Source organism: Agromyces sp. NPDC058126, assembly GCF_042884595.1.
Classification (GTDB): domain Bacteria; phylum Actinomycetota; class Actinomycetes; order Actinomycetales; family Microbacteriaceae; genus Agromyces.
Genome location: NZ_JBHVTS010000001.1, coordinates 1,061,762 through 1,115,019 on the forward strand (window position 1 = coordinate 1,061,762; position 53,258 = coordinate 1,115,019).

Here is a 53,258-nt window from a genome sequence, read left to right on the forward strand (position 1 = left end):
TGCCCGCCTTCGCCCCCTACCTCCTGGTCTCCGCACTCCACCTCGTGCTGCAGTACGTCGGCCCGGCCTGGAGCGTGACGGCGACGAAGACGCTGCTGATGCCGCTCCTCGCCCTCGCGGTCCTCATCCTCGTGCCCCGGGTGCGCGCCGCAGCGCCGCTCCTCCTGCTCGGCGGCATCGCCTTCTCGTGGGGCGGCGACGTCCTCCTCACCTTCCCCGGCGACGGGTGGTTCGCCGCCGGGCTGACGTCGTTCCTCCTCGCGCACGTCGTCTACATCGTGCTGTTCCTGCGGCTGCCCCGAGCGCGCCGCCGTCCGCCGGCCTGGTCGACCGTCTACTGGGCCTGGGTGGTCGTCATGCTCGTCGTGCTGCTGCCGCACGCCGGCATGCTGGCCGTGCCGATCACGCTCTACGCGGTCGCGATCGGCCTGATGGCGACGACCGCGTCGACGCAGGGCGGATGGGTCGCCCTCGGCGGTGCGTTCTTCGTCGTCTCCGACTCGGTGCTCGCGCTCGGCCGGTTCCTGCCCGGGTACGAGTTCGCCGCGCATGACTTCGTGGTGATGTCGACCTACCTCGCCGCGCAGGGCCTCATCGCGTGGGGGGTCGTCGCGAGGCTCCGTACGGATCGCTCCGCTTCGGATCCGTCGTCTCCTGCACCCGATCGACGAGCTGACGCCACGGCCCGGTGAGCTGGCGCTCCGCGAGGGTCGCCTCGTTCGGTTCGCAGCGGATCCGGTAGACGAACCGGTCGGGCTCGGCCGGCACCGGCATCGGCTCGTCCCACGGGATCTCGTCGATGAGGATGTACCACTCGTCGGGGTCGGGTTGCTCGTCGACCCGCACCTCCCAGGTGAGGCGCGTGCCGGCGAGGCCGCCGCTGCGCTGCACGATGACATCCATCGTGCTGGATGCTACTCCGCTGCGTCACCCTCCGCCTGTGCGTCGAGCACGCCGACGCTCTGCCAGCCGTGCAGCACGGCGCGGGCCTCTCGCGATTCGGCGCCGAAACGCGATTCGGCGCTCCGCACGGTCTCGGCCGCGAACTCGGCGAAGGTGGCGTCACGGCCGAGCCGCCCCGAGATGAGCGTGTCGTACCAGATGCGCCCCACGTGCTCCCAGGCGAAGCCGTCGAGCTCGCGGGCGGCCAGTGCGAACGCCCGGTTCGGGATGCCGGAGTTCAGGTGCACGCCGCCGTTGTCGTCGTCGGTGTCGATGTAGTCGCGCATGTGCCCGGGCTGCGGGTCGCGGCCGAGCACGTCGTCGTCGTAGGCGGTGCCGGGTTCGAGCATCGAGCGGAGCGCCCGCCCCTCGACCTCGTCGGTGAAGATGCCCTCGCCGATGAGCCAGGTGGCGGCGCCCGCGTCCTGGCCGAGCGCGTACTGCTCGACGAGCGCGCCGAACGCGTCGGAGACGTGCTCGTTGAGCGCTCCGGACTGCCCCTGGTAGCGCAGCCCGGCGGTGTGCTCGGTGACGCCGTGGGCGAGCTCGTGCCCGATGACGCTCAGCGAGTCGGTGAAGCCGCGGAACACCTCGCCGTCGCCGTCGCCGAACACCATGCGCTCGCCGTCCCAGAAGGCGTTGTCGTAGTGGCGGCCGAAGTGCACGGTCGCCTCGAGCGGCATGCCCGCCCCGTCGATCGAGTCGCGGCCGAACACGCGGTCGAAGAGCCGGTGGGTGTCGCCGAGGCCGTCGTACGCGTCGTCGACCGAGGGGTCGCCGGTCGCGGGCTCGCCCTCGCGGCGTACGAGGCGCCCAGGCAGGGTCTCGCGGCCCCCGGCGTCGGAGATGCGGCGGTCGGGCATCGACGGGGCGTCGGGCAGCACCGCGGGCAGATCGTCGTCGTGCAGCGGCGGCATCACCGGCGGCGCTCCGCGGAGCGCTCGACGGGGCGCGTCGTGCAGCAGCGAGCGCCGGGCCGCCTCGGCGGCGAGCGGGAACCGATCGGCGCCCGCGTCGGCGATGCGATCGAGCAGGTAGGGAGGGACGATCTGTCGCATGCCTCATCGTGGCATCCGCCGCCGACTACGTCGAGGTCCTGCTGGCGCGCCCGAAGGACCGGGAGCGCGCCCCGACCGCCCGGATAGGCTGTTCGCGTGACCGCCGTTCCCTTCCTCGCGCTCCTGCTCGACGTCGACGGACCCATCGCGAGCCCGGTCACCCGGTCGATCGCGATCCCGTCGATCGCCCGCGATCTCGCGGCGCTCGCCAACGCCGGCAACCCGGTGATCTTCAACACGGGCCGCTCCGACGCGTTCATCGCCGCCGAGGTCGTGCCGCCGCTCCTCGCGGCGGGGCTCGAGCCCGGCGCGCCGGTCTGGGCGATCTGCGAGAAGGGGGCGGTCTGGGCCGAGATCGGCGTGGGCGGACTAGGCGAGGTGTTCGTCGACCTCGACCTCGCGATGCCCGCCGACTTCGCCGCCGACATGCGCGCCTACGTCGAGTCGCATTTCGACGAGTTCGCGTTCTTCGACGACACGAAGCGGGCCATGGTCTCCGTCGAGCAGCACGTGCACGTGGCATCCGACGCGTACCTCGAGGCGCAGCCTCGATTCGACGCCCACGCGCACGAATCGCTCGCCGCGCGCGGCTTCGGCACGGTGCGCGAGGGCGAGGCGCGTCCGGATGACACGGGGCGCGTGCACTGGCGCATCGACCCGACGATCATCTCCACCGACGTCGAATCGGTCAGGCTCGGCAAGGACCTCGGCGCGGCGCGGGCCGTCGAGCTGCTCGAGGCGCGAGGCATCCGCCCGCAGCACTGGCGCACGATGGGCGACTCGCGCGGCGACTACCGCATGGCCGACTGGCTGCACGAGCGCGGTGAACGGGTTCGCCACGTCGACGTGCGGCCCGCCGAGGGCATCCCGGCCACAGGCTACCCGGTGCTCACCGCGGGTGAGCTGATCCACGACGAGGCCGGCGCGCTGTTCCTCGCTCGCTGGGTGCGTGCCGCCCGCCTCGGCGAGCTCGGCGACGACGAGTAGGCCGCGAATGCCGGTGCCGCGGAAGGACGACGGTCACGCGCCGGGCGCGGGCACCGAGGCATCCCTCGAGCCGTCGACGCCGAGGACGCACCCGATCGCGCTCCTGCCGGCGCTCCTCGTCTGCGGGGCCGCGGTGGCCCTCTTCGGATTCATGGTGCCGATCGCGGGCTACGCGATGCTCGCGGCGGGGCTCGTCGCGGCCTGGCTCTGCGACAGATCGGGGCGCACCGAGCGCCTCCTCGCCGACCTCGCGCTCATCGCCGTGGGGCAGGTCATCATCTCGACGGTCTCGCTGAAGGCCGACCTCAGCGACGCCGGCATGCTGCGCTTCGCGGTCGTGCTCGGGCTGGCGGTGCTCGTGCCGTTCCTCATCTCGCGGTTCCTGTACCGCGAGCGCACGATCCGCTTCCCGTGGCGCACGGGCCGGCGGTGGAACCGCACGCAGTGGCTCTACCTGATCTTCGTGACGCTCGCGGGCTGGCTCATCCTGCCCTTCTACTTCATCAGCTCGGGCGCCTACCTGAACTGGCCGACGGTGACCGAGCCCGACACGATCGCGCGCCTGTTCGTCGGCGTCGCCGCCGTCGGCACGTGGGACGAGCTGTTCTTCATCTGCACGGTGTTCGTGCTGCTGCGCCGGCACTTCCCGAGCTGGCAGGCGAACCTCCTGCAGTCGATCGTGTTCGTGTCGTTCCTCTGGGAGCTCGGCTACCAGTCGTGGGGTCCGCTGCTGACCATCCCGTTCGCGCTCATCCAGGGCTACACGTTCAAGCTCACGAAGTCGCTCGGCTACGTCTTCACCGTGCACATGCTCTTCGACGCGGTCGTGTTCGCCGTCATCGTGTACGCGCACACGGGGTGGCCGGCGATCTTCCCCTTCGCACCGCAGCCGTAGTCGCCTACTTCAGCTGGCCTCGGACCTCGCCGCCCGGGAAGGTCGGCGTGTGCACGTTGAGGTAGTACGCCTTGGGCGTGGCCTCGATCGCATCGAGCAGTGCTGGGGCGGCGGGCACGCAGTCGTCGACGACGAAGCTCGTCGCAACGGGGACGACGATCGGGATCACGACCGGACCGGCGACGTTGCGGGGTCCGATGTGCACATGTGCGGCGACGGCACCGGCCGTGAGCCCCTCGACCTCGAGGGTGTAGCAGAACTCGTCGCCGACGATGTCGTAGGCCAGGAACCCGTGGGCGCCTCCGGTGGCGCCGGTGGTCTGCGACTCCTGCTCGTTGTTCAGCGGGATCGCCGGGGTGCCGGGCGGCTTCGCCTGGGCGGCACCGGCGCCGCCGAGGGCGAGTGCGGCTACTGCGGCGAGGGCGAGTGCGGCGAGACGGGTCCGTCGAGTCGTGAGCATGATAGAACCTCACATTCTTCGGGATGGTTCGCACGCTACGCCGAGTGCGTCGGGTCCTCAAGGGGGTTCCTCGGGCCCTCGACTCAGCGCCCCTCGACCTCCGCGCCGTGCTCGCCGAGCCATGCGAGCAGCACGGCGGCGTGGTTGGTGTGCTCGTCGCGGGCGCCGTACAGGAGCGTCACGCGCTCGTGCTCGCCGCCGAGGGCGAGGAGGGCCTCGGCGGCCGGGCTCTCGTCGAGCTCAGCCCGGTAGCGCCCGGCGAAGTGATCGAAGTCGCCGAGCCAGTCGGCGGCATGGTGCCATTCGGTGCGCAGCTCGGGGGAGGGGGCGACCTCCTTGTCCCACAGGTCGAGCTCGGCGCGCTCCTTGCTGACGCCCCGCGGCCACAGCCGGTCGACGAGCACCCGGAACCCGTCGCCCGGTTCGGCGGGCTCGTACACGCGCTTGATGACGAAGACCATGGCTCCAGTCTGGTGGCCGACGTCCGGTGAGACAACGGATGCCCCGTGCGCGGGGAACTCGCACGGGGCATCCGTTCTCGACGCGGCGACGGTCACGTCGCCGTCGTGGCGGCGCCGATCAGATCGCCGACCAGCCGCCGTCGGAGGCGAGCACGACGCCGGAGACGTTCGCCGAGTCGTCGGAGAGCAGCCAGGTGATCGCCGCGGCGAGCTGCTCGGGCTCGGCGGGCACGAGCGCGAGGGCGCCGAGCACCGGGCCGAGCACCTTGCCTGCGTGCTCCGACTTGAAGGGGGCCTCGATGTTCGTCTTCACGCCGCCGGGGGCGACCGCGTTCACGCGGATGCCCGAGCCCGAGTACATGACCGAGGTGTTCTTCGTGAAGCCGACGACCGCGTGCTTCGAGGTCGTGTAGGCCGCACCGGCCGAGGCGCCGCGCAGGCCCGCCTCGCTCGTGACGTTGACGATCGAGCCCGAGCCCTGCTCGAGCATCTTCGGCAGCACGGCGCGCGTGAGTCGCATGACCGCGGTGACGTTGACGTTCATGACCCGCTCCCAGGTGGCGTCGTCGACCTCGGCGGCCGGCAGGAACGCGTCCATGATGCCGGCGACGTTCGCGAGCACGTCGACCTTCTCGCCCGCGGCGGCGACGAGCGCCTGCACGTTCTCCTCGACGGTGATGTCGCCCGCGACCGCCACGATGTCGAGCTCGGGGTGCTCGGCGACGAGGGCGTCGAGCCGCTCCTTCGAGACGTCGGCGGCGATGACGCGCGCGCCCTCGGAGGCGAGCCGCACGGTGGTCGCGAGGCCGATGCCCGAGCCGGCGCCGGTCACGATCGCGGTCTTGCCGTCGAAGCGTCCGGGGGTGATGACGGTGTTCATTGCTGCTCCTCAGGGGGATGAGTGCGGCGTCGTGGCATACGCGGCGTCGCGGTGGTTCGCCGGTCGGATTTCGACCGTTGCACCAGTTATAACACTCGGTGCCATAAAATGTTCCCATGAGAATGGCAGCATGACCACGGATGCCTCGGCCGCGCCCGGCGCCGCCCGCGCGCCGCGCGGGCGACCGGTCGAGGTCGACCCCGACCAGCTCGCGGCGATCGCGCTCGCGCTCTTCGACGAGCGCGGATTCGACGAGGTGACGATGGCCGAGGTCGCCGATGCCGCCGGGGTGAGCCGGCGCACGCTGTTCCGCTACTACCCGTCGAAGCCCGACCTCGTCTGGGGCGGGTTCGAGGAGGCCACCGCGCGGTTCGAGGCGTCACTCGTCGCGGCCCGGAGCGGCGCGGGATCGGAAGCCGCGGCTCCGACGCCGATCGCCGAGCTGCACCGCGCGTACGTCGCCATGGCCGAGTTCCCGCCCGAACTCCTGGGCGTGACCCGGCAGCGGCTCCGCATCATCGACGCGCACCCCGCAGTGCTCGCGCACGGGCTCGCGAAGTTCGGCGCCGTGCACGAACTGCTCGAGCCCTACCTCGGCGAATCGGGGTCGCTCAGGGCCCACCTCCTCGCCGACCTCTACGTGACGACGGGCTTCAGCGCGATGCGCTGGTGGGCGCGGAACGGCACGGGCACGCCGGCCGAGGCAGTCGACGCGGCGCTCTCGCTGCTCGAGGGGGAGTTCGGCTGAGCCATGGCGCGGGCGGGTGCGTGTTCGGCCGCAGCTGCGTGGTCGGCCCCGAGGCATCCGCTCTGGTAGAGTATTCAGGTTGCCGTGAATCGGCCGCGCATCAAGAGAGCCCAGGCATTCGGCCCCGGGCAGCGCGCAACAAGGAGAAAGGGGATCCCATCTATGGCACTCGAAGCAGACGTCAAGAAGGCGATCATCGAAGAGTACGCGACGCACCCCGGTGACACTGGATCCCCCGAGGTTCAGATCGCGCTCCTCACGAAGCGAATCAAGGACCTCACCGAGCACCTGAAGGCGCACAAGCACGACCACCACTCGCGTCGTGGACTGCTGCTCCTCGTCGGTCAGCGTCGTCGTCTCCTCGGCTACCTCGCCGATGTCGACATCGCGCGCTACCGCTCGCTCATCGAGCGTCTCGGGCTGCGCCGCTAAGCGGAGTAGTCTCGCGCGGCTCTCGAAGACACCGCGAACTTCTTGCGAAGGCCCCCACCGATTCGGTGGGGGCCTTCGTCATGTCCGGGATGCCCCGTGGTGGGCGTCGGCCGGCCCGCCGCCCGCGGCACGGACCTCAGCTCGCGCGGGCGCGGTGCGCGCGGGCGGCCATGCGGTTGCCGCAGCGGGTGCTGCAGTAGCGGCGCGAGGCGTTCTTCGAGAGGTCGACGTAGACGCCCTCGCAGTCGTCGGCGTCGCACTCGCGCAGGCGCCGGGTCTCGTCGGCGCGCACCACGTCGACGAGGGCCATCGCGGCCTCGACGAGCATGCGCTCGGCGAGCGGGGCGTCGGGGGAGGTGGCGTGGATGTGCCAGTCGGCGCCGTCGTGCCGCACCAGGTGGGGGAGTGCGTTCGCCTCGTCGAGGATGTCGTTGACGGCGCCCGCGAGCTCGTCGCGCGGCAGTGCCCACACGGTGCGGAGGCGCGTGCGCGCCGCGCGGACCTCGGCGAGTTCGGCGTCATCGCCGTCACGGCGGCCCGAGTACCTCCAGGCGTCGATCACGGCATCGAGCTGCGCGATCGTCGCGAGCTCGTCGTCGCCCGATTCGGATGCCTCGGGCACCGTGTCGGCCAGTGCGGCCATGAACTCGAGCGCCGCCACCGTGTCATCGGTGAAAATCATTTGACTCCTGACGTGGTCGGGATGTACTGTCACGAGCATAATGGTTTTCACTCATGACGAGGAAGAGGTGGCGCGACCATGACGGCACGACGGGGCGGACTCGCCGGCATCGCGATCGGCCTCGCGGCCGGCCTCGCCTTCGGCATCGGCGGCGTCTTCGTGAAACCGCTCCTCGAGAGCGGCTGGTCGCCCGGCGCCGCGGTGCTCGCGCGCATCTCGATCGCGGCCGTGCTGCTGGCCGTCCCGGGCCTCCTCGCGCTGAAGGGCGACCTCCGCCCGCTGTGGCGCGCCAAGTGGACCATCCTGCTGTACGGCACCGTCGCCGTCGCCGGCGTGCAGTTCTTCTTCTACGCCTCGCTCCAGCGCATCCCGGTGTCGATGACGCTGCTCATCGAGTACCTCGCGCCCATCGCGCTCGTGCTCCTCGCCTGGGTGCGCACGCGCCGGCTGCCGCAACCGGTCGTGCTCGGCGGATCGGTACTCGCCCTCGCCGGCCTCGTGCTCGTGATCGGTCCGGGCGGCGGCGGGCTCGACGTGCTCGGCCTCGCGTTCGCCGCCCTCGCCATGATCGGCGTGTGCGTCTACTACGCGGTCGGCGAATCGGCAGCCGGGCAGCTGCCCCCGGTGACGCTCATCGCCGCCGGCTTCGTCGTCGGCGCCCTCGCGCTCGGCCTCGCCGGCCTCACCGGCCTGCTGCCGATGCACGTCGTGTTCGGCGAGGTCGCCTTCCTGGGGGCGGATGTCCCGTGGTTCGTGCCGCTCATCGCCGTCGGCGTCGTCTCCACGGCCTTCGCGTACACGGCCGGCATCGCCTCGATCCGCATGCTCGGCGCGCGACTGTCGTCGTTCCTCGGGCTCTCCGAGGTCGTCTTCGCGGCGATCGCCGGGTGGATCCTGCTCGGCGAGGTGCTCGGCCCGCTGCAGATCCTCGGCGGCCTGCTCATCCTCGGCGGCATCGTCTGCGTGAAGCTCGAGCGGGTCGACCCAGCGGGCGCGCCCGCCGTCGAACTCGGCGCCGAACCGGTGCCCGTCACCGCGTCGACGGGCGTCGTCGCCCCCGGCCCCGAGCGCGCGGCCTAGGCTACCGGCATGCGATTCGGCATCGTCATCCTTCCCCAGTTCGACTGGCCCGAGGCCGCGCGGTACTGGCGCGGCGCCGAGGAGTACGGCTTCGACCACGCGTGGACGTACGACCACCTCGCCTGGCGCAGCCTCGCCGGCGATCGGTGGCACGCGACCGTTCCGACGCTCACGGCGGCCGCGATGGTCACCGAGCGCATCGGCCTCGGCACCTTCGTCTCGCACCCGAACTACCGGCATCCCGTGCCGTTCGCGAAGGACGTCGCGACGCTCGACCAGATCTCGGGCGGCCGGGTGCTGCTCGGCGTCGGCTCGGGCGGCACCGGCTTCGACTCGACCGTGCTGCGGCAGCCGCAGCTCACCGCCAGGCAGCGGGCCGACCGCTTCGAGGAGTTCGTGCGCGAGCTCGACACCCTGCTGCGCTTCGAGGAGCCGGGCTCGGGCGGCATCTCGTTCGACGGCGAGTGGTTCGGCGCCGACGGCGCCCGCATGGTGGGCGAGCCGGCACAGCGGCCGCGCACGCCGTTCCACCTCGCGGCGAACGGCCCCCGAGGGCTCGCCCTCGTCGCCGAGCTCGCCGAGGGCTGGATCACGACGGGCGGCGACGACGACGGCACCGACGCGTGGTGGCGCCAGGTCGCCGCGCTCTCGGCACGGCTCGACGACGCCTGCGCCGCGGCGGGACGGGCGCCCGGCGAGCTCGCACGCACCCTCTCGCTCGACTCCGAGGCGCGCACGAGCCTCGCGAGCGTCGACGCCTTCGAGGACGCAGTGGGCCGCGCTCGCGAACTCGGCTTCACCGACGTCGTCGCGCACTGGCCGCGCCCCGAGGGCATCTACGCGGGCGACGAGCGGGTGCTCGACGAGGTCGCCGCGCGGCTCGACGCCCTCCGCTGACGGCGGCGGCGGGGCATCCGCCGCGATAGCCTGAACAGATGTCTGCGCCCCGCCGGAAGCCGCTCCTCCACTGGGAGCCGCTGCCGTACCTCGTCGTGCTCGTGCTGCTCATCGCGACGGGCGGCGTGCGGCCCGAGTCGCCGGCGTGGCTGTTCTGGCCGTTCAACGTGCTGCTCGTCGCCGCGATCGCGTGGCTCGTCGTCGGACTCGTCCGCGGGCGGCGTCGCACCGACCCCGACCAGTGGGGCGACCTCCGGTCGCTCGACGGGCTCGAGCTCGTCGAGGCACCGCACCTCGATCGGGCGGTACGGCAGGTCGCGCCGGTCGCCGACACCCACCGGCACCAGCCGGCGATCGACCTCGCGCTGCTGCACGGCGGCGCCGACCAGCATGCCGTGCTCGTGCCGCGCGCGAGCCGGTGGCTGTCGATGCGCTACCGCATCGGGGTGCAGCTCGTCGGCGGCGGCACGCCCCGGCACGCCGGGTTCCTCGGCGATGCGGTGGATGCCACGTGGCGCGAGCTCCTCGACGGTCTCGCCTCGGAGGGGCGCTACGTCAGGGTGCCCGCGCGCATCACGGGCGATGCACGCCCGCACGGCGTCGAGCTCGATCTCGGCGGCCTCGAGTCGCTCGGGGCGGGCGGGGCCACGGCGGTCTGACGCCGCGGGGCCGGTTCAGACGCCGGCGGCCTGCTGGGCCTCGTCGGCCTCCTGCGCCTCCTGCGCGGCGAGCTGCGCACGCACCTCGTCCATGTCGAGCGCGCGGACCTGCGAGACGAGCTCGTCGAGCATCGGCCGGGGGAGTGCGCCCGCCTGCGCGAACACGCCGATGCCGTCCTTGAAGGCCATGATCGTCGGGATGGACGTGATGTTCATCGCGGCCGCGAGCTGCTGCTGGTCCTCGGTGTCGACCTTCGCGAAGGTGAGGTCGGGGTTCGCCTCGGAGGCGGCCTCGTAGTTCGGTGCGAACTGGCGGCACGGGCCGCACCACTCGGCCCAGAAATCGACGAAGACGGTGCCTCCCTCGAGGATCGTCTTCTCGAAGGTCTCCAGGGTCAGCGCGACGGTAGCCATTCGTCCAGAATAAGCGACGCCGCTGGGAGCCCGCCCGGTGTTCGCTGGCAGCGACCTCGACGCCGGCCGCCCGTCCGCCGTGACCGAAAGCCGCGCCGGGCGGCATGAGCCGCACCCAGAGCGTCCGGCGCACGCAGAAATGCTGCGCATACCGTCGAGTGTCGCGCAAGGTCTTCACTTGTGCGAGCGATCCTCATAGGCTCCCAGCCGAGGCGCCCAAACAGGGCACCGGTTGGAGGAAGACAATGAGGTCACCTGTAACATCCCGCGGACTGGCGATCGCGACGGTCGCCGCGTTCGCGGTCGCGCTGATCCCGGTCGGAGCGGCCACCGCCGCACCGGCCGCGAAATGCGACAACCGCAACAACAACACGATCGCGAAGCTCGTCGAGTGCGTCGACGCCGACGGGGCGATGGAGCACCTCGAGGCGCTCCAGGAGATCGCCGACGAGAACGGCGGCAACCGCGCCGCAGGGCTCCCCGGCTACGAGGCCAGCGTCGACTACGTCGTCGACACCCTCGAGGCCGCAGGGTGGAACGTCTCGATCGACGAGTTCGACTACGACTTCATCGGGGCGTCGACGCTGACGCAGCTCACCCCGGTGAACGCGGAGTACCCGACCGGCGCGTTCAGCGGAAGCGGCAACGGCGACGTGACCGCGAACGTGGTCGCGGTCGACATCAACCTGACGCCGCCGCGCGCCTCGACGAGCGGCTGCGAGGCGGCGGACTTCGCCGGGTTCCCCGCCGGATCCATCGCACTCGTGCAGCGAGGAAGCTGCAACTTCGGCGACAAGGCGTTCTTCGCCGAGCAGGCCGGCGCCGTGGGCGTCATCATCTTCAACCAGGGCAACACGCCCGACCGTGAGGGCCTGATCGTCGCGGACGCGTCGTCGCGAACCGACGGCACGCCCGTCTCGCACGGCATCCCGGTCGTCGGAGCGAGCTTCGCGCAGGGCGAGGCACTCTCGCAGCCGGGCTCGACGGCGCACGTCTTCGTGCCTGCACCCGACCCCCGCCCGCAGAAGAACGTGATCGCGGAGCTCCCCGGCGCGAACGACGACAACGTCGTGATGGCCGGTGCGCACCTCGACTCCGTGCAGGAGGGACCCGGCATCAACGACAACGGCAGCGGCTCGGCGTCGCTGCTCGAGCTCGCCCAGCAGATGTCGAAGGTGAAGCCCCAGAACACCGTGCGCCTCGCATGGTGGGGCGCCGAGGAGGACGGCCTGCTCGGATCCGCCGCCTACGTCGACGGGCTCAGCCAGGCCGAGAAGGACCGCATCGCGCTGTACCTGAACTTCGACATGGTCGCCTCGCCGAACTACATGTTCATGGTGTACGACGGCGATGAGTCGGGCTTCCCGGCGCCGGTGACGGTGCCCGAGGGCTCGGTCGCGATCGAGAAGCTGTTCGAGAGCTACTTCACGAGCGTCGGCGAGCCGTACGACGACGCGGAGTTCAGCGGTCGCAGCGACTACGAGGCGTTCATCCTCAACGACATCCCCGCAGGCGGCCTGTTCACGGGCGCCGAGGTCGTGAAGAGCGCCGAGCAGCAGGCGATCTGGGGCGGGACGGCCGGCGAGTCGTTCGACCAGTGCTACCACCAGGCGTGCGACACGATCGACAACGTGAACGAGCACGCGCTCGACGTGAACATCGACGCGATCGCGCTCACGGTGCTCGCCTACTCCTACTCGACCGAGTCGGTCAACGGCGTGGTCGGCAAGAAGGTGCCGGGCGGGCTCGTCCTCCCGGCTCCGGCCGGCCCCGAGGGCACCGTCGGCAGCGACGGCGGCCACTCGCACGGCGACGTCGGGTAACCCGGAGGAGAACCACGGGGCGGGGGTGCCGGATCGGCGCCCCCGCCCTCGTCGCGTCGCTCGGCGGGTGATCGGAAGGTCGTCGTCGCCGTGGTTCCGCCAGCCGCTATCGTGAGGGTCGTGACGGCGATCGACGGGGCGAGAGCACTCGACGAGGCGCTGCCCGACCGCGACTGGCGGGCGCTCCCGGCGGGCACCGAGCGCACGTCGTTCGCGGCGCCGAGCGGCCCGCTCGCGCGCATCGCGCTCGGGCCGGCCGACGGGCCGCGCGTCGTGCTCGTGCCGGGAGCGACGGGGTCGAAGGAGGACTTCGTCCTCATGATGCCGCTGCTCGCCGACGCCGGGTACCGGGTGGAGTCGTTCGACCTCGCCGGCCAGTACGAGTCGCACGAGGCGGGTCCGTGGAACCTCCTGCCTCCACGCGATCGCTACGACCAGCGGCTGTTCCTCGACGACCTGATCGCGGTGCTCGACGACGGTGCGGGCGCGGCGCACGTGCTCGGCTACAGCTTCGCCGGAACGCTCGCGGGGCTCGCGCTGCTCGAGCGGCCCGACCGGTTCGCGAGCCTGACCCTGCTGAGCTCACCGCCCGAGCCCGGGCAGGCCTTCCGCAGCGTCAAGCGGATCGGCTTGCTGAGCGGCTTCACGACGGCGCGGCAGGGCGCCGGGCTCATGCTGTGGGGAATCCGCAACAACCTCAACCGGGTGCCGCCGGGCCGTCTCGCCTTCGTGCGCGAGCGTTTCGCACTCACCCGGCGCGAGAGCGTCGACGACATCATCGCCCTGATGATGGCGACGCCCGACGTGCGGGCCGAGCTCGCGGCGACGCCGGTGCCGAAGCTCGTCGCGGTCGGCGAGCACGACCTGTGGCCGCGTGCGCTGCACGAGCGCTCGGCGCGCGAGCTCGGCGCCCGCCTCGTGAGCTACCCCACGGGGCACAGCCCCTGCGAGACGGCGCCCCATCAGTTGGTGCGCGACATGCTCGCGCTCTTCGAGCTGAGTCGTTCGATCGCCGAGTGAGCACGCGGAGCCCGTGCTGCGGCGCCGGCGACGAGGCATCCGCATTCATCGTCGCGTCAGGCGAGCAGCGCGTCGTCGCCGTCGGCATCGCGCTCGGGCACGACCCCCTCGAGCTCCGAGGCCTCCCAGGCCCAGGCCGGTGCCCTCCGCCGCTCGGCGAGGCGGGTGATCGGCGGCCATTCGCGCGATTCGATCGACATGGTGTGGAACGCCATGCGCACGCGTCGCCAGAGCCCGGCCGCGGTGTCGAACGGCCGCGCCGACACGCCGACGACGAGCCGACGGTCGCGGACGACGGTCATGCCGGGCTGCATGCACCAGGCGAGGTCGAGGTCGTCGTGCACGTCGGCGCGGTCGCGGTGCACGAGATGCCTGAGGCGTCGCCAGGCGTCGGCCCGCATGGCGTAGTTCGACCCGAAGATCGGCGGATGGCCGAGCAGGCCTCCGATCACGGTGAAGTAGCCGCCGATGTACAGGTTCCGCGCGATCCAGCGGACGGCGGCGTTGCGTCCGTAGAAGTGGCCGCCGTTCGTGACGACCGCCGGGCGGTCCCGGGCGGTCATGCGCCGCTCGATCTCCTCGAGCCAGTCGGACGCGGGCACGGAGTCGGCGTCGAGCCGGGCGAGGATCTCGCCCCTCGCGGCATCGAAGCCGGTCGCGGTCGCGGGCCAGATGCCGCGTCGAGGCTCGACGAGCACCCGGGCCCCCGCTGCGCGGGCCACCGCGACCGTGTCGTCGGTCGAGCCGTTGTCGATGACGATGATCTCGTCGGCGGGGCGTGACTGGCCGACCACCGCGTCGAGGCACGCGACGAGGAAGTCCGCGTCGTCGAGACACGGTATGACGACCGAGATCGTGCTCATCGGGGCGAGTGTATCGCCGGAGCCGCATGCCCGGGCGGTGCGGGGACGGTGCGGGGAATATCGTGGGGAGGGCCTCGGTTGGACGGGATATATGCAAACGCATAGACTCGACCAATCATCGGATGAGCTCAGGAGCAGCATCATGCAGTTCGGTATTTTCACCGTCAGCGACATCACGCAGGACCCGACCACCGGGCGCACGCCGACCGAGGCCGAGCGCATCAAGGCGACGGTGACGATCGCCAAGCACGCCGAAGAGGTGGGCCTCGACGTCTTCGCGCTCGGCGAGCACCACAACCCGCCGTTCTGGTCGTCGTCGCCGACCACGACCCTCGCCTACATCGCCGGCCAGACGACGACCCTGCAGCTCTCGACCGCCACGACGCTCATCACCACGAACGACCCGGTGAAGATCGCCGAGGACTACGCGATGCTGCAGCACGTCTCGGACGGCCGCGCCGACCTCATGCTCGGCCGCGGCAACACCGGCCCCGTCTACCCGTGGTTCGGCAAGGACATCCGCCAGGGCCTGCCGCTCGCCGTCGAGAACTACGAGCTGCTGCACCGGCTCTGGCGCGAGGACGTCGTCGACTGGTCGGGCAAGTTCCGCACTCCGCTGCAGGGCTTCACCTCGACGCCGCGCCCGCTCGACGGCGTGCCGCCGTTCGTGTGGCACGGCTCGATCCGCACGCCCGAGGTCGCCGAGCAGGCGGCGTTCTACGGCGACGGTTTCTTCGCGAACCACATCTTCTGGCCCGCCTCGCACACGCAGCGCATGATCGCGCTCTACCGCCAGCGCTTCGAGCACCATGGCCACGGCACGGCCGCGCAGGCGATCGTCGGACTCGGCGGCCAGGTGTTCATGCGCCGCAACTCGCAGGACGCGGTGCGCGACTTCCGCCCGTACTTCGACAACGCGCCCGTCTACGGTCACGGCCCGAGCCTCGAGGAGTTCACGCAGCAGACGCCGCTCACCGTGGGCAGCCCGCAGGAGGTCATCGACAAGACCCTCGGCTTCCGAGACTACGTCGGCGACTACCAGCGTCAGCTCTTCCTCCTCGACCACGCAGGACTGCCGCTGCAGACCGTGCTCGAGCAGCTCGACCTGCTCGGCGAGGTCGTCGCCGTGCTCCGCGAGGAGTTCGAGAAGGGGCGCCCGGCCGAGGTGCCGGATGCCCCGACCCACGCCTCGCTCGTCGCCGCGAAGTACGGCGACGAGGCCCCCCGCCAGGCCACGCCGAACGCCAACCGCGGCGACAACCTCACCGTGGGCTCGCCCTACCAGGACACCGCGACCGCCGATGCCGCGGCGAAGCCGGCCGGCTCCGCCTTCGGTCCGGCCGCGACCCGTCAGGAGGCGACCCGATGACCGCCAAGAAGATCGTGGTCGTCTCGGCGGGGCTCTCGACGCCGAGCTCGACGCGCCAGCTCGCCGACCGACTCGCGGCCGACGCGGTCTCGGTGCTCGCCGAGCGCGGCACGCCCGCCGAGGTGCAGACGTTCGAGCTGCGCGAGCTCGCGCACGACATCACGAACCACCTGCTGCTCGGCTTCGCCCCGCCGAAGCTCGAGGCCGCGCTCGACGCCGTCAGCACGGCCGACGGGCTCATCGCCGTCACGCCGATCTTCACGACGAGCTATGCGGGCCTGTTCAAGTCGTTCGTCGACGTGATCGACCCGCAGGCGCTCACCGACCTGCCGGTGCTGCTCGGGGCGACGGGCGGCACGCCGCGCCACTCGCTCGCGATCGACTACGCGATGCGGCCGCTGTTCACCTACCTGCACGCCATCCCGGTGACGACCGGCGTCTTCGCCGCGACCGGCGACTGGGGTGGTGCAGAAGGCGACGGGGTCCGCTCGCTGCCCGACCGCATCTACCGCGGGGCGAAGGAGTTCGCCGAGCTCGTCGAGCGCACCGACCGTTCGCAGCTCGTGATCGACCCCTTCCGGCTCGACCGGCCCATGGGCCACCTCATCGGGGGCCTCGCGGGGGAGTGACGGCCGACCGGGATGCCGCGTCGCGAGCACGTCGCGACGCGGCATCCCATCGAGGTCAGGTCGCGGGCGTACCTGAGGATTGGCAGCGGCGCCGACGAGGTCGCGAGCGTCCGGACGGCGCGACGGCGCGGACGACAGCCGGGGGAGCGGATGCCTCCTCCAGCGGTCGGCGGCCCGTGCCGGGCCGTGCCGCGAATCAGTCGTCGAGCACGAAGGTCACCTCGAGCGTGACCGACCACCCCGTGATCCGCCCGTCGGTGGCCTCGACCTTCTGCTCCTTGACCCAGGCGCCGCTCACGTTCCGGAGCGTCTCCGACGCGCGGGCGACGCCTGCGGCGACGGCGTCGTCGAAGCTCGTCTCAGAACGGACGGTGATGGTGGTGACACGTGCGACGGAAGTCATGGTGTTCCTCCTCGAATCCGATGGTGCCTTCCCTCCATCATCCGCCCGGGCTCCGACGAGCGCGAGTGGTTGACCGCAGGTCCCGTCCCGGCGAACGCACGTCGACGGGCGGGTGAATCCTTCGCGCGCGGGCCCGTTCCGGCTCACTCCGAGTCGGCACGGGCCGCACGCTGGAAGCGTGAAGGTCGTCCTCCTCGCAGAATCGTTCCTCCCGCACATGAACGGCGTGACGCACTCACTGCTGCAGGTGCTGCGCCATCTCGAACGGCGAGGGCACGAGGCCCTCGTCGTCGCACCGCGCTCGGGCCCGATCGACCGCACGCTCTTCGGAGACGTGCGCACGATCCTCCTGCCCTCGGTGCCGCTGCCGAGCTACCCCGAGGTGCGGGTGACGCTCACGGGCGCCGCGAGGCTCGCCGCGATCGTGCGCGAGCACCGGGCCGACGTGGTGCATCTCGCCTCGCCGTTCGTGCTCGGCTGGCGCGGCGTGCTCGCGGCCGAGGCGGCGGGTGCGCCGTCGGTCGCGGTGTACCAGACCGACGTGCCCGCATACGCCGAGCGCTACGGCGTGCCCGCGGCCGAGCCCGCGCTGACCCGCCACCTCGCGAGGCTGCACCGCCGGGCGACGCTCACGCTCGCCCCCTCGAGCTCGGCGGTCGAACGGCTCGACTCGCTCGGCGTCGATCGGCTCAGGCTCTGGCGTCGCGGCGTCGACACCGAGCGCTTCGCCGCCTCCCGCCGCGACGAGTCGTGGCGGCGTCGGGTCGCGCCGGGCGGCGAGACGATCGTCGGATACGTGGGTCGGCTCGCCGCCGAGAAGCAGGTCGACGACCTCACCGCGCTCGCCGGGCTACCGGACGTCCGGCTCGTGATCGTCGGCGACGGGCCCGCGCGGGCGGCGCTCGAACGACGGCTCCCGGGAGCCCTGTTCACCGGATTCCTCGGCGGCGACGAGCTCGCCGTAGCGATGGCGAGTCTCGACCTCTTCGTGCACCCGGGCGAGCACGAGACCTTCTGCCAGACGGTGCAGGAGGCGCTCGCGAGCGGGGTGCCGGTCGTCGCGACCGGTCGCGGCGGACCGCTCGACCTCGTCGAGCAGAGCCGCAACGGCTGGCTCTACCGTCCCGGCGACCTCGCCGAGATGCGGTCGCGGGTGCAGGATCTCGCCGGCGACGACGCGAAGCGCCGCGCCTTCGCGCTGCGCGCCCGCGAATCGGTGCTCGGGCGCGGCTGGGATCGGCTCGGCGACGAGCTCATCGGGCACTACGAGGATGCCGCGGGGCTCCGCCGCGCGATGCCCCATCCCCGTCCGGCGCGCGTCGGGGCCGTCGCGGGGGAGCGGGGCGGGCGCGTGGCATCCCATCGGCCCGACGCGCCGATCGCGCCGATCGCGCCGACGGCGCCGGCCGCGCCCCTGCGCCCGCGCCGCTACGTCGCCGTCGGCGATTCGCTCACCGAGGGGCTCTGCGACACCTCGCGCACAGCCGACGGCGAGTTCCGCGGCTGGGCCGACCGGCTCGCGATGCTGCTCGCGCTCGCGGCACCCCAGGGCGAGCCGATCGAATACGCGAACCTCGCCGTGCGCAGCCGCACGGTGCGCGACGTCGTCGACGTGCAGCTGCCGCGGGCGCTCGAGCTCGGCGCCGACTTCGTCTCGGTCCTCGTCGGTGGCAACGACCTCGTCGGCCGCCGGGCGCGACCCGAGTACCTCGCGCGAGTGCTCGGCGACGCAGTCGGCCGCGTGCGCGCGACGGGCTGCGAGGTGCTGCTCGTCACGCCGTTCCTGCCCGCCCGACGCGAGGCGAGGCCGTTCGTCGCGCGGTTCGCCCGGTTCAACGCCGTGCTCGGGGAGATCGCGGCGACGCACGGCGCGCGCCTCGTCGAGGTCGCTGCAGAACCGGAGCTCACGGGGCGGGACCGATGGGCGGAGGATCGCGTGCACCTCAACTCATCGGGACACCGCGGGCTCGCCTACGCCGCGGCGAAGGTGCTCGGCATCCCCGATGCCGACGCGCTCGGGGCCCTCGAGGTGGCGCTCCACGACGATGCGGAAGATCCGGTGGAACTCGGCGACCTCGCCTGGCTGCGCCGCCATGCGGTGCCCTGGGCGCTCCGCCGTCTGCGGGGTCGCGCGGCCGGCGACGGACTGCTCGCCAAGCGCGGAGCACTGGAATCCGTCGCCCTGCCGGCGCCGGTCGGGCGGCGTGCGTCGGCGTCGTCGCGACGCGCCGGGTGAGCTCAGCCGCTCTTGCGGCGGAACTCGCGCTTGTGGTCGACCGGGCCGTGCGTGTGGTTCGCGGCACCCGAGCCGTCGAGGTGCGCCTCGCCCTCGCGTCGCTTCGAGGCCTTGTTCTTGCGCTCGAGCGCCTCGCGGAACTTGCGCTTGGTCTCCTCGGAGGCGCTGGGTGTCGTCTGCTCGTCGGAAGTCATGCTCCCGAGTCTGGCACGGATGCCTCGCGGCGCGCGCCGCGCCGACGCGTCACGGGCGGGACATCCGCAGTTCACGGCCTGAAAACGGGCCCTCTGCTAGCATTGGGAGCGGTTGCCCGTGCATTCGTGCGGGCGATCATTGGAGCAGGCCGGCAGGAAGCTGGTCCCCTGTGGTGGATCACCAACTCGTTTGGTGGACTTCTACTGGTGGCCAGCGTGAACGCAAGCTCTTGCGATTCGTAATGCCTGTTCCTGCTCCTTCGTACGAGTCGTGCCCACACGGGGTGCGACGGTAAACAAAGGAGAGGCCTCTTGGAAGGTCCTGAAATCACGTTCGCCGAAACCGTCATCGACAACGGCAAGTTCGGCACGCGTACCATCCGCTTCGAGACCGGCCGCCTCGCGCAGCAGGCGCAGGGCTCGGCGGTCGCCTACATCGACGAAGAGACCATGCTGCTCTCGGCGACCTCCGTCTCGAAGCAGCCGAAGGAGCACTTCGACTTCTTCCCGCTGACGATCGACGTCGAAGAGCGCATGTACGCCGCGGGTCGCATCCCGGGCTCGTTCTTTCGTCGCGAGGGCCGCCCCTCGACCGAGGCGATCCTCACCTGCCGTCTCATCGACCGCCCCCTGCGCCCCTCGTTCGTCGAGGGCCTCCGCAACGAGGTGCAGGTCGTCGTCACGGTGCTCGCCATCGAGCCCGACGAGCTCTACGACGTGCTGGCCATCAACGCCGCCTCGCTCTCGACCCAGCTCTCGGGCCTGCCGTTCTCCGGCCCCGTCGCCGGCGTCCGCGTCGCGCTCATCGACGGCCAGTGGGTCGCCTTCCCGAAGCACTCGCAGCTCGAGGACGCCGTGTTCAGTATGGTCGTCGCCGGTCGCGTCGTGACCGAGGCCGACGGCTCGCAGGACGTCGCGATCATGATGATCGAGGCCGAGGCGACTGACAACGCGTGGAACCTGATCCAGGCCGGCGCCGTCAAGCCGAACGAAGAGGTCATCGCGCAGGGCATCGAGTCGTCGAAGCCCTTCATCAAGCAGCTCGTCGAGGCGCAGGTCCAGGTCGCGAAGACGGCGGCGAAGCCCGTCGCCGACTACCCGACGTTCCCGCCGTACCAGGCCGAGGTCAAGGAGGCCGTCGAGGCCTTCGCCGCCGCCGAGCTCAAGGACGTCTACCAGATCGCCGGCAAGGTCGAGCGTCAGGACGCCGACGACGCCCTCAAGGCGCGCACCAAGGAGCACGTCGCGGCCAAGGTCGAGGCGGGCGAGCTGCCCGAGTCGGCCAACGCCGAGGTGTCGGCCGCGTACAAGTCGGTCACGAAGAAGGTCATGCGCACGCGCGTCCTCGAAGAGGGCGTCCGCATCGACGGCCGCGGCCTCGCCGACATCCGTCCGCTCGACGCCGAGGTGCAGGTCGTGCCCCGCGTGCATGGTTCAGCCATCTTCCAGCGCGGCGAGACCCAGATCCTGGGCGTCACCACGCTGAACATGCTGAAGCTCGAGCAGCAGATCGACTCGCTGAGCCCGGTCACCAAGAAGCGCTACATGCACAACTACAACTTCCCGCCCTACTCGACGGGTGAGACGGGTCGTGTGGGTTCGCCCAAGCGCCGCGAGATCGGCCACGGCGCGCTCGCCGAGCGTGCGCTCGTGCCCGTGCTGCCCACTCGTGAAGAGTTCCCCTACGCCATCCGTCAGGTCTCCGAGGCGCTCGGCTCGAATGGCTCGACCTCGATGGGCTCGGTGTGCGCCTCGACCCTGTCGCTGCTCAACGCGGGTGTGCCGCTGCGCGCTCCCGTCGCGGGCATCGCGATGGGCCTCATCTCCGACACCGTGAACGGTGAGACCCGCTACGCGGCGCTCACCGACATCCTCGGTGCCGAAGACGCGCTCGGCGACATGGACTTCAAGGTCGCCGGCACCAGCGAGTTCGTCACCGCGATCCAGCTCGACACGAAGCTCGACGGCATCCCCGCCTCGGTGCTCGCCGGCGCGCTGACGCAGGCGAAGGACGCACGCACGACGATCCTCGCCGTGCTGAACGCCGCGATCGACGCGCCCGACGAGATGGCGCCGACCGCGCCCCGCGTCATCAGCGTGCAGATCCCCGTCGACAAGATCGGCGAGCTGATCGGCCCCAAGGGCAAGACGATCAACGCCATCCAGGACGAGACCGGCGCCGACATCTCCATCGAGGAGGACGGCACCGTCTACATCGGCGCCGTCGACGGCCCGTCGGCCGAGGCCGCCCGTGCCCAGGTCAACGCGATCGCCAACCCGACGAACCCCGAGGTGGGCGAGCAGTTCCTCGGCACGGTCGTGAAGATCGCCGCCTTCGGTGCGTTCATCTCGCTGCTGCCCGGCAAGGACGGCCTCCTCCACATCTCGGAGGTGCGCAAGCTCGCCGGCGGCAAGCGCGTCGAGAACGTCGAAGACGTGCTCGGCGTCGGCCAGAAGATCCTCGTCGAGATCACGAAGATCGACGACCGCGGCAAGCTGTCGCTCGCCCCGGTCCTCGCCGAGGACGCGGACTCCGAGGGTCGCGGCGCGACCGGTGAGCACGCCGAGGCTCCCGCCGAAGGCGCCGACGACTAGTCGACACCCTTCAGCAGTACGCGGATGCCCCGCCCGAGACTCTCGGGCGGGGCATCCGTCGTTCGCGGCCGGTACGGCTGCTGCTGCAGGAGATGTGCGCTGAGACTGGTTCAGCGCAGGGGATGGGGCCCGATCTCCTGCAGAAGCAGCGCGTCAGAGCAGCCGTGTGGTCGCCCGCGCCGTGAGCGCGTCGCGCTCGGCGAGAGCCTGCCGGGCAGCCGCTCGGGCCTCGAGCCGGTCGAGCCGGCGGTCGGGGTCGTTGCGGCGGCTCGCGAGCTTGAGTCCCCAGCCGGCCAGTCCGAGACCGCCGCGCACGGCGAGTGCGGCGAGCGGGCCCGCGCCGGGGGCGAGCGGGGAGAGTGCGGTGTTCGTCGTCATCATCGCTCCTTCGGAGTCGGATCGTCGGTGACCTCCCCGCGGACGAGCGGGAAGGCGGTGAAGTGGATCTGCACCGGGCGGGAGCCCGGCGACGGGGTGTGCTTGTAGAGCGCGCCGTACTTCTGGAAGACCACGTCGACGTCGGCGACGAGCGCATGCAGCTGCTCGGGGGTCAGGCGGAGGTTGACGGTGTCGCTCGTCGCAACGTCGAGCCACTCCGGTCCGAACACCTGGTCGCCTTCCCTCAGGAAGTCGCGGGCGTTCTGCTCGCGTGCGCGGAACCACTCGTCCTCCACCAGCTTCGCCGCGAGTCGTTCGGCGCTGCCGGCCGGCAGCTTGCGGACATCGGGCACGGTGACCGAGCCGGGCACCCGCTCCCACCAGCGCTCACGGCCCTTGCCGCGGGAGGTGTTCTCGCGAACGAGGCCGGATCGCTCGAGCTCGCGCAGGTGATAGCTCATCGAGCCGCTCGACTCGCCGAGCCGCTCGGCGAGCCCGCTGGCGGTGAGCGGCCCGTACGCGGAGAGCTCGTCGTAGATGCGCACCCGCAGCGGATGGGCGAGCGACTTCAGGGCCTTCGTCGAGAGCACATGGTCGATGCCCGGGTGCTGGGTGCTGCTGGGCTGGTCTGCGAAGTTCTCGGGCGTCTCGGTCATGTTGCAAAGATAGCGTTGCAAAGAGATCTTTGCAAGGATTTGTTTGCAACGGGTTCTTTGCATCCTGCCGAGGTGCTCAGCGCTCGAGCAGCGGTCCCAGTCGATACGGGATCAGCTCGCCCATAGCGAGGGAGGTCTCGGTGCGCTCGACGCCGTCGATCGCGAGGATCTCGCCGTCGATGCGGAACAGGTCGTGCGCGTCGCGGCACACCACCCGCACGAGCAGGTCGATCGAGCCCGACAGTCCGTGCGCCTGGATGACCTCGGGAATGGTAGCGATTTCGTCGACGACCTCGCCGAGGAGCTTCTGCCGTACGTGCACCGCGATGAACGCCTCGATCGGGTAGCCGAGCGGCGCCGGGTCGATGCTGCGTTCGAACGAGAGGAAGGCGCCGGATGACTCGAGGCGGGCCATCCTCGCCTGCACCGTGTTGCGCGAGAGGCCGAGCCGATCGGCCAAGGCGACCACCGTCGCGCGGGGGTCGGGGGAGAGGGCCGCGAGCAGCGCTCGGTCGACGGCGTCGTAACCGGTCATAACGCCACACAATAGCACCGGCTGAGGTGCGTCAACTTGGCAACATGCTCAATGTGTTCACGCTTGCTTGAGCTGTGTGACCGATCGACGTACGCTCACGGTATCCGGCAGAGTCGCCGGTGCGGGCTGCCCACGAAGCGGGCCCGCTGAGAGCGAGGATCGACGATGACCCCATCCGACCGAGACGCCACCGGCCTCCTGACACGCCCCGACCCGTTCGTGCAGCTGATCACCCCGACGGGTGAGCGGGTGCGCAACGCCGAGTACGACCGGTGGGTCGCCGACGTCGACCTCGAGGTGCTCGGTCGCCTCTACCGCGACATGGTCGTGGTGCGCCGCATCGACACCGAAGCCACCGCGCTGCAGCGCCAGGGCGAACTCGGCCTGTGGCCGCCGCTCGTAGGTCAGGAGGCCGCCCAGATCGGCTCGGCCCACGCGCTGCGCGACGACGACTTCGTCTTCTCGAGCTACCGCGAGCACGCGCTCGCGTGGCACCGCAAGGTCGCTCCGGCCCAGCTGCTCAGTGTCTGGCGCGGCACGGCGGCCTCGGGCTGGAACCCGTACGAGCACAACATGGCGGTGCCGCAGATCATCATCGGCGCGCAGGCACTGCATGCCACGGGGTATGCCATGGGCCTCCGCTGGGAGGGCTCCGATGCCGCCTCGATCGCCTACTTCGGCGACGGCGCGACCAGCGAGGGCGACGTCAACGAGGCGCTCGTCTTCGCCTCGAGCTTCGACGCCCCGGTCGTCTTCTTCTGCCAGAACAACCAGTGGGCGATCTCCGAGCCGGTCGGGCTCCAGTCCAAGCAGGCGATCGCGCGCCGCGCCGACGGCTTCGGCATGCCGGGCCTCCGGGTCGACGGAAACGACGTGCTCGCCGTGCTCGCAGCCACCCGCTTCGCCCTCGATCGCGCCCGCCGAGGCGAGGGGCCGAGCTTCATCGAGGCCGTCACCTACCGGATGGGCCCGCACACGACCGCCGACGACCCGAAGCGGTACCGCGGCGACGCCGAGCTCGCCGAGTGGCGCGAGCGCGACCCCATCTCGCGGGTGCTCGCCTACCTCGACGGCTCGGGCGTCGACATCGCCGGGCTCGAGCGCGAGGCGATCGCCGAGGCCGACCGCGTCGCAGCCGAACTGCGCGCCGCGATCACGACCCTCGGCGACCCCGAGCCGCTCAGCGTGTTCGACCACGTCTACGCCGAGCCGAACAGCCACCTCGAGCGCCAGCGCGCGAACTACGCGCGCTACCTCGCGATGTTCGACGAGCCGGGCGACGGCGCCGGGCCCGAGGCATCCGGTCGTACCGAAGGAGGCGTGCGATGACGCAGCTGACGCTCGCGAAGGCCCTGAACGCCGGTCTCCGGCGCGCGCTCGCCGACGACGACAAGGTCGTGCTGATGGGTGAGGACATCGGCACCCTCGGCGGCGTGTTCCGCGTGACCGACGGGCTGAAGGCCGAGTTCGGCGCGCACCGCGTGGTCGACTCGCCACTTTCCGAGGCCGGCCTCATCGGCACCGCGGTGGGGCTCGCATACCGGGGATTCCGGCCGGTCGTCGAGATCCAGTTCGACGGATTCATCTACCCCGGGTTCGACCAGATCGTCGCCCAGGTCGCGAAGCTGCACTACCGCTCGCGCGGCACGGTGAAGATGCCCATCACGATCCGCGTGCCCTTCGGCGGCGGCATCGGCGCGGCCGAGCACCACTCGGAGTCGCCCGAGGCGTACTTCGCGCACACCGCGGGCCTGCGCGTCGTCGCCTGCTCGAACCCCGCCGACGCGTACGTCATGCTGCGGCAGGCGATCGCGAGCGACGACCCGGTGCTGTTCTTCGAGCCGAAGCGCCGCTACCACGTGAAGGGCGAGGTCGACGAGTCGGCGAGCCTCGCCGACGCACCGCCGATGGGCGTCGCCGCGACGCTCTCGCGCGGAAACGACGTCACGCTCGTCACCTACGGGGCGCTCGTGCAGACGGCGCGGGATGCCGCGACCGCGGCCGCGGAGGACGGCATCTCCCTCGAGGTGATCGACCTGCGCTCGCTCGCGCCGATCGACTACGCGCCGATCGAGGCGTCGGTGCGGCGCACCGGCCGGCTCGTCATCGCGCACGAGGCGGGCCAGCAGGGCGGCATGGGTGCTGAGATCGCCGCATCGATCACGGAGCGCTGCTTCGAGTTCCTGGAGGCGGCGCCGGTGCGGGTCACCGGCCACGACATCCCCTACCCGCCCGCGAAGCTCGAGCGGCATCACCTGCCCGACCTCGACCGCATCCTCGACGGGGTCGATCGCGCGCTCGGCCGGCCGAACTCGCTGAGCGGGGTGGAGGCGTGACCACGATGATCCGCGACTTCCCGCTGCCCGACCTCGGCGAGGGGCTCACCGAGTCCGAGATCGTCGCCTGGCGCGTCGCCGTCGGCGACCGCGTCGAGCTCAACCAGATCGTCGCCGACATCGAGACCGCGAAGGCGGTCGTGGAACTGCCCTCGCCGTTCGCGGGCGTCATCACGGCGCTGCACGCCGCGGAGGGCGAGACGATCGACGTCGGTGCGCCGCTGTTCTCCTGCGACACGGGCGAGGCCTCCGGCGAGGCGGATGACCCGGGGTCCGTCCCGGCGACGCCGGCTCCCTCGGCCGCGGCGAGCGGCGGGACGAGCACGGCGGACGAGGCCGCGCCGGCGGGCGGTCGTGAGGCCGCTCCCGGTCCGAACCTCGTGGGCTACGGCGCACGCGACGAAGGCGGGCCGAAGCGCCGCGCACGACGCGCCGCGGCGCTCGCCGCCGAGCTGGTGCCCGAGGTGCCGGCCGCGCCGGTCGCCGAGGCGCCTCGTCCCGACCTCGAACCCGCCGTCGGCGCCGAGCGCCCGCGGTCGACCCCGCCCGTGCGCAAGCTCGCACGCGACCTCGGCCTCGACCTCGAGCACATCGCGGGCACCGGCCCGCGCGGCCTGATCACGCGCGACGACGTCGAGCACGCGGCATCGTCATCGGTCACGAGCCCGACGATCGCATCCGGCGCCGCCGTTGCTGAGCCGCAGGCGGCCCCGACCGGTTCCCGACCCGCAGAGACCCGCATCCCGATCAAGGGCGTGCGCAAGCACACGGCCGCGGCCATGGTGCGGAGTGCCTTCACTGCCCCGCACGTGACCGAGTTCCTGACGATCGACGTGACCGAGACGATGGAGCTCGTGCGCGGCCTCCGCGAGGACCGTGCGCTCGCGGCGCACCGCGTGACCCCGCTCGCCGTCGTCGCGAAGGCCCTCTGCATCGCGGCCCGCCGCACCCCCGAGGTGAACGCCCGGTGGGACGAGGACGCGCAGGAGATCGTGCAGTTCGCGGGGGTGAACCTCGGCATCGCCGCGGCGACCGAACGCGGACTCGTCGTGCCGAACATCCCCGGCGCCGACGGGCTCACGCTGCTCGAGCTCGCCGACGCGATCACCGCGCTCGCCGAGACCGCGCGCTCGGGCCGCACGAGCCCGTCGTCGCTCGCGGGCGGCACCATCTCGATCACGAACATCGGCGTCTTCGGCATCGATGCGGGCACGCCGATCCTGAATCCGGGGGAGGCGGCGATCCTCGCGATGGGGGCGGTGCGCCGGCAGCCGTGGGAGCACCGGGGCGAGATCGCCCTCCGCGAGGTCATGACGCTGAGCCTGTCCTTCGACCACCGCCTGGTCGACGGCGAACAGGGGTCACGCTTCCTCGCCGACATCGGTGCGATCCTGCGCGAACCGGGCCGTGCGCTGACCATGATGTGATCGCAACGTTCCCCGTCGGGTCGGCGGACCCGACGGGGAACGTCGCCTGTGGTCGCGCGAACCCTCCCGTCGGGCACCTCCACCGCTCCCCGGGGGCGGCGCTCAGTCGCCGACGATCAGTCCCAGGGCGACGGCGAGCGCCGCGGACTCCGAGATCCGATCCTGCTGCCAGGGCGTCAGGTCGCGGGCCGGAGAAGCGTCGAAGCTCAGTGCGAAGGGGTCGGCGACGTCGGTGGTGATGCCGCTGAGCGCCTCGAGCACCGCGAGCCCGCAGTAGGGCGTGTGCACGGCTGAGTAGCCGCCTTCGTGCGAGAACACGATCCGGCCCCCGCAGACCTCGTCGGCGAGCGCGCGCAGGCGTTCGGCGATCCCGCGGAATCCCGCGGAGGTGACGCTCATCCGCCCGAGCGGATCCGCCGCCGAGGGGTCGAAGCCGCTCGAGACGACGATGAGGTCGGGGCGAAACGCGCGCAGGGCCGGTCCGGCGACCTGTTCGACGACGGCCCAGTACGCGCCGTCGCCGCTGCCCGCCGGCAGCGGCACGTTGATGTTGGTGCCGAAACCGGGGCCCTCGCCGCGCTCATCGACCATGCCGCTGTCGACGGGGAACAGTCGATCCTGGTGGACGGAGACGGTGAGCGTCTCGCGATCGCTCCAGTAGATCTTCTGCGCGCCGTTGCCATGGTGGACGTCGTAGTCGAAGACGGCGACCCGCCCGACCCTTCCCTCGGCGCGCAGGCGTTCGATCGCGACCGGTACGTTCGCGAAGAGGCAGTAGCCGCGCCCCATGTCGGGCTCGGCATGGTGCCCGGGCGGGCGCACGAGGGCGTACGCGTTGTCCACGGTACCGTCCATGACGGCGCGCGCGGCCGCATAGGTGCCGCCAGCGGCGAGCCGGGCGATGTCGTAGCCTCCGTGGCCGAACGGGGTGAAGCCGTCGCCGCCGTCCCCGCCGCCGGCCGACGACTGGGTCTTGATCGCCTCGATGTGACGGGTCGTGTGCACTCGCGCCAGGTCGTCCTCCGAGACGAGCTCCGGGCGGATCCGGGTGAGTCGGTCGATGAGTCCCGAGACCTCCACGAGCCCCGCGATCCTCGACTTCGTCTCCGGGGCCTCGTAGGTCTGGTAAGGCTGCACGAAACCGCCGCTCGGGTAGATGCCCGCGTGGGTCCCCGTGTCGTGCCAGGCGTACCGCTCGTGCCAGACGTACCCGGTCCTGCGCTCCATTGCGTTGCCTCCGCTTCATGTGGCCAGCCGAATGAGTGATCGGCAAGGAGATGGCCAGCTGAGTTTCGAGTAAACAACGATGAGGGGTACTTCGCAAGTGAATGATCACAACTTTGCGGAATCTATTGCACAATCATCATTCACTATGCTTCGATGTCGCCACGGGTTCACGACGCGATCCCGACACATCAGGTTCCACGGTGCGAAGGAGCATCCAAATGAAACGACTGAAGATCGCCGCCGTCACCTCCGCGTTCGCGGTGCTCGCGCTCAGCGGCTGCTCGACCGGCGGCTCAGCGACGTCGGAGGGTGACGCCGCGAAGGGCGCGGTCGCGATGAGCTTCGCCGGCCTCGACATCCAGGTCTGGAACGACATGCTGCCGTTCATGGAGGACACCGTCGAGGGAGCCGGATACGAGTTCGTGACCGACGACCCGAAGTGGAACGCGCAGACGCAGGTCTCCGACTGGGAGTCCTGGATCGTGCGCGGCGACATCAAGGCGATCATGGGCTACCCCGTCCAGTCCGACGCGATGGTCGCGGTCACCCAGCGCGCGAGCGAGATGGGTATCCCCGTGCTCGGCTACGGCAGCACCTGGGACGGTGTGGCGGCCGCGGTGTACTTCGACCACCTCGCCGACGGCAAGAAGCTCGGTGAGAAGGCGGCCGAGTGGATCGCCGAGCGGTACGGGTCGGAGCACGTCGAAGTTGCGCTGCTCGGGTACCCCGACACCGACCTCGGACGGCTCCGAGGGGAGGGCATCAAGGAGGCCCTCGACGAGGCGGGCCTCGATCTCAACGTGAATGAGCACTCCGTCCTCAACCTCGACGACGGCTACTCCGCGGTGCAGAACCAGTTGAATGCGTTCCCCGACACGAAGGTCTGGCTCGCGGTCTCGAACGATCCCGCCCAGGGCGCCTACCAGGCACTGATCGACAGCGGCGTCTCGCCGACGGACGACGGCGTCCTGCTCGCGAACCTCGACGGCACCGATGCCGAACTCGACGCGGTGGCCGGTGAGGGGTCCCTCTGGCGGTTCATCTACCTCGCGCCGGCGCGCGAGATCGGCGAGGCGAACGCGGAACTGCTCATCTCCGCCGCGGAAGGCGAGACGGTCGAGGACCAGATCCTGCCGCTGACGTTCGTCGATGCCGCGAACGCCGAGGACTACCTGCTCGCGAATCAGTGAAGACGCCCAAGAGCCTGGAGGGACGACCGTGAAACCGTCGACGCCGCGCATCGCGTTCGAGCACCTCGCCGTGGATTTCGGCGCCACGAGGGCGCTCGACGACATCAGTCTGACGGTCGAACCCGGCGAGATCGTGGGTCTGCTCGGGCACAACGGCGCAGGCAAGAGCACACTGCTGAACGTCGCGACCGGCGTGATCCCGGCGACCGCGGGATCGTTCTCGATCGACGGAGTCGCGGTCGGACGCCGGATCACGCCGAAGGAGGCAACGGCACTCGGCATCACGGTCATCCATCAGGAGCCGGCGCTCGCGCAGAACCTCTCGATCCTCGACAACATCTACCTCGCTCGCAGCGAACCGGGGTGGTCGAAGCAGAAGGCGCAGGCCGCCCGCGAGGCGCTGAGCGCGGTCGGTGCGGACCTGCCGCTCGACATGCCCGTCGAAGCGCTCGGGCTGGGCGAGCGGCAGCTGGTCGACCTGGCGCGCGGCCTGCTCGGCGGCGACATGAAGGTGCTCCTGCTCGACGAGCCCACCGCGGCGCTCGGCAAGGCCGAGACGGATTCACTGCACCGGCTGATCCTCGCGTTCGCCGCTGCAGGGACCTCGGTCCTCTACGTCTCGCACCGGCTGCCCGACATCCTCGAGGTGTGCACGAGGATCGTGGTGCTGCGCGGCGGCGAACTCGTCGTCGACGGCCCGACCGAGCAGTTCACCGCGGCGCGACTCGCCGAGGCGCTCGTCCCCGACATCCGCTCGGTGGACTTCGAGCATGTCGAGGCCGGCGCCGAACGCGTCGGCATCGACCGCCCCGGCGGGCGGATCGAGGTGCGCGCGCGGGAGGTGGTCGGACTGTTCGGGATGGCCGGCGGTGAGCAGTTCGACCTCGCCGCGCAGCTCGCCGGCGCCGACGACGCCACACGTCTCCGATACGACCTCGACGGGAGGTCGACCGAGTTCCGCTCGACGTCGAAGGCGATCCGGAGCGGCGTGTTCTTCGTTCCCGCGGATCGGGAGACGGAGGGACTCATCGGTGCGGAGAGCGCGCTCGACAACGTCATCCTGCCCTGGCTCGGCCGATTCGGCACCGGCGGGTGGTGGGTCTCGGCACGCAGCGGGCGCAGCGTGTACGAACGCGCCCGCAAGGCGCTCGACATCCGGGGGCCGGGGGCCGAGGCCGAGATCTCCCAGTTCTCCGGCGGCAACCGCCAGAAGCACCTCCTCGCGCGGTGGCTCTATCCCGTGGCGCCGAGGCTCCTCGTCCTCTCGCAGCCCACGCAGGGCGTCGATGTCGGCGCCAAGGTCGACATCGTCGAGGGCGTTCGCGGTGCCGCGGCGGCCGGAGCGGCCGTCGTCGTCGCCTCGAGCGAATCCGACGAGATCGCGAGCATGTGCGACCGGGCGTACGTGCTCCATGGCGACACGATCGTCGAGATCCCGCGAACCCCGTCATTCAATGAGGACCTGCTCGATGCATTGCTCGTCTCGGGCGAGCGGTCGCGAGCGGATCGAACCGAGCTTGCAGAAGGACAGAACCGATGAACCTGGAACGATTGAAGATCTTCGCCGCCAAGAACGGCATCTTCCTCGCGCTCATCGCGCTGGTGGGGGTCTTCTCCATCCTCCGCCCGAACTTCTTCTCGCTCGCGAACGGTCAGACGATCCTCCTGCAGGCCGCAGAGCTCGGACTGATCGCGATCCCGGTCGCATTCCTCATCATCGCCGGAACCATCGACCTCTCGGTCGGTTCCATCGCCTCCGCGGCGGCGGTGACGGCGGGGATCACCATGAGTTCGACCGGGTCGGCGACGCTCGGAATCCTCGTCGGCATCGGCACCGGGATCGTCGCGGGGGCACTCAACGGCTTCCTCGTCTCCTACCTGGGCCTGAACGCCTTCGTCGTCACCCTCGGCGCGCTGAGCGTCTGGGGCGGCTTCGCGCTGCTGATCTCCGACGGCCGCACCATCCCGCGATCCGAACTGCCCGAGGCGTTCCGCGCGATCGGGACCTTCAAGGTCGGCGGCATCCCGGTGCAGATCATCGCGCTCATCGTCGTGATCGTCCTCGGCTGGTACGTGCTCAACCACACGAAGTTCGGCAAGGAAGTGAAGGCGATCGGCGGCAACGCGCGAGCGGCCCGGCTGATGGGCGTCGCGGTGAGGCGGAACAAGTTCCTGCTCTTCGTCGGCAGCGGCGCCTTCGCCGCGATCGCCGGTCTCCTCCTCTCGGCGAAAGTGCAGTCGGCGAACCCGACCATCGGTGTCGGAATGGAACTCGAAGCGCTCACGGTCGTCCTGCTCGGCGGTGTCGCGTTCGAGGGAGGCGTCGGTCGGATCAGCGGAGTCGTCGCGGGCCTCCTCTTCTTCCGGGTGCTCCGCGCGGGCCTCGTCTTCATGCAGGCCTCGCCCTTCCTGCAGACCATCCTGGTCGGCGCCACGCTGATCGTGGCCGTCGCGCTGGACAGCTCGATCCAGCGGGTCATCCGGAAGTCGTGGGCCAACCTCGGCAGACGTGCGGTGCGTGCCGAACCCGACGAGGAGACCGAGCCGGTGCGTGAGAGCGTGGGCCGGCTGTGACCGACCCGCGGTCGGGCGAGGTCCCGGACCCCGGTGCTGGCCGGACCTCCGTGGTCGATCTCGACATCGAGACGGCGCTCTCGCTGCTCACCGCGGGCGAGATCACGGCGGTCGAACTGCTCGCCCGCCACCTCGATCGGATCGCGGCCTACGACCGTCGGGGGCCGATCCTGAACTCCGTTCCCGTGCTCAATCCCGGTGCGTTCGACGACGCCGCCGAGTCCGACCGCCGGTTCCGGCTGGGGGGCGCTGCGGTACGGCCCCTCGAGGGCATCCCGTTCACCGTGAAGGACAGCTTCAGTGTCCGCGGGCTGACCGTCGCGAACGGCTCGCCGGCGTTCGCCGGTCTCGTCGCGGCAGGGGACGCCTTCGCCGTGCAGGCGCTGCGGGGTGCCGGGGCGGTGCTGATCGGCAAGACGAACATGCCGCCGATGGCCGCCGGCGGGATGCAGCGCGGCGCGTACGGCCGTTCGGAGAGCCCGTACAACCCCGCCTACCTCGCGGCGGCCTACGCCTCCGGCTCGTCCCACGGATCGGCGGTCTCGACGGCCGCGGGCCTCGGAATGTTCGGAATGGGGGAGGAGACGGTCTCCTCCGGCCGCAGCCCCGCCTCCAACAACGCGCTCTGCGCCTACACGCCGTCGCGAGGAGTGATCTCCATCCGCGGCAACTGGCCGCTGTTCGCGAGCAGCGACGTCGTCGTCCCACAATGCAGGACCATGGCTGACCTGTTGCGCGTCATCGAGGTGCTCGTCGTCGAGGATCCCGAGACCGACGGCGACTTCTGGCGGACCCAGCGCGTGGTCGCGCTCCCGAGCCCCGACGAGGTGTTCCCCCGTCCGCTCGCCGAACTGCGGGAGGACCGTCGGCGCGCGGCCCCGCTCGCCGGTGTCCGGCTCGGCGCGCCGCGCATGTTCCTCGGAGCGGATCCCGAATACCCGGTCGTCATGAGCGACGGCGTGCGCGTGCGCTGGGAGGCGGCCCGCGCCCGCCTCGAGTCGCTCGGCGCCGACGTCGTCGACTGCGATCTCCCGGCCCTGCGGGCCTACGAGGGCGAGCACTACACCGCGAACGCGCTCGCCGAGGTCGGCACGTTCCCCGAAGGCTGGATGGACCGGGAGTTCGGCTCGTTCATGTGGTGGGGCTGGGATGCGTTCCTCCGGCGGAACGCCGCCATCGCACGGAAGCAGGGCGATCCGCCCGTGCACCCCGCATCGCTGGCCGAGGTCGACGGCGGCCTGATCTTCCCGCTGCCGAGCGGGGCGTTGCCCGATCGCTACGACGCGGACGCCGCAGGCGTCGCCGTCGATGCGGCGTCGGCGGAGTTCGGCGCCCGCCACGGCGAGGTTCCCGCCCGCGCTCGAGCCGGGATCGTCGGGCCGTTCGAGGACCCGGACCTCGGGGCGGGCCTCGCGGCGCTCGAGGAGTTCCGCATCGAGCGGTTCGAACGCTGGCTCGAGGAGTCGGAGCTCGACGGGCTCGTCTTCCCGGCGAACGGGGACCACGCGGCCGCCGACGCCGACGTCGACGTGAGGAGCGCCGACCACGCCTGGGCGAACGGCGTGCTCTACTCCAACGGGAACTACATGCTGCGCCACCTCGGCATTCCGACGGTCACGGTGCCGATGGGCGTCGTCGACGAGACGAGGATGCCCGTCGGCGTCACCTTCGCCGGCCCGGCCTACGCGGACGCCCGGCTGCTCGAGTGGGGGCACGCGTTCGAACGCGCGGGCGCCCTTCGGGATCGGCCTTCCGCCACGCCCGAGCTGCCCGGTGGGCCGATCGAGCATCGGCGTCCGGCCGGCGCAACGCGGATCCCCTCGCTCGCGCTCGACTGCCGGGTCGACGAGCTCGCGGGCCACGGCGAGACAGACGAGTCCGTCGCCGGACCGGACGTGCCCGGGCTTCCGCATCGACGCGTCCGGGTGAACGTCCGGGTGGACGGCGATGCCGATGGCCTCGCGGTGCGGATCTCCGTCGACGGCCGAGTCGTGACGGCTCGGCGGGAGGACGACGGGTGGCTCGCCGAGGCGACGGTGCCGGCCGGACGACGGCCGGTCGGCTCAATTCTCGCGGGGTCGACGATCGTGGTCGCGCTCGCCGTCGCCGAGGACGGCACGACGACCGGGGCCTACAGGGAACTCCCGTGAACAGGCCGAGGCGGTCCGCGACGGGGAGCGACGACGGGGATAGATTTGCCCTCGACAATGAGAGAGGATGGCGCGACATGATCATGCAAGCGGCCTCGAATCCCGCAACATGGGATCTCGACGAGATCGACCAGCAGCTCATCGCGATGCTCGAGCAGGACGGGCGTCTGAGCTACGCGGACCTCGCGGCCGAGGTAGGCCTGACGTCGGGCGGTGCCCGGGCGCGCGTCCTCCGCTTGCAGGAGCGCGGCGTCATCCGGATCACCGCGGTCGTCGACGCGACCTCGCTCGGCCTGGACAGCATCGCCGCGCTGCAGGTCGAGGTGGCCGGCGATCGGGAGCTGCAGGAGATCGCCGCCGACATCTCGCGGGTGCGCGGCGTCCGCTACGTGGTGCTCGGCTCGGGCCGGTTCACGATCTTGGTCGAGGTGTACGCCGACAGTCCGCAGAACCTGTTCTCGGTGATCAACTCCGACATCAGGGCGATCCCCGGCGTCGCCCGCGTCGAGACCTTCACCTACGATCGCGTGTTCTCGCACCACCCGGTGTTCCCGATCCGGGTCGGCGACCGCGATTCGGCCTGAGCCCCGCTGCTGACCGTATCGACCTCGCGGCCGGTCGACGCCCTACCGGCGGGCCGCCATCGGGAGGATGATGGCGGAATGACCGATCCACGGCGCACCCTCACCCCTGCCGAGACCGTCGACGACCTCGCGGGCACGGCCTTCGTGCACACCGGCGGGCAGCTCGACGGCGCTTACCGCACCGCGGACTTCGCGAGTGCCGTCGAGATCCTTGCCGAGGTCGCCGAGGTGGCGGACGCGATGAACCACCACCCCGAGGTGCGGCTCGGATGGGGGCGGATCGCGTTCGAGCTGAGCTCGCACGACGTCGGCGGCGTCACCTCCAGGGACCTCGAGCTCGCACGCCGCATCGACGCGCTCGCCGTCGGACGCGGCGCACGCCCCGGCAATTGAGGGAGGGGGCTCAGCCGAGCAGGTAGACCCGCTCCTCGATCTCCGCCTCGCGGGCGTTCGCGTAGCCGCGCTCGGTGCCGACCTGCTCGAAGCCGAGCTTCTCGAGCACCGCGATCGACCCGGCGTTGTCGGCAGCGACGCGGGCGCGTACCGGGCGTTCGGTGAGCGCTTCGAGGAACAGGTGCATGGCGCGGGTGGCGATGCCGCGGCCCCACTGCGCGCGGTCGATCCAGTAGGTGATCTCGGGAGTGCCCTCGTCGAACCAGCGGGCGACGCTGCCCACGATCTCGCCGTCGGCGCGCACGGTGCGGGCGTCGACGCCCGGGTCATCGAGGAGCCGGCGCCAGTGCGCGTCGAACATCGCGCGGTCGCTCGGATCGGGCGGCGTGAAGGCCGCCATCCGGACCGAGACCGGGTCCTGCTCGATCAGGAACAGTGCATCGAGATCACCGTCGCGGGTCGCGCGCAGCGTCACGACATGAGGCTCGCCCATGCCATCTCCTCCAGGATGCCGCGGACGGTGCCGTCGGCCGGTCGGCGCCCGGGGATGCGGGCGCTGTGCGGAGTGGAGTTCAGGAGGCCGAAGGCGGCGTGTGCCCTGACCCTGAGCTCCGCCTCGGCCCGATCGGGCCGGAGTCGGGAGAGCACGTCGACCCAGTGTTCGACGTAGCGGCGCTGGAGGAGGCGCACATCGTGGCGTGCACCCGCGTCGAGCTGTTCGAGTTCGCGATCCTGCACGAGGATGACGTCGGCGTCGCCGAGCGCGAAGTCGACGTGGTGCGCGATGAGTGCGCGCAGCGAGCGTTCGGGGTCGGATGCCTCGTCGAGCACCCGCTCGGCCCCGTCGAGGAGGGCCCGGCTCGCGCCCTCGAGGATGGCCGCGAGCACGGCGGCCTTGCCGGGGAAGTGGCGGTAGACGGCCGGCCCCGAGACGCCGACCGCGGTGCCGAGGTCTTCGATCGTGACGCCCGCGTAGCCGCGTTCGGCGAAGAGCGTCGCGGCGGCGGCGAGGATCGCGGCGCGACGGTCGGCCTTCTGGCGACCGCGCTCGGTGAGCACGGTCGGCCCGTCGGACGCGGGGGCGGGGCTGCTTGCCATCTCGGTTAACGCTCGCTAACATCGGGAATCGAGTTAGTGAACACTAACCGAAACCAGGTGCCCGCGGCAAGGGGGCGCGCCGTCGACGACGACGGACCGAGCGAGACGAGCTGAGCGCATGGGCATCCTGCACACGCAGATCGACCCCGAGGGCGACACCGGCCGGGCGAACGCCGCGGCGCACGCCGAGCTGGCGACCGAGCTGCGGGCGCGGCTCGCTGCCGCCGCGCAGGGCGGGCCCGAGGCATCCCGAACCCGTCACGTCGCACGTGGCAAGCTGCTGCCCCGTGACCGCGTCGCGCGCCTGCTCGACGAGGGCAGCCCGTTCCTCGAGCTCGCGCCGCTCGCCGCCGACGGCCTCTACGGCGACGACTCGCCCGGCGCCGGCATCATCACGGGCATCGGCCTCGTGCACGGCCGACCCGTCATGGTCGTCTGCAACGACCCGACGGTGAAGGGCGGCACCTACTACCCGATGACGGTGAAGAAGCACCTCCGGGCGCAGGAGGTCGCGAAGGAGCACCGGCTGCCGTGCGTCTACCTCGTCGACTCGGGCGGGGCGTTCCTTCCGCTGCAGGACGAGGTGTTCCCCGACCGCGACCACTTCGGCCGCATCTTCTACAACCAGGCGCAGCTCTCGTCGATGCGCATCCCGCAGCTCGCGGCCGTGCTCGGCTCGTGCACCGCGGGCGGCGCGTATGTGCCGGCGATGAGCGACGAGACCGTGATCGTGCGCAACCAAGGCACCATCTTCCTCGGCGGCCCGCCCCTCGTGAAGGCCGCGATCGGCGAGGTCGTCACGCCCGAGGAGCTCGGCGGCGGCGAGCTGCACTCGCGCACCTCGGGCGTGGTCGACCACCTCGCCGAGGACGACGAGCACGCCCTCGAGCTCGTGCGCGACATGGTCGCGACGCTGCCCGCGCAGGCGCCGCGTGCCTGGGCGGTGCGCGAGCCCCGCGAGCCCGCCGTCGACCCGGCAGGGCTCACTGCGGCCGTGCCGGTCGACGTGCAGCAGCCCTACGACGTGCGCGAGGTCATCGTGCGGCTCGTCGACGCCAGCGAGTTCGCCGAGTTCAAGCCCGACTACGGCGACACCCTGATCACCGGATTCGCGCACCTCGACGGCCACCCGGTCGGCATCGTCGCGAACAACGGCGTGCTCTTCAGCGAGTCGGCGATGAAGGGGGCGCACTTCATCGAGCTCTGCGACCAGCGCGGGATCCCGCTGCTGTTCCTGCAGAACATCTCGGGCTTCATGGTCGGCCGCGACGCCGAGGCGGGCGGCATCGCCAAGCACGGCGCGAAGATGGTCACCGCCGTCGCGACGACGCGGGTGCCGAAGCTCACCGTCGTCATCGGCGGGTCGTTCGGCGCCGGCAACTACTCGATGTGCGGGCGCGCGTACTCGCCGCGCTTCCTCTGGATGTGGCCGAACGCCCGCATCTCCGTCATGGGCGGGGAGCAGGCGGCCTCGGTGCTCGCGACGGTCAAGCGCGACCAGCTCGCGGTGAAGGGCGAGACCTGGTCGGATGACGCGGAGCGGGCCTTCAAGGATCCGATCCGCGCCCAGTACGACGACCAGGGGAGTCCCTATCACTCGACCGCGCGGCTCTGGGACGACGGCATCATCGCGCCCGAGGACACGCGCACCGTGCTCGGTCTCGCGCTCGAGCTCGCGAGCCGCACGCCGCTGCCCGAGCCGCGGTTCGGACTCTTCCGGATGTGATGCGCGGCGCGCGCCTCGCCGCGCCGCGCATAGTCTGGTTCAGCGACCGGCTGCCCCGGCGGTGGCCTCGATCGCAGCGATCATCTCGGGCACGCCCCCGCGCCACGGCTCGCCGTGCCCCGGGATCACCCAGCTCGCCGAGACGCCGTCGAGACGGTGCAGTGAGGCGAGCGCCTCGGCAGGGTCGTCGGTGAAGGGTGCGGGCTGCGGACCGTGCGCGCCGGTCAGCACGTGCCGGGTGGTCAGCGCGTCGCCGACGAAGACGGCGTCGACTGCGGGAACGTGGATGGCGACGCTGCCGGGGGAGTGCCCGGGCATCGCGATGACGCGCGGGGCGCCGGGCAGGTCGAGCACCTCGCCGTCGCGGAAGGTCACGACCTCGCCGACGGGGGTGGTGCGCAGGCCGCCCTTGCGTGCGGCGTACCAGAGGAACTTCGCGGTGGCGCCGAGCTTCATGTGCCCCCACTCGGGCTTCGTCGACACCTCGCCGCGGGCGCGCGCCGCGTCGGCCTCGTGCACGTGGATCGGCACGCCGTGCTCGCGGCGGAGTCGCTCGGCGAAGCCGATGTGGTCGGTGTCGCCGTGGGTCAGCACCACGCCGCGGACGTCGTCGACGCTGCGCCCCATGGTCGCGAGCTCGGCGAGCAGCTCGGGCCAATGGCCTGCGAGGCCCGCGTCGATGAGGGTGACGCCCTCGGGGGTGTCGACGAGATGCACGGCGACGAGGTCGTTGCCGATGCGGTGGAGGTGCGGGGCGAGTTGCATGTCGTGTCCTCGGGATGCGGGTGGTCGTCGGTGATGATGGCTATGCTACATAGCCATCATGGCTATGCGCAATAGCCTAGAGTGGAAATCTCTCGGAAGGAGTGCACGATGCCGACACCCGAACGCACCTCGCTCGACGCCATCCTCGCCGCGGGGCGCGAGATCCTCGAGGCCGACGGGCTCGGCGGGCTCACCATGCAGGCCGTCGCCGACCGCGTCGGCGTCCGGGCGCCGTCGCTCTACAAGCGCGTGCGCAACCGGGGAGAGCTCGTGCGCTCGATCGCGGCCTCGACGGTCGCCGAGCTCGGCGCCCGACTGGATTCTCCGGGCGAGCCGCGGGAACCGGGCGGACCCGGCGCGGAGCCGGCAGGGGAGCGGGATGCGGCGTTCGCCGACGTCGCCCGGCTCGCCCGCGTCCTGCGGGCGTTCGCCCACGAGCGGCCGGCGGCGTACCGGCTCGTCTTCGCTTCGGGCGACGACTCGGGGCTCGAGGTCGAGGTGCTCCGCGAGGCGAGCGCGCCGCTGCTCGTCGTCGCCGCCGAGCTCGCGGGGCCCGATCACGCGCTCGATGCCGCTCGCACCCTCACCGCCTGGGTCACCGGCTTCATCAGCATGGAGCTCGCGGGCGCCTTCCGGCTCGGGGGCGACGTCGACCGGGCGTTCGAGTTCGGCGTCGAGCGCATCAGTGCGGCGCTCGCGTCGGCGTCGCGCTGAGGGCTCCGCCCCTTGCGATTTCAGTTAGCGAGCACTAACATCGAATCCAGTTAGTGTGCGTTAACTGATCTGTGCGCACCTTCGAGCGCAGGGAGGCGCGGATGGGCACGGGTGACGCCGTCATCGGAACACGACTGCCGCGCCCCTTCGACCGGGTGCTCGTCGCCAACCGCGGCGAGATCGCCGTGCGGGTCATCCGCACGCTGCGCCGCCTCGGCATCCGCTCGATCGCCGTCTTCTCCGACGCCGACGCCGACGCCCCCCACGTGCGCCTCGCCGACGAGGCCGTGCGCATCGGGCCTGCCGCGGCGGCCGAGAGCTACCTCGACCCCGCGCGCATCATCGCCGCGGCCCGCGAGCGCGGCGCCCAGGCGATCCACCCCGGCTACGGCTTCCTCTCCGAGCACGCGGGCTTCGCCGCGGCCTGCCGCGACGCCGGCATCGTCTTCGTGGGCCCCGGGGTCGAGGCGCTCGACGTCATGGGCGACAAGATCCGGGCGAAGGTGCACGTCGAGGCATCCGGAGTGCCGACCGTGCCCGGCATCGCCGACCCGACGCTCGACGACGCCGCGCTCGCCGCGGCGGGCGAGTCGATCGGCTACCCGCTGCTCGTGAAGCCGAGCGCCGGCGGCGGCGGCAAGGGCATGCAGATCGCCCGCGACGCGCGCGAGCTCGCCGCCGCGATCCCCGCCGCCCGGCGCGTCGCCCTCGCCGCGTTCGGCGACGACACGCTGCTCCTCGAACGACTCATCGAACGACCCCGCCACATCGAGGTGCAGGTGCTCGCCGACGAGTTCGGCGACGTCGTCCACCTCGGCGAACGCGAGTGCTCGCTGCAGCGCCGGCACCAGAAGGTCATCGAAGAAGCCCCGTCGCCGCTGCTCGACGAGGCGACGCGCGCACGCATCGGGCAGTCGGCGTGCGACGCCGCCCGCAGCGTCGACTACCGCGGCGCCGGCACGGTCGAGTTCCTCGTCTCCGACGCGGCGCCCGAGGAGTTCTTCTTCATCGAGATGAACACCCGGCTCCAGGTCGAGCACCCCGTCACCGAGCTCGTGACCGGCATCGACCTCGTCGAGCAGCAGCTGCGCGTCGCCGCGGGCCAGCCGCTCGCGATCCGCCAGGACGACGTGCGGCTCACCGGCCACGCGATCGAGGCGCGCGTCTACGCCGAGAGCCCCGAGCGCGGCTTCCTCCCGTCGACCGGCGAGCTGCTCGTGTGGCGCGAGCCCGGCGGCGACGGGGTCCGCGTCGACGGCGGCATCCGGTCGGGCCAGCAGGTCACCGCCGACTACGACCCGATGATCGCGAAGGTGATCGCGCACGGCGCCGACCGCGCCGAGGCGCTCGCCCGGCTCGACGCCGCGCTCGCCGAGACCGTCGTCCTCGGCGTCGACACGAACCTCGCCTTTCTGCGGCGTCTCCTCGCCGAACCCGCGGTGCAGCGCGGCGACCTCGACACCGGGCTCATCGACCGGATGCCCGACCCCGAGTCCGACGAGATCCCCGCCGCGGTGCTCGCCGCGGCCGAGGGCGTGCGTACCGCGGCGTCCGTCGCGGGGGCACGGGCCGACGGCGGCCACGCGTGGCAGACGGCTCGCGGCTGGGCCGTGGGAGGGCGATCGGCGAGCGGCTCCGGCGACGGTGACGGCGACGCGCACGCGGACGTCGTCGCGACCGACGCCGACGGCGCGCTCTGGCTGCACGGCCCGCTCGGCACCTGGCGGGTCCCCGCCGCCGACCGCCGCGCCGCCCTCGACGCCCGCCTCGCGATGATCGAGCGCGGCGGACTCGCCGACCCCGAACTGCGCGCCCCCATGCCCGGCACCGTGACCGCGGTGCTCGTCGCCGACGGCGACCGTGTCGAGCCGGGCGACGCCGTCGTCGCGATCGAGGCGATGAAGATGGAGCACCGTGTGACGGCTCCCGTCGCCGGCATCGTGCGGCTCGCGGTCGCCATGGGCGCGCAGGTGTCGCGCGACCAGCCCGTCGCCCGCGTCGAGCCCGTGCACGAGGCATCCGACGATGATGCCGCCGTCGCCGCCGGAGCCCCGGCGGAGACGACCCCGCAGACCCCCGTGGCATCGGGCGCGCCCCACGAAGGCGCCCTCCCGACCGCACCCCACCAGAAATGAGGAGCACGACCGTGAGCACCGAGCTGAGCGCCGAGGAACAGCAGCTGTACGACATGGTCTGCGAGTTCGCCGACACGGTCGTCGCCCCGCAGTCGTACGAGGCCGACCGCACCCACACGCTCTCGATGGACGTCGTCGCGCAGATGGGCGAGCTCGGGCTCTTCGGTCTGCCGTTCCCCGAGGAGGTCGGCGGACAGGGCGGCGACTACCTGGCACTGTGCCTCGCCATCGAGGCGCTCGCGCGCGTCGACCAGTCGATCGCGATCACCCTCGAGGCCGCGGTCGGCCTCGGTGCGATGCCGATCTTCCGTCACGGCACGGAGGAGCAGAAGGCCGAGTTCCTGCCCGACCTCGTCGCGGGGCGTGCGCTCGCCGGCTTCGGCCTCACCGAGTCGGAGGCGGGCTCCGATGCCGGCGCCACCCGCACCACCGCGGTGCTCGACGGCGACGAATGGGTCGTCAACGGCTCCAAGCAGTTCATCACCAACTCGGGCACCCCGATCACGAGGTTCGTCACGGTCACCGCGGTGACGGGCGAGCGCACCCGCTCCGACGGCTCGGTCTCGAAGGAGCTCTCGACGATCATCCTGCCGAACGGCACGCCCGGCTTCACGGTCGCCCCCGGCTACGACAAGTCGGGCTGGCGCGCGTCCGACACGCACCCGCTGACCTTCGACGACGTGCGGGTACCCGCGGCGAACCTGCTCGGTGAACGGGGGCGCGGCTTCGCGAACTTCCTGCAGACGCTCGACGAGGGCCGCATCGCGATCGCGGCGCTCGCGACCGGTTCCGCGCAGGGATGCCTCGACGAGGCGCTCGCCTACGCGAAGACCCGCAACGTGTTCGGCGTGCCGATCGCCTCGCACCAGTACATCGCCTTCACGATCGCCCAGATGCAGGCTCGTGTGTACACCGCGCGCCTCGCGTGGCACGACGCCGCCCGGCGCGCCGATGCCGGCCTCCCGTTCAAGAAGGAGGCGGCGATGGCGAAGCTCGTCTCGAGCGACGCGGCGATGCTGAACGCGCGCGACGCCACCCAGATCTTCGGCGGCATGGGCTTCATGAACGAGACGCTCGTCGCACGGCACTACCGCGACTCGAAGATCCTCGAGATCGGCGAGGGCACGAACGAGGTGCAGCTCATGGTCATCGCGCGCGAGCTGGGTCTCGCGGGGTAGCGTTCGAACAGGATGCCACGGGGCGCGCCCCGCGGCGGGAGGGAGCGGCTGATGGCCATCGAATCGACCGAGCTGCCCGAGGTGCACCGCGAGGTGCTGCAGCGCGGGCTCTGGTTCGAGGAGTTCGAGCCGGGCACCCGATACCTGCATCGACCGGGTCGCACCGTGACCGAGGCCGACAACGTGCTGTTCACGACGCTGACGATGAACACGCAGTCCCTGCATCTCGACGCCGCCTGGTCCGAGACGCAGCCGTTCGGCGAGCGACTCGTGAACTCGATGTTCACGCTCGCGACGATCGTCGGGGCCTCGGTGGCGCAGCTCACGCAGGGCACGATCGTCGCGAACCTCGGCTTCACCGAGGTCGCGTTCCCGGCGCCGCTGTACCACGGCGACACGCTGTACAGCGAGACCGTGGTGGTCGAGGTGCGCGAATCGGCCTCGCGGCCGGGGCAGGGCATCGTCACGCTCCAGCACGTGGGCCGCAACCAGCACGGCGTCGAGGTCGCGCGCGCCCGCCGCTCCGTCCTCATGTGGATGCGGGAGGCGGGGGAACGGCAGGCGGCTGCGTCGGCGACGGGGCCCAGGACGCGGCGGGGCGCCTCGCAGGCAGACCGCGACGAGGAGGAGTGATGTCGACGCATCCGGTCTTCCGGTTCGGGCCCGCGATCCTCTTCTGCCCGGCCGATCGCCCCGAACGCTACGCGAAGGCCCTCGACCGGGCCGATGCGGTGATCCTCGACCTCGAGGACGCGGTCGCCCCCGACGCGAAGCACGCGGCGAGGCTCGCGCTCGTCTCGACGCCGCTCGACCCCGACCGGGTCATCGTGCGGGTGAACCCGTCGGGCGGCGACGCCTTCGCCGACGACCTCGCCGCGCTCGCCGCGACCGACTACCGCACGGTGATGCTCGCGAAGTGCGAGGGCACCGCCGATCTCGTCGACCTCGCGGACTTCGAGGTGATCGCGCTCTGCGAGACCGCCAAGGGGGTGCTCGCCGCGCCCGAGATCGCCGCGATCCCGAACGTGTCGGCGCTCATGTGGGGCGCCGAGGACCTCGTCGCCTCGCTCGGCGGGTCGTCGAGCCGGGCGGCCGACGGGTCGTACCGCGAGGTCGCCCGGTACTCGCGTTCGCACGTGCTGCTCGCGGCCGGCGCGCACGGGATCGCCGCGATCGACGCGGTGCACCTCGATCTCGCCGACGTCGACGGCCTCCGCGACGAGGCCGAGGACGCCGCGGCGGTCGGGTTCGCCGCCACCGCGTGCATCCACCCCGCGCAGGTCGAGGTCGTGCGGGCGGCGTACCGTCCGAGCCCCGACCGGATCGAATGGGCGCGCTCGGTCCTCGAGGCGGCGCGGGGCGAGCGGGGCGTCTTCGCGTTCCGCGGCGCCATGGTCGATGCGCCGCTGCTCGCGCAGGCGGAGGCGGTCCTCAGACGCGCCTGACCGACCCCCGATGAGGGTACGAATCCGCGTCATCGCAAACGATTCGATAACGGTTCACCGGTTGTTGCGTCGTCAGCACCCGAAACGGGGGACGCCGTGCGTATCCTCGAAGCCAATCCTGGGGAGGAGGGGACGCGTGGCGAGACGACACAGCTACCGGCCGGGTTCGGCGAGCGTTGCGGGGGCAGCGGTCGCGGAGCTCGAGATCGACGAGTTCGCGAGCGAGGCGGGCACGGGGGCATCCGGCGCGAGCATGAGCGGCGACGTCGCACGCTTGCGCGTCGAGACGATCGCCTCGAACCCGTTGTCGGGGCCGATCACGGTGCCCGCCAGGGTCGCGATCGGCGACACCGGACTCACGGCGCATCCGGTCGTGCTGGGCGCGAGCACCTTCGGGTGGACCCTCGGCGCCGAGCAGGCCTTCGCGGTGCTGGATCGCTTCGTCGCCGTCGGCGGCTCGCTCATCGACACGGCCGACAGCTACGCGGCCGGCCGCAGCGAGTCGATCATCGGCATGTGGATGGACTCGCGCGGGACCCGCGACCGTGTTCGCGTCATGACGAAGATCGGTCGTCACCCCGACGCCGCCGGTCTCGCGCCCGCGCAGATCAACGACGCGGTCGACGCGTCGCTCATGCGGCTCGGCGTCGAGCGCCTCGACCTCGTGCACTTCCACGGCGAAGACCCCGAGGTGCCACTGGAGGAGAGCCTCGGTGCGATCGACGCCCTCATCGCGGCGGGCAAGGTCGGCGCGATCGGCGCCTCCGACTTCGGCCCCGAGCGCCTCATCGAGGCCCGCGTGCTCGCCGCCAACGGGCTGCCGCGCTTCACGACGCTCACGACCCGCTACAACCTCATGGAGCGGCGTCCCTTCGAGGGGGCGCCCGAGCTCGTCGCCCACGCGCAGGGCCTCGCGGTGCTCCCGTACTTCGCGCTCGCGAACGGCTTCCTCGGCGGCCAGGTGCGCCGTCGTGCCGACGTCAGGCACGACGCCCGCGGGGCGCGCCAGGCGCGCCACCTCGGACGCCGCGGCCACCGCGTGCTCGCCGCACTCGACGCCGTGGCTTTCGCCCGGGGTGTGCAGCCCGCGACGATCGCCCTCGCCTGGCTGCTCGCGAAGCCGACGGTGGCCGCACCCGTCGCGAGTGCGACGAAGCCCGAACAGGTCGATGCGCTGCTCGCCGCGGCGGCGGTCGAGCTGACCCGTTCCGAGCTCGTCGAACTCGATCGCGCCTCGGCGTGAACCCGACCCCGCATTCGGCGGGGGAGTGACATAGGCTGTTCAGGATGAACGGCGCCGTCGACCTCCCTCTCGGCCAGGCCGAGCTCTCCTTCGAGGCGACGGGCGGCTCGCGCGTGCGGCGTTCGGTGCTCCCTTCGGGGGTGCGCGTGCTCAGCGAGCAGGTGCCCGGCAGTCGCAGCGCCACGATCGGCTTCTGGGTCGCGGTCGGCTCGCGCGACGAGCAGCATGCGGATGCCTCGGGGCCCGCGAGCCTCGGATCGACGCACTTCCTCGAGCACCTCCTCTTCAAGGGCACCCCGAGCCGCACCGCGCTCGACATCGCGATCTCCTTCGACGCGGTCGGCGGCGAGCACAACGCGCTCACCGCGAAGGAGTACACCTGCTACTACGCCAAGGTGCAGGACCGCGACCTGCCGATGGCGATCAGCGTGCTCGCCGACATGTTCACCTCCTCGCTGCTCGACCCCGGCGAGTTCGAGACCGAGCGCGGCGTGATCCTCGAAGAGCTGTCGATGGCGGGCGACGACCCCGCCGACGTCGCGAACGAGCGCTTCTTCCAGGCCGTGCTCGGCGCCCACCCGCTCGGCCGCCCGATCGGCGGCAACACCGGCACCATCCAGGCCGCCACCCGCGGTGCGGTCGCCGAGCACTACCGGGCCAACTACCGCCCGCAAGACCTGGTGGTGAGCGTCGCCGGCGCGGTCGATCACGACCAGCTCATCGCCGAGCTCGGTCGTGCCCTCACCGCAGGCGGCTGGGACCTCGACGAGCCGGGCGTGCCCGTCGCGCGTCGGACGATCCTGCCCGCGGCACTCGCACCCGGGCAGCCGCTCACCGTCGTCGAACGCCCCACCGAGCAGGTGAACCTGCTGCTCGGCGCGCCCGCGCTCGTCGCGACCGACGAACGCCGGGTGACCATGAGCGTCCTCAACGCGATCTTCGGCTCGGGCATGTCATCGCGCCTGTTCCAGCAGATCCGCGAGCGGCGAGGCCTCGCATACTCCGTCTACTCGTTCGCACCGGCGTACTCCGATGCCGGTCTCTTCGGTATGTACGCAGGCTGCGCGCCGGCCAAGGCCGGCACCGTCGCCGAGCTCATGCGCGAGGAGCTCGAACGCCTCGCCCGCGACGGCGTGACCGCCGATGAGCTGCAACGCGCCGGCGGCCAGCTCGCCGGGGCCTCGGCCCTCGCGCTCGAAGACTCCGACACCCGCATGTCGAGGCTCGGGCGCTCCGAGCTCACCCTCGGCGAATTCGTCGACCTCGATGAGGCGCTCCGGCGTGTCGCACTCGTCACCGCCGACGACGTGCAGGCGCTCGCGAGCGACCTCGCCGCCCAGCCGTTCTCGCTCGTGGCCGTCGGCGCGATCGAAGAATCGGCGTTCACCGGCGCAGCCGATCAGCTCGCGCCGAGCACCGACGTCGCCTGAGCGACGCAACCCCCTACAGGAGCAAGCCCGTGGCCCATCACCTCTACCTCGTGCGACATGGCGAGCAGATCGACGCCGAGCACGGCCTCCCCGACGGGCCGCTGTCGCCCCGCGGTCGTCGTCAGGCCGAGCTCCTCGCGGAACGCCTCGGCGGCGTCCCCTTCGATCGCGCCCTGCATTCGCCGCTGCAGCGCGCGACCGAGACGGCCGAGATCATCGCCTCGAAGATGCCGGCGCTCGACCCCGAGCCCTCGGCGCTGCTGTTCGACTGCATCCCGTCCGGCCCCGCGCCCGAGACGCCGAAGGTCTACGACCCGTTCTTCGGCTCGGTGACCGAGGAGGAGATCGAGGCCGGCAGCGCGCAGATGGCCGACGCCGTCGCCGAGTTCCTCCGTTCGCACCGCGAGGATCGCCACGAACTCCTGATCACGCACAACTTCGTCATCGGCTGGCTCGTGCGCGAGGCGCTCGGCGCACCCGACTGGCGCTGGGTCTCGATCAACCAGGCGAACTGCGGGCTGACGGTGCTCACCCAGAAGTCGGGCCGCCCGTGGAACCTCGTCACGCACAACGACCTCGGACACCTGCCGCCCGAACTGCGCTCGGGGATGCCCGAGCCGTTCGCGATCTGACTCGTTCGACTCAGACCCGCTTGCCGAACCAGTCGGTCGCGTTCGGGTTGGCGTTGTACGGCTCGATGGGGGAGTACCCCGCCGAGCGGTAGAGGCCGCCCGCGGCCTCGAGGTTCGCGTTCGTGTCGAGCACCAGCTCCTGCGCGCCGTACTCGACCGCACGCCGCTCGAGCTCCTCGAGCAGCCTGCGGCCCTCGCCGCGACCGCGCGCCGCCGGCGCCAGCCACAGGTGCTTCACTTCGAAGCGCACCTCGTAGGTCTCGGGGCGCCGCTGGATGCGTCGCACGCCGCCGCAGCCGACGAGCTCGCCGCCCTGTTCGTCGTCGGCCACGACGACGAACACGCCGGCGGGCGGCGTGAACTGCGCGGCATCCGGAAACGTCGGCCGGTACTCGCCCTGTTCGACCGGGAAGCCGAGCGCACGCTCGGCGAAGTAGGCCTCGAGCAGGGCGTGGGCGTCGGGGTCGGTGACGGCGGCGTCGCGGAATCGCAGCATGCCTCGAGCATATTGGCCGCTTGCTAGGCTGGCCCGGTGACGATCAAGGTCGCCGTGGCCGGAGCCACGGGCAAGATGGGGCAGCTGGCGATCCGACTCATCGAGGCGGCCGACGACCTCGAACTTTACGCTGCGCTCGACTCCCGGTCGAGCCTCGACGAGATGCTCGGCGCCGACGTCGCATTCGATGTGACGCATCCGGCCGCGAGCCAGTCGATCGTCGAGTTCGCGGTGGACGCCGGCATCCCGATCGTCGTCGGCACCTCGGGGTGGTCGAGTGATCGCATCGCCGAGATCGCCCGTTCGGTGCGTGCACGCGACGACGCGCGCGGCGTGCTCTTCGTGCCGAACTTCTCGATCGGCAGCGTGCTGGCGACCGCGTTCTCGGCGCTCGCCGCCCCCTACTTCGACTCGATCGAGATCATCGAGGCCCACCACGCGGGCAAGGTCGACTCGCCCTCGGGCACCGCGGTGCGCACCGCCGAACTCATCGGCGAGGGCCGTGGCGCGGCCGGCCCGGTCGCGGCGCCCCACGCCGACCAGCGCGCCCGGGGTCAGCTCGTCTCGGGCGTGCCCGTGCACAGCCTCCGCATGTCGGGCGTGCTCGCCGAGCAGCGGGTCATCATGGGCGGCGACGGCGAGACGCTCTCGTTCACGCACTCCACCCTCTCGCCGAGCTCGTACGAGTCCGGCATCCTGCTCGCGCTGCGGCGCGCGCCCGAGGCATCCGGGGTCACCGTCGGCCTCGACGCCCTGCTCGACCTCGGCCTGCCCGGCGCGATCCGATGACGATCAAGGCGGGCGCGCTGCTCATGGCCGCCCTGCTCGCGCTCTACCTCGCCCTCGTCGGCTGGCGCGCCGTGCAGTTCATCACGACCGGCGACCCGGTCGCCGTCGCGATGGGCGTCGCGCTCATCGTGCTGCCCCTCATCGCCGCGTGGGCGCTGTGGCGCGAGCTCGCGTTCGGCATCCGCTCGCAGGCGCTCATGAAGCGTCTCGAGGCCGAGGGCGGGCTCGAGCTCGGGCTGCCCGTGCTGCCGAGCGGCCGCCCCGACCGCGCCGCCGCAGGCGCCGAGTTCGCCCGCTTCAAGGCCGATGCCGAAGCCGAACCCGACTCCTGGCGCGCCTGGCTGCGGCTCGGGCTCGTGTACGACGCGGCCGGCGACCGGCGCCGCGCGCGACAGGCCGTGCGGCAGGCTATCGAGCTCGATCGGGCTTCGCGCTGAGCATCGCCTCGAGCGCCGACTCGACGGTCGGATGCGTGAAGCGGTAGCCGTCGTCGATGAGGCGCTGGGGCCGCACCTTCTGGCTCGAGAGCAGCAGCTCGTCGGCCGCGCGGCCGAGGGCGAGCTCGAGCATGCGTTCGGGCACGGCGAAGGCATAGGGCCGCTTCATGCGCTCGGCCATCACCGTCATCACCCGATCGGCGGTCGCGGGCGTGGGGCCCGTGAAGTTCACCGGGCCCGACAGCTTCGAGTCGAGCAGGTGCACGAGCCCGCCCACCTCGTCGTCGAGCGCGACCCACGGCCAGTGCTGGCCGCCGGTGCCGAGGCGTCCAGAGACGCCCATCTTCGTCAGCGTGCCGACGCGCTGCATCGCCCCGCCCTGCCCGACCACGAGGCCCGTGCGCACGTTCACCGTGCGCGTCTCCTCAGGTGCGAGCATCGCCGCCTGCTCCCATTTGGCGACGACTTCGGCGAGGAAGCCGGTGCCGGCGCTCGAGTACTCGGTGAGCAGCTCACCGGGCCGGTCGCCGTAGTAGCCGACCGCCGAGGCGCTGAGGAACACCGACGGAGGATTGCGCGCCTTGCGCATCGCGTCGGCGAGCGTGCGCGTGACGCCGATGCGCGAGTCGAGGATCTCGCCGCGGTAGCCCTTCGTCCACGGCAGTCGTGCGAGCGAGGCGCCCGCGAGGTTCACGACGGCGTCGACGCGGTCCATCACCGTGAAGTCGATGATGCCCGCCGCCGGCGACCACGACACCTCGTCGTCGGCCTGCGCCCGCCGCCGCACGAGTCGGACGACCTCATGACCTTCGTCGCGCAACCGCTCGACGAGCGGCGCGCCGATGAAACCCGAGGCGCCGGCGATCAGGACGCGCATCGCTCAGGCGAGTTCGGCTTCGATCGTGATCGGGATGCCGGCGAGCGCCTGCGAGATCGGGCAGCCCGCCTTCGCGTCGTTCGCGAAGGCCTCGAACTCGGCCTCGCTGAGGCCGGGCACGCGGGCGCTCACGAGCAGGTGGCTGCCGAGCACGCCCTTGCCGGCCTCGAAGGTCACCGCGGCCGTCGTCTGGATGCTCTCGGCGGGGTTTCCGGCCTGGGCGAGTGCGAGCGAGAGCGCCATCGAGAAGCAGGAGGAGTGCGCCGCGGCGAGCAGTTCTTCGGGATTCGTCGTGTTCGCCACGCCCTCGGAACGGGCCTTCCAGTTGACGGGGAAGCTCGCGAGCCCCGAGGAGTCGAGGCCGACTTCGCCCGAGCCCTCGAAGAGCGTGCCCTTCCAGACGGTCGTCGCTTCACTCGTGATTGCCATCGGGTTCCTCCACTTCGAGCCGGAACCTCAGCCTACCGGGGCGGTGGTCCGCTGCGGCGGGTGGATTCGCCGTCGTGGCGGCGTGCTCGCGCGTGGCCGGATGCCTCGTACTCACGCCGTGCGGATCACCCGCGCCCGCACCAGCAGCAGGTACAGCTGGCAGCCGAGGCAGAAGTCGAACGCGGCGTTGAGGAACGCGGCGATGAAGGCCGCGCCCGCCGCGATCGGCACCGCGTACGGCACGCCGAGCAGGGCGAGGATGACGCCGGCCGCCGCCACGGCGAAGCCGACGCCCTGGGCGAAGGTCGGGGGCCGAGGGTCCTCGAGCTCGGCGGGCGGCGCGAGCCGCGGCCGCACGAACTTCGCGAAGAGGAGCCCGAAGGGATGGCGGCGGATGCCGGCGAACGCCCCCCACGCGAAGAGCGCCGTGAGCGCGACGAGCAACCAGAAGGCCGCCGTCGCGGCGCCCGCGACGGCGAGCACGACCGTCACGAGCAGCAGCGTGGCGGTGATCGCCGCCCCGAAGCGCGGACCGCGGGGGTCGATGCCGCGCTCGGCCGTGGCCGGCTCGGCGCTGCGGTCAGTGGATGCCGACATGGTTCCTCCCGAGGATGTCGTCGAGTCGGGCCCGCACCACTTCGGCGCGCGGCGCCCCGCCGATGCGGGCGCGCTCGACGCCGTCGGCGTCGAGGAGCAGCGTCGTGGGGGTCTGGCTGATCCGGAACCGCGCCGCGAGATCGGCCTGGTGCGTGAGGTCGACGTCGACGTGACGGATGCCGGGCTCGTCGTCGGCGATCGCACCGAGCAGGCGCGCCGTCGCGGGGCAGCGGCTGCAGAACTCGGTCGAGAACTGCACGAGCGTCGCCTGCTCGCCGAAGCCGCCCGTCGCGACCCCGATGTCGCCGGGGCGCACGCGCGCGCCCGAGCCGCGTACCGCACGACCCTGCGCCGCGCGCCAAGCGAGGCCCGCGACGGTCGCCACGGCGACGAGCGCGGCGCCGATCGCGAGCGCGGGCAGGAGGTCCATGGTCAGAGCGTAGGCAGCGCCGACCATGACACGGCGACTGTGACGGCGGATGACGGCACCGCGGAGCATCCCCGGGGTTAGCCTTGATGCGATGGCCGAGACGATCGCAACCCCGTACGAAGACCTCCTGCGCGACGTGCTCGAGCACGGCACGCCGAAGACCGACCGCACCGGCACCGGCACGCGCAGTGTCTTCGGGCGCCAGCTGCGGTTCGACCTCTCCGAGGGGTTCCCCCTCGTCACGACGAAGCGCGTGCACTTCAAGTCGATCGCGTACGAGCTCCTCTGGTTCCTGCAGGGCTCGTCGAACGTCGGCTGGCTGCGCGAGCACGGCGTCACCATCTGGGACGAGTGGGCCGACGCGCAGGGCGAGCTCGGCCCGGTCTACGGGGTGCAGTGGCGCTCGTGGCCGACGCCGTCGGGCGAGGTCATCGATCAGATCGCCGACGTCGTCGCGCAGATCCGCGAGAACCCCGACTCGCGCCGGCTCATCGTCTCGGCGTGGAACCCCGCCGACATCCCCGACATGGCGCTCGCCCCCTGCCACGCCCTGTTCCAGTTCTACGTCGCCGACGGCAAGCTCTCGTGCCAGCTGTACCAGCGCAGCGCCGACCTCTTCCTCGGCGTGCCGTTCAACATCGCCTCCTACGCGCTGCTCACCCACATGGTGGCCGCGCAGACGGGCCTCGAGGTCGGCGACTTCGTCTGGACGGGCGGCGACTGCCATATCTACGACAACCACGTCGAGCAGGTGCGCGAGCAGCTCACCAGGGCTCCCTACGCGCCGCCGACGCTGCGCCTCACGCGCACGCCCGAGTCGATCTTCGGCTACGAGTACGAGGACTTCGTCGTCGAGGGATACGAGCACCACCCGGCGATCCGCGCCACCGTCGCCGTATGAGCGCGGATGCCTCGGCGCCCGCGCCGCACGTCGGTGGGTCAGCGCCCGCTTCCGTGCGCATCGGTCTGGTGTGGGCGCAGGCCGCCGGCGGCGTCATCGGACGCGACGGCGGCATGCCGTGGCACGTTCCCGAAGACCTGGCGCACTTCAAGGCGGTGACCCTCGGCGCACCCGTGATCATGGGACGCAAGACCTGGGACTCGCTGTCGCCCAGGTACCGCCCGCTGCCCGGGCGCCGCAACATCGTCGTCACCCGGCAGCACGACTGGGCCGACGAGGGGGCCGAACGCGCGGGCTCGCTCGACGAGGCGCTCGCGCTCGCCGCGGGCGCTGGCGACGTCTGGGTCATCGGCGGCGGACAGCTCTTCGCCGAGGCGATCGACCGCGCCGCTCGTCTCGAGGTGACGGAGTTGGCGCACCCCGACGGTTTCGCGCCCGAGCCCGGCGACGTGCTGGCGCCCGCCGTGCCGGCCGGCTTCTCCCTCGTCGTCGCCGACCCGGCCGACGGCGCGCACACCTCCCGCACCGGCATCCGCTACCGCTTCCTGAGCTACCGCCGCGCCTGACCTCGCCCGTCGAGACGCCTCGCCGTTGTGACGAGTCGTCAGCATCCGGTGAAGCCACGCCGGTCAGGACGAGTCGAGCAACGGCGCGGCGGGTCTCGATGCTGACGACTGGCGGGGAGCGCGTGCTGGCGACTCGCCTCGACGAGGTACTCGGGTCTCGGAGTCAGCGCCGACGGTCCCTCCCCAGCCACTG

The 53,258-nt window shown here is 71.6% G+C and carries 58 protein-coding genes (1 of these 58 cut by a window edge); 36 read left to right on the forward strand and 22 right to left on the reverse strand.

From position 1 onward, the window contains the following. Positions 1-692: the 3' portion of a lysoplasmalogenase gene (locus ACFVTR_RS04695; RefSeq protein ID WP_387035179.1), read on the forward strand. 4 nt of this gene lie to the left of the window's left edge; only the last 692 of its 696 coding nucleotides appear in the window; its start codon lies off the left edge, out of view; its stop codon occupies positions 690-692. Here the strand turns inward: ACFVTR_RS04695 and ACFVTR_RS04700 are convergent. Together ACFVTR_RS04700 and ACFVTR_RS04705 are read right to left on the reverse strand one after the other, a co-directional pair. Beyond that, positions 592-903 (reverse strand): protealysin inhibitor emfourin, encoded by a 312-nt coding sequence (locus tag ACFVTR_RS04700; protein ID WP_387035181.1) that lies wholly within the window; start codon positions 901-903, stop codon positions 592-594. The two genes, ACFVTR_RS04695 and ACFVTR_RS04700, sit on opposite strands and share 101 nt — an antisense overlap. 11 nt (positions 904-914) lie before the next feature. Next, the gene (locus ACFVTR_RS04705; RefSeq protein ID WP_387035183.1) at positions 915-2,000 is read right to left on the reverse strand and encodes a M4 family metallopeptidase; all 1,086 of its coding nucleotides are present in this window, start codon (positions 1,998-2,000) and stop codon (positions 915-917) included. Between the two features lie 96 nt (positions 2,001-2,096). Between ACFVTR_RS04705 and ACFVTR_RS04710 the strand changes: the two genes are divergently transcribed. Beyond that, positions 2,097-2,987: a hypothetical protein gene (locus ACFVTR_RS04710; protein WP_387035185.1), complete on the forward strand. Its 891-nt coding sequence runs from the start codon at positions 2,097-2,099 to the stop codon at positions 2,985-2,987. A 7-nt stretch (positions 2,988-2,994) separates the two neighbouring features. Continuing rightward, positions 2,995-3,882 carry a CPBP family intramembrane glutamic endopeptidase gene (locus ACFVTR_RS04715; protein ID WP_387035187.1) on the forward strand — a complete coding sequence of 296 codons (888 nt, stop codon included), beginning with the start codon at positions 2,995-2,997 and terminating at the stop codon, positions 3,880-3,882. 4 nt (positions 3,883-3,886) lie between these two features. On the opposite strand, the gene ACFVTR_RS04720 is transcribed toward ACFVTR_RS04715, so the two are convergent. The 3 genes from ACFVTR_RS04720 to ACFVTR_RS04730 all read right to left on the reverse strand — a co-directional run bounded on the left by ACFVTR_RS04720 (position 3,887) and on the right by ACFVTR_RS04730 (position 5,683). After that, the gene (locus tag ACFVTR_RS04720; protein ID WP_387035189.1) at positions 3,887-4,342 is read right to left on the reverse strand and encodes a CHRD domain-containing protein; all 456 of its coding nucleotides are present in this window, start codon (positions 4,340-4,342) and stop codon (positions 3,887-3,889) included. Positions 4,343-4,425: 83 nt separating this feature from the next. Further along, positions 4,426-4,803, reverse strand: a complete 378-nt coding sequence (locus ACFVTR_RS04725) for a DUF488 domain-containing protein (protein ID WP_387035191.1) — start codon at positions 4,801-4,803, stop codon at positions 4,426-4,428. Positions 4,804-4,921: 118 nt separating this feature from the next. Continuing rightward, on the reverse strand, positions 4,922-5,683 hold the full coding sequence (locus tag ACFVTR_RS04730) for an SDR family NAD(P)-dependent oxidoreductase (RefSeq protein WP_387035193.1): 762 nt from the start codon (positions 5,681-5,683) through the stop codon (positions 4,922-4,924). A 130-nt stretch (positions 5,684-5,813) separates the two neighbouring features. Between ACFVTR_RS04730 and ACFVTR_RS04735 the strand changes: the two genes are divergently transcribed. After that, positions 5,814-6,431, forward strand: coding sequence for a TetR family transcriptional regulator (locus ACFVTR_RS04735; RefSeq protein WP_387035195.1), 618 nt, complete (start codon positions 5,814-5,816; stop codon positions 6,429-6,431). Between the two features lie 162 nt (positions 6,432-6,593). Further along, on the forward strand, positions 6,594-6,863 hold the full coding sequence (gene rpsO / locus ACFVTR_RS04740; RefSeq protein ID WP_022890935.1) for a 30S ribosomal protein S15: 270 nt from the start codon (positions 6,594-6,596) through the stop codon (positions 6,861-6,863). A gap of 136 nt (positions 6,864-6,999) precedes the next feature. On the opposite strand, the gene ACFVTR_RS04745 is transcribed toward rpsO, so the two are convergent. Continuing rightward, the gene (locus ACFVTR_RS04745) at positions 7,000-7,545 is read right to left on the reverse strand and encodes a CGNR zinc finger domain-containing protein (protein WP_387035197.1); all 546 of its coding nucleotides are present in this window, start codon (positions 7,543-7,545) and stop codon (positions 7,000-7,002) included. Between the two features lie 78 nt (positions 7,546-7,623). On the opposite strand from ACFVTR_RS04745, the gene ACFVTR_RS04750 reads away from it, so the two are divergent. Genes ACFVTR_RS04750 through ACFVTR_RS04760 form a run of 3 tightly spaced genes read left to right on the forward strand, consistent with a single transcriptional unit; the run spans position 7,624 to position 10,181 of the window. Further along, positions 7,624-8,625 carry a DMT family transporter gene (locus ACFVTR_RS04750; protein WP_387035199.1) on the forward strand — a complete coding sequence of 334 codons (1,002 nt, stop codon included), beginning with the start codon at positions 7,624-7,626 and terminating at the stop codon, positions 8,623-8,625. Positions 8,626-8,634: 9 nt separating this feature from the next. Next, positions 8,635-9,522, forward strand: a complete 888-nt coding sequence (locus tag ACFVTR_RS04755) for an LLM class flavin-dependent oxidoreductase (RefSeq protein WP_387035201.1) — start codon at positions 8,635-8,637, stop codon at positions 9,520-9,522. 38 nt (positions 9,523-9,560) lie between these two features. Next, positions 9,561-10,181, forward strand: a complete 621-nt coding sequence (locus ACFVTR_RS04760) for a hypothetical protein (protein WP_387035203.1) — start codon at positions 9,561-9,563, stop codon at positions 10,179-10,181. Between the two features lie 15 nt (positions 10,182-10,196). Here the strand turns inward: ACFVTR_RS04760 and trxA are convergent, their stop codons facing one another. Beyond that, entirely contained in the window at positions 10,197-10,595 is a 399-nt protein-coding gene (trxA, locus tag ACFVTR_RS04765; protein ID WP_387035204.1) for a thioredoxin, read from the reverse strand. A 245-nt stretch (positions 10,596-10,840) separates the two neighbouring features. Here trxA and ACFVTR_RS04770 point away from each other — a divergent pair, with 245 nt between their 5' ends. Together ACFVTR_RS04770 and ACFVTR_RS04775 are read left to right on the forward strand one after the other, a co-directional pair. After that, the gene (locus tag ACFVTR_RS04770) at positions 10,841-12,418 is read left to right on the forward strand and encodes a M28 family metallopeptidase (protein ID WP_387035206.1); all 1,578 of its coding nucleotides are present in this window, start codon (positions 10,841-10,843) and stop codon (positions 12,416-12,418) included. A 120-nt stretch (positions 12,419-12,538) separates the two neighbouring features. Beyond that, positions 12,539-13,438, forward strand: a complete 900-nt coding sequence (locus tag ACFVTR_RS04775) for an alpha/beta fold hydrolase (protein ID WP_387035208.1) — start codon at positions 12,539-12,541, stop codon at positions 13,436-13,438. A gap of 56 nt (positions 13,439-13,494) precedes the next feature. Here ACFVTR_RS04775 and ACFVTR_RS04780 read toward each other — a convergent pair whose 3' ends face one another. After that, entirely contained in the window at positions 13,495-14,301 is an 807-nt protein-coding gene (locus ACFVTR_RS04780; protein ID WP_387035210.1) for a glycosyltransferase family 2 protein, read from the reverse strand. A gap of 142 nt (positions 14,302-14,443) precedes the next feature. On the opposite strand from ACFVTR_RS04780, the gene ACFVTR_RS04785 reads away from it, so the two are divergent. Further along, positions 14,444-15,670 (forward strand): LLM class flavin-dependent oxidoreductase, encoded by a 1,227-nt coding sequence (locus ACFVTR_RS04785; protein ID WP_387035212.1) that lies wholly within the window; start codon positions 14,444-14,446, stop codon positions 15,668-15,670. After that, the gene (locus ACFVTR_RS04790) at positions 15,667-16,299 is read left to right on the forward strand and encodes an FMN reductase (RefSeq protein WP_387035214.1); all 633 of its coding nucleotides are present in this window, start codon (positions 15,667-15,669) and stop codon (positions 16,297-16,299) included. Before ACFVTR_RS04785 ends, ACFVTR_RS04790 begins: the two co-directional genes overlap by 4 nt. 196 nt (positions 16,300-16,495) lie before the next feature. On the opposite strand, the gene ACFVTR_RS04795 is transcribed toward ACFVTR_RS04790, so the two are convergent. Beyond that, entirely contained in the window at positions 16,496-16,702 is a 207-nt protein-coding gene (locus ACFVTR_RS04795; protein ID WP_376940822.1) for a dodecin family protein, read from the reverse strand. Positions 16,703-16,880: 178 nt separating this feature from the next. Here ACFVTR_RS04795 and ACFVTR_RS04800 point away from each other — a divergent pair, with 178 nt between their 5' ends. Further along, positions 16,881-18,938 carry a glycosyltransferase gene (locus ACFVTR_RS04800; protein WP_387035216.1) on the forward strand — a complete coding sequence of 686 codons (2,058 nt, stop codon included), beginning with the start codon at positions 16,881-16,883 and terminating at the stop codon, positions 18,936-18,938. Positions 18,939-18,940: 2 nt separating this feature from the next. Here ACFVTR_RS04800 and ACFVTR_RS04805 read toward each other — a convergent pair whose 3' ends face one another. Then, complete coding sequence (locus tag ACFVTR_RS04805) at positions 18,941-19,132, reverse strand: DUF5302 domain-containing protein (protein WP_387035218.1); 192 nt, start codon at positions 19,130-19,132, stop codon at positions 18,941-18,943. A 312-nt stretch (positions 19,133-19,444) separates the two neighbouring features. On the opposite strand from ACFVTR_RS04805, the gene ACFVTR_RS04810 reads away from it, so the two are divergent. Further along, complete coding sequence (locus ACFVTR_RS04810; protein WP_387035220.1) at positions 19,445-21,727, forward strand: polyribonucleotide nucleotidyltransferase; 2,283 nt, start codon at positions 19,445-19,447, stop codon at positions 21,725-21,727. Between the two features lie 153 nt (positions 21,728-21,880). Here the strand turns inward: ACFVTR_RS04810 and ACFVTR_RS04815 are convergent, their stop codons facing one another. The 3 genes from ACFVTR_RS04815 to ACFVTR_RS04825 form a co-directional block, all read right to left on the reverse strand. Next, entirely contained in the window at positions 21,881-22,105 is a 225-nt protein-coding gene (locus tag ACFVTR_RS04815; RefSeq protein ID WP_387035222.1) for a hypothetical protein, read from the reverse strand. Continuing rightward, a complete protein-coding gene (locus ACFVTR_RS04820; RefSeq protein WP_387035224.1) occupies positions 22,105-22,761 on the reverse strand; it encodes an ArsR/SmtB family transcription factor in 657 nt (218 codons plus the stop codon). The genes ACFVTR_RS04815 and ACFVTR_RS04820 overlap by 1 nt, the downstream gene beginning before the upstream one ends. A 76-nt stretch (positions 22,762-22,837) precedes the next feature. Then, positions 22,838-23,296, reverse strand: a complete 459-nt coding sequence (locus ACFVTR_RS04825; protein ID WP_387035226.1) for an Lrp/AsnC family transcriptional regulator — start codon at positions 23,294-23,296, stop codon at positions 22,838-22,840. A gap of 165 nt (positions 23,297-23,461) precedes the next feature. Here ACFVTR_RS04825 and pdhA point away from each other — a divergent pair, with 165 nt between their 5' ends. Genes pdhA through ACFVTR_RS04840 form a run of 3 tightly spaced genes read left to right on the forward strand, consistent with a single transcriptional unit; the run spans position 23,462 to position 27,059 of the window. After that, positions 23,462-24,625 (forward strand): pyruvate dehydrogenase (acetyl-transferring) E1 component subunit alpha, encoded by a 1,164-nt coding sequence (pdhA, locus tag ACFVTR_RS04830; RefSeq protein WP_387035228.1) that lies wholly within the window; start codon positions 23,462-23,464, stop codon positions 24,623-24,625. Then, positions 24,622-25,632: an alpha-ketoacid dehydrogenase subunit beta gene (locus tag ACFVTR_RS04835; protein WP_387035230.1), complete on the forward strand. Its 1,011-nt coding sequence runs from the start codon at positions 24,622-24,624 to the stop codon at positions 25,630-25,632. Before pdhA ends, ACFVTR_RS04835 begins: the two co-directional genes overlap by 4 nt. 5 nt (positions 25,633-25,637) lie before the next feature. Then, positions 25,638-27,059 (forward strand): dihydrolipoamide acetyltransferase family protein, encoded by a 1,422-nt coding sequence (locus ACFVTR_RS04840; protein ID WP_387035390.1) that lies wholly within the window; start codon positions 25,638-25,640, stop codon positions 27,057-27,059. A gap of 102 nt (positions 27,060-27,161) precedes the next feature. Here ACFVTR_RS04840 and ACFVTR_RS04845 read toward each other — a convergent pair whose 3' ends face one another. Beyond that, positions 27,162-28,286 (reverse strand): class II histone deacetylase, encoded by a 1,125-nt coding sequence (locus ACFVTR_RS04845; RefSeq protein ID WP_387035232.1) that lies wholly within the window; start codon positions 28,284-28,286, stop codon positions 27,162-27,164. Between the two features lie 218 nt (positions 28,287-28,504). Between ACFVTR_RS04845 and ACFVTR_RS04850 the strand changes: the two genes are divergently transcribed. From ACFVTR_RS04850 to ACFVTR_RS04875, 6 genes are all read left to right on the forward strand, one after another. Beyond that, a complete protein-coding gene (locus ACFVTR_RS04850) occupies positions 28,505-29,476 on the forward strand; it encodes a sugar ABC transporter substrate-binding protein (RefSeq protein WP_387035234.1) in 972 nt (323 codons plus the stop codon). 28 nt (positions 29,477-29,504) lie between these two features. Next, positions 29,505-31,016 (forward strand): ATP-binding cassette domain-containing protein, encoded by a 1,512-nt coding sequence (locus tag ACFVTR_RS04855; RefSeq protein WP_387035236.1) that lies wholly within the window; start codon positions 29,505-29,507, stop codon positions 31,014-31,016. After that, the gene (locus ACFVTR_RS04860) at positions 31,013-32,050 is read left to right on the forward strand and encodes an ABC transporter permease (protein ID WP_387035238.1); all 1,038 of its coding nucleotides are present in this window, start codon (positions 31,013-31,015) and stop codon (positions 32,048-32,050) included. The genes ACFVTR_RS04855 and ACFVTR_RS04860 overlap by 4 nt, the downstream gene beginning before the upstream one ends. 50 nt (positions 32,051-32,100) lie before the next feature. Beyond that, the gene (locus tag ACFVTR_RS04865; protein ID WP_387035240.1) at positions 32,101-34,200 is read left to right on the forward strand and encodes an amidase; all 2,100 of its coding nucleotides are present in this window, start codon (positions 32,101-32,103) and stop codon (positions 34,198-34,200) included. A gap of 77 nt (positions 34,201-34,277) precedes the next feature. Next, positions 34,278-34,784 carry an Lrp/AsnC family transcriptional regulator gene (locus ACFVTR_RS04870; RefSeq protein WP_387035242.1) on the forward strand — a complete coding sequence of 169 codons (507 nt, stop codon included), beginning with the start codon at positions 34,278-34,280 and terminating at the stop codon, positions 34,782-34,784. A gap of 78 nt (positions 34,785-34,862) precedes the next feature. Then, positions 34,863-35,177, forward strand: a complete 315-nt coding sequence (locus ACFVTR_RS04875; protein WP_387035244.1) for a 4a-hydroxytetrahydrobiopterin dehydratase — start codon at positions 34,863-34,865, stop codon at positions 35,175-35,177. A gap of 10 nt (positions 35,178-35,187) precedes the next feature. Here ACFVTR_RS04875 and ACFVTR_RS04880 read toward each other — a convergent pair whose 3' ends face one another. Both ACFVTR_RS04880 and ACFVTR_RS04885 read right to left on the reverse strand, forming a co-directional pair. Continuing rightward, a complete protein-coding gene (locus ACFVTR_RS04880) occupies positions 35,188-35,670 on the reverse strand; it encodes a GNAT family N-acetyltransferase (RefSeq protein ID WP_387035246.1) in 483 nt (160 codons plus the stop codon). After that, positions 35,649-36,275 carry a TetR/AcrR family transcriptional regulator gene (locus ACFVTR_RS04885; RefSeq protein ID WP_387035249.1) on the reverse strand — a complete coding sequence of 209 codons (627 nt, stop codon included), beginning with the start codon at positions 36,273-36,275 and terminating at the stop codon, positions 35,649-35,651. Before ACFVTR_RS04885 ends, ACFVTR_RS04880 begins: the two co-directional genes overlap by 22 nt. Positions 36,276-36,393: 118 nt before the next feature. Here ACFVTR_RS04885 and ACFVTR_RS04890 point away from each other — a divergent pair, with 118 nt between their 5' ends. Then, complete coding sequence (locus ACFVTR_RS04890; protein ID WP_387035251.1) at positions 36,394-38,001, forward strand: carboxyl transferase domain-containing protein; 1,608 nt, start codon at positions 36,394-36,396, stop codon at positions 37,999-38,001. A 39-nt stretch (positions 38,002-38,040) separates the two neighbouring features. Here the strand turns inward: ACFVTR_RS04890 and ACFVTR_RS04895 are convergent, their stop codons facing one another. Then, entirely contained in the window at positions 38,041-38,766 is a 726-nt protein-coding gene (locus tag ACFVTR_RS04895; RefSeq protein ID WP_387035252.1) for an MBL fold metallo-hydrolase, read from the reverse strand. 108 nt (positions 38,767-38,874) lie between these two features. On the opposite strand from ACFVTR_RS04895, the gene ACFVTR_RS04900 reads away from it, so the two are divergent. The 8 genes from ACFVTR_RS04900 to ACFVTR_RS04935 all read left to right on the forward strand — a co-directional run bounded on the left by ACFVTR_RS04900 (position 38,875) and on the right by ACFVTR_RS04935 (position 47,543). Next, positions 38,875-39,480 carry a TetR/AcrR family transcriptional regulator gene (locus ACFVTR_RS04900; RefSeq protein WP_387035254.1) on the forward strand — a complete coding sequence of 202 codons (606 nt, stop codon included), beginning with the start codon at positions 38,875-38,877 and terminating at the stop codon, positions 39,478-39,480. 101 nt (positions 39,481-39,581) lie between these two features. Further along, entirely contained in the window at positions 39,582-41,615 is a 2,034-nt protein-coding gene (locus tag ACFVTR_RS04905; protein WP_387035256.1) for an acetyl/propionyl/methylcrotonyl-CoA carboxylase subunit alpha, read from the forward strand. A gap of 11 nt (positions 41,616-41,626) precedes the next feature. Beyond that, a complete protein-coding gene (locus ACFVTR_RS04910; RefSeq protein ID WP_387035258.1) occupies positions 41,627-42,793 on the forward strand; it encodes an acyl-CoA dehydrogenase family protein in 1,167 nt (388 codons plus the stop codon). Between the two features lie 51 nt (positions 42,794-42,844). Next, the gene (locus ACFVTR_RS04915; protein ID WP_387035260.1) at positions 42,845-43,426 is read left to right on the forward strand and encodes a MaoC family dehydratase; all 582 of its coding nucleotides are present in this window, start codon (positions 42,845-42,847) and stop codon (positions 43,424-43,426) included. After that, positions 43,426-44,238, forward strand: coding sequence for an HpcH/HpaI aldolase/citrate lyase family protein (locus ACFVTR_RS04920; RefSeq protein WP_387035262.1), 813 nt, complete (start codon positions 43,426-43,428; stop codon positions 44,236-44,238). The genes ACFVTR_RS04915 and ACFVTR_RS04920 overlap by 1 nt, the downstream gene beginning before the upstream one ends. A gap of 136 nt (positions 44,239-44,374) precedes the next feature. Further along, complete coding sequence (locus ACFVTR_RS04925) at positions 44,375-45,481, forward strand: aldo/keto reductase (RefSeq protein WP_387035264.1); 1,107 nt, start codon at positions 44,375-44,377, stop codon at positions 45,479-45,481. A gap of 44 nt (positions 45,482-45,525) precedes the next feature. Continuing rightward, positions 45,526-46,911 (forward strand): M16 family metallopeptidase, encoded by a 1,386-nt coding sequence (locus ACFVTR_RS04930; protein ID WP_387035265.1) that lies wholly within the window; start codon positions 45,526-45,528, stop codon positions 46,909-46,911. Between the two features lie 29 nt (positions 46,912-46,940). Beyond that, positions 46,941-47,543: a histidine phosphatase family protein gene (locus ACFVTR_RS04935; RefSeq protein ID WP_387035267.1), complete on the forward strand. Its 603-nt coding sequence runs from the start codon at positions 46,941-46,943 to the stop codon at positions 47,541-47,543. Between the two features lie 10 nt (positions 47,544-47,553). On the opposite strand, the gene ACFVTR_RS04940 is transcribed toward ACFVTR_RS04935, so the two are convergent. Next, complete coding sequence (locus ACFVTR_RS04940) at positions 47,554-48,039, reverse strand: GNAT family N-acetyltransferase (RefSeq protein WP_387035268.1); 486 nt, start codon at positions 48,037-48,039, stop codon at positions 47,554-47,556. A 36-nt stretch (positions 48,040-48,075) separates the two neighbouring features. On the opposite strand from ACFVTR_RS04940, the gene dapB reads away from it, so the two are divergent. Beyond that, positions 48,076-48,828, forward strand: a complete 753-nt coding sequence (dapB, locus tag ACFVTR_RS04945; protein ID WP_387035270.1) for a 4-hydroxy-tetrahydrodipicolinate reductase — start codon at positions 48,076-48,078, stop codon at positions 48,826-48,828. Beyond that, positions 48,825-49,265, forward strand: coding sequence for a hypothetical protein (locus tag ACFVTR_RS04950; protein WP_387035272.1), 441 nt, complete (start codon positions 48,825-48,827; stop codon positions 49,263-49,265). Before dapB ends, ACFVTR_RS04950 begins: the two co-directional genes overlap by 4 nt. Here ACFVTR_RS04950 and ACFVTR_RS04955 read toward each other — a convergent pair. The 4 genes from ACFVTR_RS04955 to ACFVTR_RS04970 all read right to left on the reverse strand — a co-directional run bounded on the left by ACFVTR_RS04955 (position 49,237) and on the right by ACFVTR_RS04970 (position 51,598). Further along, entirely contained in the window at positions 49,237-50,142 is a 906-nt protein-coding gene (locus tag ACFVTR_RS04955; protein WP_387035273.1) for a TIGR01777 family oxidoreductase, read from the reverse strand. The two genes, ACFVTR_RS04950 and ACFVTR_RS04955, sit on opposite strands and share 29 nt — an antisense overlap. A gap of 3 nt (positions 50,143-50,145) precedes the next feature. Continuing rightward, positions 50,146-50,571, reverse strand: a complete 426-nt coding sequence (locus ACFVTR_RS04960) for an OsmC family peroxiredoxin (protein ID WP_157422698.1) — start codon at positions 50,569-50,571, stop codon at positions 50,146-50,148. A gap of 111 nt (positions 50,572-50,682) precedes the next feature. Beyond that, a complete protein-coding gene (locus tag ACFVTR_RS04965; RefSeq protein ID WP_387035276.1) occupies positions 50,683-51,168 on the reverse strand; it encodes a DUF4395 domain-containing protein in 486 nt (161 codons plus the stop codon). Further along, positions 51,152-51,598 (reverse strand): TlpA family protein disulfide reductase, encoded by a 447-nt coding sequence (locus tag ACFVTR_RS04970; protein ID WP_387035278.1) that lies wholly within the window; start codon positions 51,596-51,598, stop codon positions 51,152-51,154. The genes ACFVTR_RS04965 and ACFVTR_RS04970 overlap by 17 nt, the downstream gene beginning before the upstream one ends. A 91-nt stretch (positions 51,599-51,689) precedes the next feature. On the opposite strand from ACFVTR_RS04970, the gene ACFVTR_RS04975 reads away from it, so the two are divergent. Together ACFVTR_RS04975 and ACFVTR_RS04980 are read left to right on the forward strand one after the other, a co-directional pair. Beyond that, positions 51,690-52,499 carry a thymidylate synthase gene (locus ACFVTR_RS04975; protein WP_387035282.1) on the forward strand — a complete coding sequence of 270 codons (810 nt, stop codon included), beginning with the start codon at positions 51,690-51,692 and terminating at the stop codon, positions 52,497-52,499. After that, positions 52,496-53,065 carry a dihydrofolate reductase gene (locus ACFVTR_RS04980; RefSeq protein WP_387035284.1) on the forward strand — a complete coding sequence of 190 codons (570 nt, stop codon included), beginning with the start codon at positions 52,496-52,498 and terminating at the stop codon, positions 53,063-53,065. The genes ACFVTR_RS04975 and ACFVTR_RS04980 overlap by 4 nt, the downstream gene beginning before the upstream one ends. The last annotated feature ends 193 nt before the right edge of the window (positions 53,066-53,258 follow it).

Bases quoted from the DNA above. Each gene is read 5' to 3' on its own strand.
- trxA (WP_387035204.1), bottom strand. From the start codon at position 10,595: ATGGCTACCGTCGCGCTGACCCTGGAGACCTTCGAGAAGACGATCCTC.
- ACFVTR_RS04720 (WP_387035189.1), bottom strand. From the start codon at position 4,342: ATGCTCACGACTCGACGGACCCGTCTCGCCGCACTCGCCCTCGCCGCA.
- ACFVTR_RS04950 (WP_387035272.1), top strand. From the start codon at position 48,825: ATGACGATCAAGGCGGGCGCGCTGCTCATGGCCGCCCTGCTCGCGCTC.
- ACFVTR_RS04725 (WP_387035191.1), bottom strand. From the start codon at position 4,803: ATGGTCTTCGTCATCAAGCGCGTGTACGAGCCCGCCGAACCGGGCGAC.
- ACFVTR_RS04915 (WP_387035260.1), top strand. From the start codon at position 42,845: ATGGCCATCGAATCGACCGAGCTGCCCGAGGTGCACCGCGAGGTGCTG.
- ACFVTR_RS04880 (WP_387035246.1), bottom strand. From the start codon at position 35,670: ATGGGCGAGCCTCATGTCGTGACGCTGCGCGCGACCCGCGACGGTGAT.
- ACFVTR_RS04820 (WP_387035224.1), bottom strand. From the start codon at position 22,761: ATGACCGAGACGCCCGAGAACTTCGCAGACCAGCCCAGCAGCACCCAG.
- ACFVTR_RS04700 (WP_387035181.1), bottom strand. From the start codon at position 903: ATGGATGTCATCGTGCAGCGCAGCGGCGGCCTCGCCGGCACGCGCCTC.
- ACFVTR_RS04940 (WP_387035268.1), bottom strand. From the start codon at position 48,039: ATGCTGCGATTCCGCGACGCCGCCGTCACCGACCCCGACGCCCACGCC.
- ACFVTR_RS04780 (WP_387035210.1), bottom strand. From the start codon at position 14,301: ATGAGCACGATCTCGGTCGTCATACCGTGTCTCGACGACGCGGACTTC.
- ACFVTR_RS04860 (WP_387035238.1), top strand. From the start codon at position 31,013: ATGAACCTGGAACGATTGAAGATCTTCGCCGCCAAGAACGGCATCTTC.
- ACFVTR_RS04930 (WP_387035265.1), top strand. From the start codon at position 45,526: ATGAACGGCGCCGTCGACCTCCCTCTCGGCCAGGCCGAGCTCTCCTTC.
- ACFVTR_RS04955 (WP_387035273.1), bottom strand. From the start codon at position 50,142: ATGCGCGTCCTGATCGCCGGCGCCTCGGGTTTCATCGGCGCGCCGCTC.
- ACFVTR_RS04965 (WP_387035276.1), bottom strand. From the start codon at position 51,168: ATGTCGGCATCCACTGACCGCAGCGCCGAGCCGGCCACGGCCGAGCGC.
- ACFVTR_RS04980 (WP_387035284.1), top strand. From the start codon at position 52,496: ATGAGCGCGGATGCCTCGGCGCCCGCGCCGCACGTCGGTGGGTCAGCG.
- ACFVTR_RS04850 (WP_387035234.1), top strand. From the start codon at position 28,505: ATGAAACGACTGAAGATCGCCGCCGTCACCTCCGCGTTCGCGGTGCTC.
- ACFVTR_RS04770 (WP_387035206.1), top strand. From the start codon at position 10,841: ATGAGGTCACCTGTAACATCCCGCGGACTGGCGATCGCGACGGTCGCC.
- pdhA (WP_387035228.1), top strand. From the start codon at position 23,462: ATGACCCCATCCGACCGAGACGCCACCGGCCTCCTGACACGCCCCGAC.
- ACFVTR_RS04745 (WP_387035197.1), bottom strand. From the start codon at position 7,545: ATGATTTTCACCGATGACACGGTGGCGGCGCTCGAGTTCATGGCCGCA.
- ACFVTR_RS04920 (WP_387035262.1), top strand. From the start codon at position 43,426: ATGTCGACGCATCCGGTCTTCCGGTTCGGGCCCGCGATCCTCTTCTGC.
- ACFVTR_RS04760 (WP_387035203.1), top strand. From the start codon at position 9,561: ATGTCTGCGCCCCGCCGGAAGCCGCTCCTCCACTGGGAGCCGCTGCCG.
- ACFVTR_RS04750 (WP_387035199.1), top strand. From the start codon at position 7,624: ATGACGGCACGACGGGGCGGACTCGCCGGCATCGCGATCGGCCTCGCG.
- ACFVTR_RS04900 (WP_387035254.1), top strand. From the start codon at position 38,875: ATGCCGACACCCGAACGCACCTCGCTCGACGCCATCCTCGCCGCGGGG.
- ACFVTR_RS04870 (WP_387035242.1), top strand. From the start codon at position 34,278: ATGATCATGCAAGCGGCCTCGAATCCCGCAACATGGGATCTCGACGAG.
- ACFVTR_RS04890 (WP_387035251.1), top strand. From the start codon at position 36,394: ATGGGCATCCTGCACACGCAGATCGACCCCGAGGGCGACACCGGCCGG.
- ACFVTR_RS04845 (WP_387035232.1), bottom strand. From the start codon at position 28,286: ATGGAGCGCAGGACCGGGTACGTCTGGCACGAGCGGTACGCCTGGCAC.
- ACFVTR_RS04840 (WP_387035390.1), top strand. From the start codon at position 25,638: ATGATCCGCGACTTCCCGCTGCCCGACCTCGGCGAGGGGCTCACCGAG.
- ACFVTR_RS04735 (WP_387035195.1), top strand. From the start codon at position 5,814: ATGACCACGGATGCCTCGGCCGCGCCCGGCGCCGCCCGCGCGCCGCGC.
- ACFVTR_RS04785 (WP_387035212.1), top strand. From the start codon at position 14,444: ATGCAGTTCGGTATTTTCACCGTCAGCGACATCACGCAGGACCCGACC.
- ACFVTR_RS04970 (WP_387035278.1), bottom strand. From the start codon at position 51,598: ATGGACCTCCTGCCCGCGCTCGCGATCGGCGCCGCGCTCGTCGCCGTG.
- ACFVTR_RS04825 (WP_387035226.1), bottom strand. From the start codon at position 23,296: ATGACCGGTTACGACGCCGTCGACCGAGCGCTGCTCGCGGCCCTCTCC.
- ACFVTR_RS04905 (WP_387035256.1), top strand. From the start codon at position 39,582: ATGGGCACGGGTGACGCCGTCATCGGAACACGACTGCCGCGCCCCTTC.
- ACFVTR_RS04805 (WP_387035218.1), bottom strand. From the start codon at position 19,132: ATGACTTCCGACGAGCAGACGACACCCAGCGCCTCCGAGGAGACCAAG.
- rpsO (WP_022890935.1), top strand. From the start codon at position 6,594: ATGGCACTCGAAGCAGACGTCAAGAAGGCGATCATCGAAGAGTACGCG.
- ACFVTR_RS04815 (WP_387035222.1), bottom strand. From the start codon at position 22,105: ATGACGACGAACACCGCACTCTCCCCGCTCGCCCCCGGCGCGGGCCCG.
- ACFVTR_RS04835 (WP_387035230.1), top strand. From the start codon at position 24,622: ATGACGCAGCTGACGCTCGCGAAGGCCCTGAACGCCGGTCTCCGGCGC.
- ACFVTR_RS04755 (WP_387035201.1), top strand. From the start codon at position 8,635: ATGCGATTCGGCATCGTCATCCTTCCCCAGTTCGACTGGCCCGAGGCC.
- ACFVTR_RS04795 (WP_376940822.1), bottom strand. From the start codon at position 16,702: ATGACTTCCGTCGCACGTGTCACCACCATCACCGTCCGTTCTGAGACG.
- ACFVTR_RS04705 (WP_387035183.1), bottom strand. From the start codon at position 2,000: ATGCGACAGATCGTCCCTCCCTACCTGCTCGATCGCATCGCCGACGCG.
- ACFVTR_RS04875 (WP_387035244.1), top strand. From the start codon at position 34,863: ATGACCGATCCACGGCGCACCCTCACCCCTGCCGAGACCGTCGACGAC.
- ACFVTR_RS04885 (WP_387035249.1), bottom strand. From the start codon at position 36,275: ATGGCAAGCAGCCCCGCCCCCGCGTCCGACGGGCCGACCGTGCTCACC.
- ACFVTR_RS04895 (WP_387035252.1), bottom strand. From the start codon at position 38,766: ATGCAACTCGCCCCGCACCTCCACCGCATCGGCAACGACCTCGTCGCC.
- ACFVTR_RS04730 (WP_387035193.1), bottom strand. From the start codon at position 5,683: ATGAACACCGTCATCACCCCCGGACGCTTCGACGGCAAGACCGCGATC.
- ACFVTR_RS04790 (WP_387035214.1), top strand. From the start codon at position 15,667: ATGACCGCCAAGAAGATCGTGGTCGTCTCGGCGGGGCTCTCGACGCCG.
- ACFVTR_RS04960 (WP_157422698.1), bottom strand. From the start codon at position 50,571: ATGGCAATCACGAGTGAAGCGACGACCGTCTGGAAGGGCACGCTCTTC.
- ACFVTR_RS04715 (WP_387035187.1), top strand. From the start codon at position 2,995: ATGCCGGTGCCGCGGAAGGACGACGGTCACGCGCCGGGCGCGGGCACC.
- ACFVTR_RS04975 (WP_387035282.1), top strand. From the start codon at position 51,690: ATGGCCGAGACGATCGCAACCCCGTACGAAGACCTCCTGCGCGACGTG.